The organism is Flavobacterium omnivorum, assembly GCF_900099915.1.
GTDB classification, from domain to species: Bacteria; Bacteroidota; Bacteroidia; order Flavobacteriales; family Flavobacteriaceae; genus Flavobacterium; species Flavobacterium omnivorum.
Window position 1 is genome coordinate 1 of record NZ_FNDB01000006.1, and the last position, 57,671, is coordinate 57,671.

At 33.6% G+C, this 57,671-nt stretch carries 52 protein-coding genes (1 of these 52 running past the window's edge); 14 read left to right on the forward strand and 38 right to left on the reverse strand.

Going from position 1 to position 57,671, the window contains the following annotated elements; all coding sequences use genetic code 11:
• Positions 1-672: 672 nt before the first annotated feature.
• Both BLS90_RS08020 and BLS90_RS08025 read right to left on the reverse strand, forming a co-directional pair.
• Positions 673-1,482, reverse strand: coding sequence for a lysophospholipid acyltransferase family protein (locus BLS90_RS08020; protein WP_091257149.1), 810 nt, complete (start codon positions 1,480-1,482; stop codon positions 673-675).
• An 89-nt stretch (positions 1,483-1,571) separates the two neighbouring features.
• Positions 1,572-2,216, reverse strand: a complete 645-nt coding sequence (locus tag BLS90_RS08025) for an NUDIX hydrolase (protein WP_091257150.1) — start codon at positions 2,214-2,216, stop codon at positions 1,572-1,574.
• A gap of 93 nt (positions 2,217-2,309) precedes the next feature.
• Here BLS90_RS08025 and BLS90_RS08030 point away from each other — a divergent pair, with 93 nt between their 5' ends.
• Complete coding sequence (locus BLS90_RS08030) at positions 2,310-2,750, forward strand: DUF4268 domain-containing protein (RefSeq protein WP_091257151.1); 441 nt, start codon at positions 2,310-2,312, stop codon at positions 2,748-2,750.
• Between the two features lie 50 nt (positions 2,751-2,800).
• Here the strand turns inward: BLS90_RS08030 and BLS90_RS08035 are convergent, their stop codons facing one another.
• The 5 genes from BLS90_RS08035 to BLS90_RS08055 form a co-directional block, all read right to left on the reverse strand.
• The gene (locus BLS90_RS08035) at positions 2,801-3,205 is read right to left on the reverse strand and encodes a hypothetical protein (RefSeq protein ID WP_073354504.1); all 405 of its coding nucleotides are present in this window, start codon (positions 3,203-3,205) and stop codon (positions 2,801-2,803) included.
• A gap of 3 nt (positions 3,206-3,208) precedes the next feature.
• Positions 3,209-4,153 carry an NAD(P)H-dependent flavin oxidoreductase gene (locus tag BLS90_RS08040; RefSeq protein ID WP_091257152.1) on the reverse strand — a complete coding sequence of 315 codons (945 nt, stop codon included), beginning with the start codon at positions 4,151-4,153 and terminating at the stop codon, positions 3,209-3,211.
• A gap of 15 nt (positions 4,154-4,168) precedes the next feature.
• Positions 4,169-5,782, reverse strand: coding sequence for a S8 family peptidase (locus BLS90_RS08045; protein ID WP_091257275.1), 1,614 nt, complete (start codon positions 5,780-5,782; stop codon positions 4,169-4,171).
• Positions 5,783-5,914: 132 nt separating this feature from the next.
• On the reverse strand, positions 5,915-7,102 hold the full coding sequence (gene mnmA, locus BLS90_RS08050) for a tRNA 2-thiouridine(34) synthase MnmA (protein WP_091257153.1): 1,188 nt from the start codon (positions 7,100-7,102) through the stop codon (positions 5,915-5,917).
• Between the two features lie 72 nt (positions 7,103-7,174).
• The gene (locus tag BLS90_RS08055; RefSeq protein ID WP_091257154.1) at positions 7,175-7,891 is read right to left on the reverse strand and encodes a toxin-antitoxin system YwqK family antitoxin; all 717 of its coding nucleotides are present in this window, start codon (positions 7,889-7,891) and stop codon (positions 7,175-7,177) included.
• Between the two features lie 462 nt (positions 7,892-8,353).
• Between BLS90_RS08055 and BLS90_RS08060 the strand changes: the two genes are divergently transcribed.
• Complete coding sequence (locus tag BLS90_RS08060; RefSeq protein ID WP_091257155.1) at positions 8,354-9,322, forward strand: fasciclin domain-containing protein; 969 nt, start codon at positions 8,354-8,356, stop codon at positions 9,320-9,322.
• A 51-nt stretch (positions 9,323-9,373) separates the two neighbouring features.
• On the opposite strand, the gene yidC is transcribed toward BLS90_RS08060, so the two are convergent.
• The 6 genes from yidC to guaA all read right to left on the reverse strand — a co-directional run bounded on the left by yidC (position 9,374) and on the right by guaA (position 17,340).
• Positions 9,374-11,278, reverse strand: a complete 1,905-nt coding sequence (yidC, locus tag BLS90_RS08065) for a membrane protein insertase YidC (RefSeq protein ID WP_091257156.1) — start codon at positions 11,276-11,278, stop codon at positions 9,374-9,376.
• A 59-nt stretch (positions 11,279-11,337) separates the two neighbouring features.
• A complete protein-coding gene (locus BLS90_RS08070) occupies positions 11,338-12,957 on the reverse strand; it encodes a CTP synthase (protein ID WP_091257157.1) in 1,620 nt (539 codons plus the stop codon).
• Between the two features lie 73 nt (positions 12,958-13,030).
• A complete protein-coding gene (locus BLS90_RS08075) occupies positions 13,031-13,264 on the reverse strand; it encodes a DUF3820 family protein (protein ID WP_066082415.1) in 234 nt (77 codons plus the stop codon).
• An 82-nt stretch (positions 13,265-13,346) separates the two neighbouring features.
• The gene (locus BLS90_RS08080; protein WP_091257158.1) at positions 13,347-13,748 is read right to left on the reverse strand and encodes an OsmC family protein; all 402 of its coding nucleotides are present in this window, start codon (positions 13,746-13,748) and stop codon (positions 13,347-13,349) included.
• Positions 13,748-15,691, reverse strand: a complete 1,944-nt coding sequence (locus BLS90_RS08085; protein WP_091257159.1) for a LysM peptidoglycan-binding domain-containing protein — start codon at positions 15,689-15,691, stop codon at positions 13,748-13,750. The genes BLS90_RS08080 and BLS90_RS08085 overlap by 1 nt, the downstream gene beginning before the upstream one ends.
• 119 nt (positions 15,692-15,810) lie before the next feature.
• Complete coding sequence (gene guaA, locus BLS90_RS08090; protein ID WP_091257160.1) at positions 15,811-17,340, reverse strand: glutamine-hydrolyzing GMP synthase; 1,530 nt, start codon at positions 17,338-17,340, stop codon at positions 15,811-15,813.
• Positions 17,341-17,542: 202 nt separating this feature from the next.
• Here guaA and BLS90_RS08095 point away from each other — a divergent pair, with 202 nt between their 5' ends.
• A complete protein-coding gene (locus tag BLS90_RS08095; protein WP_091257161.1) occupies positions 17,543-18,070 on the forward strand; it encodes a hypothetical protein in 528 nt (175 codons plus the stop codon).
• Positions 18,071-18,199: 129 nt separating this feature from the next.
• Here BLS90_RS08095 and BLS90_RS08100 read toward each other — a convergent pair whose 3' ends face one another.
• A complete protein-coding gene (locus tag BLS90_RS08100; protein WP_091257162.1) occupies positions 18,200-18,868 on the reverse strand; it encodes a hypothetical protein in 669 nt (222 codons plus the stop codon).
• A 279-nt stretch (positions 18,869-19,147) separates the two neighbouring features.
• Here BLS90_RS08100 and BLS90_RS08105 point away from each other — a divergent pair, with 279 nt between their 5' ends.
• The 6 genes from BLS90_RS08105 (at position 19,148) to BLS90_RS08130 (ending at position 25,018) form a co-directional block, all read left to right on the forward strand.
• Positions 19,148-19,558, forward strand: a complete 411-nt coding sequence (locus BLS90_RS08105) for a RidA family protein (RefSeq protein WP_091257163.1) — start codon at positions 19,148-19,150, stop codon at positions 19,556-19,558.
• A 34-nt stretch (positions 19,559-19,592) separates the two neighbouring features.
• Positions 19,593-20,849 carry a voltage-gated chloride channel family protein gene (locus tag BLS90_RS08110; protein WP_091257164.1) on the forward strand — a complete coding sequence of 419 codons (1,257 nt, stop codon included), beginning with the start codon at positions 19,593-19,595 and terminating at the stop codon, positions 20,847-20,849.
• Positions 20,850-20,918: 69 nt separating this feature from the next.
• On the forward strand, positions 20,919-21,923 hold the full coding sequence (locus tag BLS90_RS08115; protein ID WP_091257165.1) for a DHH family phosphoesterase: 1,005 nt from the start codon (positions 20,919-20,921) through the stop codon (positions 21,921-21,923).
• Positions 21,924-21,927: 4 nt separating this feature from the next.
• On the forward strand, positions 21,928-22,590 hold the full coding sequence (gldI, locus tag BLS90_RS08120) for a gliding motility-associated peptidyl-prolyl isomerase GldI (RefSeq protein WP_091257166.1): 663 nt from the start codon (positions 21,928-21,930) through the stop codon (positions 22,588-22,590).
• 8 nt (positions 22,591-22,598) lie between these two features.
• The gene (locus BLS90_RS08125) at positions 22,599-23,723 is read left to right on the forward strand and encodes a peptidylprolyl isomerase (protein ID WP_091257167.1); all 1,125 of its coding nucleotides are present in this window, start codon (positions 22,599-22,601) and stop codon (positions 23,721-23,723) included.
• Between the two features lie 32 nt (positions 23,724-23,755).
• Positions 23,756-25,018, forward strand: a complete 1,263-nt coding sequence (locus tag BLS90_RS08130) for a peptidylprolyl isomerase (protein WP_091257168.1) — start codon at positions 23,756-23,758, stop codon at positions 25,016-25,018.
• 107 nt (positions 25,019-25,125) lie between these two features.
• Here the strand turns inward: BLS90_RS08130 and BLS90_RS08135 are convergent, their stop codons facing one another.
• Complete coding sequence (locus BLS90_RS08135) at positions 25,126-25,566, reverse strand: hypothetical protein (RefSeq protein ID WP_091257169.1); 441 nt, start codon at positions 25,564-25,566, stop codon at positions 25,126-25,128.
• Positions 25,567-26,167: 601 nt separating this feature from the next.
• On the opposite strand from BLS90_RS08135, the gene BLS90_RS08140 reads away from it, so the two are divergent.
• The gene (locus tag BLS90_RS08140) at positions 26,168-26,575 is read left to right on the forward strand and encodes a hypothetical protein (protein WP_091257170.1); all 408 of its coding nucleotides are present in this window, start codon (positions 26,168-26,170) and stop codon (positions 26,573-26,575) included.
• Between the two features lie 373 nt (positions 26,576-26,948).
• Positions 26,949-29,102, forward strand: coding sequence for a PAS domain S-box protein (locus BLS90_RS08145; protein WP_091257171.1), 2,154 nt, complete (start codon positions 26,949-26,951; stop codon positions 29,100-29,102).
• 24 nt (positions 29,103-29,126) lie between these two features.
• Here BLS90_RS08145 and BLS90_RS08150 read toward each other — a convergent pair whose 3' ends face one another.
• On the reverse strand, positions 29,127-29,735 hold the full coding sequence (locus BLS90_RS08150) for a GNAT family N-acetyltransferase (RefSeq protein ID WP_091257172.1): 609 nt from the start codon (positions 29,733-29,735) through the stop codon (positions 29,127-29,129).
• A gap of 258 nt (positions 29,736-29,993) precedes the next feature.
• Between BLS90_RS08150 and BLS90_RS08155 the strand changes: the two genes are divergently transcribed.
• A complete protein-coding gene (locus tag BLS90_RS08155) occupies positions 29,994-32,822 on the forward strand; it encodes a M16 family metallopeptidase (RefSeq protein WP_091257173.1) in 2,829 nt (942 codons plus the stop codon).
• A gap of 187 nt (positions 32,823-33,009) precedes the next feature.
• Here BLS90_RS08155 and BLS90_RS08160 read toward each other — a convergent pair whose 3' ends face one another.
• The 10 genes from BLS90_RS08160 to BLS90_RS08205 form a co-directional block, all read right to left on the reverse strand.
• Positions 33,010-33,378 (reverse strand): hypothetical protein, encoded by a 369-nt coding sequence (locus BLS90_RS08160; RefSeq protein ID WP_091257174.1) that lies wholly within the window; start codon positions 33,376-33,378, stop codon positions 33,010-33,012.
• 61 nt (positions 33,379-33,439) lie between these two features.
• A complete protein-coding gene (locus BLS90_RS08165) occupies positions 33,440-34,618 on the reverse strand; it encodes an AIR synthase related protein (RefSeq protein WP_091257175.1) in 1,179 nt (392 codons plus the stop codon).
• Between the two features lie 229 nt (positions 34,619-34,847).
• The gene (locus BLS90_RS08170) at positions 34,848-36,329 is read right to left on the reverse strand and encodes a carboxypeptidase regulatory-like domain-containing protein (RefSeq protein WP_245705066.1); all 1,482 of its coding nucleotides are present in this window, start codon (positions 36,327-36,329) and stop codon (positions 34,848-34,850) included.
• 93 nt (positions 36,330-36,422) lie between these two features.
• Positions 36,423-37,796, reverse strand: a complete 1,374-nt coding sequence (locus tag BLS90_RS08175; RefSeq protein ID WP_091257176.1) for a CsgG/HfaB family protein — start codon at positions 37,794-37,796, stop codon at positions 36,423-36,425.
• A gap of 118 nt (positions 37,797-37,914) precedes the next feature.
• Positions 37,915-38,322: a curli production assembly/transport component CsgF gene (locus BLS90_RS08180; protein WP_091257177.1), complete on the reverse strand. Its 408-nt coding sequence runs from the start codon at positions 38,320-38,322 to the stop codon at positions 37,915-37,917.
• Between the two features lie 124 nt (positions 38,323-38,446).
• A complete protein-coding gene (locus tag BLS90_RS08185; protein ID WP_091257178.1) occupies positions 38,447-39,178 on the reverse strand; it encodes a CsgE family curli-type amyloid fiber assembly protein in 732 nt (243 codons plus the stop codon).
• Positions 39,179-39,181: 3 nt separating this feature from the next.
• A complete protein-coding gene (locus tag BLS90_RS08190) occupies positions 39,182-39,703 on the reverse strand; it encodes a hypothetical protein (RefSeq protein ID WP_091257179.1) in 522 nt (173 codons plus the stop codon).
• Positions 39,704-39,928: 225 nt separating this feature from the next.
• Entirely contained in the window at positions 39,929-40,615 is a 687-nt protein-coding gene (locus BLS90_RS08195) for a hypothetical protein (protein ID WP_091257180.1), read from the reverse strand.
• 775 nt (positions 40,616-41,390) lie between these two features.
• Entirely contained in the window at positions 41,391-41,981 is a 591-nt protein-coding gene (locus BLS90_RS08200) for a hypothetical protein (RefSeq protein ID WP_175455448.1), read from the reverse strand.
• Positions 41,982-42,423: 442 nt separating this feature from the next.
• Positions 42,424-44,613 (reverse strand): glutamine synthetase III family protein, encoded by a 2,190-nt coding sequence (locus tag BLS90_RS08205; protein ID WP_091257182.1) that lies wholly within the window; start codon positions 44,611-44,613, stop codon positions 42,424-42,426.
• A 290-nt stretch (positions 44,614-44,903) separates the two neighbouring features.
• Between BLS90_RS08205 and BLS90_RS08210 the strand changes: the two genes are divergently transcribed.
• A complete protein-coding gene (locus tag BLS90_RS08210) occupies positions 44,904-45,851 on the forward strand; it encodes a TerC family protein (protein WP_091257183.1) in 948 nt (315 codons plus the stop codon).
• A gap of 62 nt (positions 45,852-45,913) precedes the next feature.
• Here the strand turns inward: BLS90_RS08210 and BLS90_RS08215 are convergent, their stop codons facing one another.
• Positions 45,914-46,414: a hypothetical protein gene (locus BLS90_RS08215; RefSeq protein WP_091257184.1), complete on the reverse strand. Its 501-nt coding sequence runs from the start codon at positions 46,412-46,414 to the stop codon at positions 45,914-45,916.
• A gap of 86 nt (positions 46,415-46,500) precedes the next feature.
• Here BLS90_RS08215 and BLS90_RS08220 point away from each other — a divergent pair, with 86 nt between their 5' ends.
• A complete protein-coding gene (locus BLS90_RS08220; RefSeq protein WP_091257185.1) occupies positions 46,501-47,073 on the forward strand; it encodes a DUF1543 domain-containing protein in 573 nt (190 codons plus the stop codon).
• A gap of 64 nt (positions 47,074-47,137) precedes the next feature.
• On the opposite strand, the gene BLS90_RS08225 is transcribed toward BLS90_RS08220, so the two are convergent.
• From BLS90_RS08225 to BLS90_RS08275, 11 genes are all read right to left on the reverse strand, one after another.
• A complete protein-coding gene (locus BLS90_RS08225) occupies positions 47,138-48,004 on the reverse strand; it encodes an alpha/beta hydrolase (RefSeq protein ID WP_091257186.1) in 867 nt (288 codons plus the stop codon).
• Between the two features lie 354 nt (positions 48,005-48,358).
• A complete protein-coding gene (locus BLS90_RS08230) occupies positions 48,359-48,670 on the reverse strand; it encodes a helix-turn-helix domain-containing protein (protein ID WP_091257187.1) in 312 nt (103 codons plus the stop codon).
• A 111-nt stretch (positions 48,671-48,781) separates the two neighbouring features.
• The gene (locus BLS90_RS08235) at positions 48,782-49,258 is read right to left on the reverse strand and encodes a Mov34/MPN/PAD-1 family protein (RefSeq protein ID WP_175455449.1); all 477 of its coding nucleotides are present in this window, start codon (positions 49,256-49,258) and stop codon (positions 48,782-48,784) included.
• A complete protein-coding gene (locus BLS90_RS08240) occupies positions 49,236-49,688 on the reverse strand; it encodes a diadenylate cyclase (protein ID WP_091257189.1) in 453 nt (150 codons plus the stop codon). Before BLS90_RS08240 ends, BLS90_RS08235 begins: the two co-directional genes overlap by 23 nt.
• Complete coding sequence (locus BLS90_RS08245; RefSeq protein ID WP_091257190.1) at positions 49,675-50,313, reverse strand: Cap15 family cyclic dinucleotide receptor domain-containing protein; 639 nt, start codon at positions 50,311-50,313, stop codon at positions 49,675-49,677. Before BLS90_RS08245 ends, BLS90_RS08240 begins: the two co-directional genes overlap by 14 nt.
• Positions 50,303-51,997, reverse strand: coding sequence for an E2/UBC family protein (locus BLS90_RS08250; RefSeq protein WP_091257191.1), 1,695 nt, complete (start codon positions 51,995-51,997; stop codon positions 50,303-50,305). Before BLS90_RS08250 ends, BLS90_RS08245 begins: the two co-directional genes overlap by 11 nt.
• Positions 51,994-53,007 carry a CBASS cGAMP synthase gene (locus BLS90_RS08255; RefSeq protein WP_091257192.1) on the reverse strand — a complete coding sequence of 338 codons (1,014 nt, stop codon included), beginning with the start codon at positions 53,005-53,007 and terminating at the stop codon, positions 51,994-51,996. The genes BLS90_RS08250 and BLS90_RS08255 overlap by 4 nt, the downstream gene beginning before the upstream one ends.
• The gene (locus BLS90_RS08260) at positions 53,000-54,028 is read right to left on the reverse strand and encodes a CBASS cGAMP-activated phospholipase (protein ID WP_091257193.1); all 1,029 of its coding nucleotides are present in this window, start codon (positions 54,026-54,028) and stop codon (positions 53,000-53,002) included. Before BLS90_RS08260 ends, BLS90_RS08255 begins: the two co-directional genes overlap by 8 nt.
• 90 nt (positions 54,029-54,118) lie before the next feature.
• Entirely contained in the window at positions 54,119-55,444 is a 1,326-nt protein-coding gene (locus BLS90_RS08265; protein WP_091257194.1) for a restriction endonuclease subunit S, read from the reverse strand.
• On the reverse strand, positions 55,444-56,880 hold the full coding sequence (locus BLS90_RS08270; protein ID WP_091257195.1) for a class I SAM-dependent DNA methyltransferase: 1,437 nt from the start codon (positions 56,878-56,880) through the stop codon (positions 55,444-55,446). Before BLS90_RS08270 ends, BLS90_RS08265 begins: the two co-directional genes overlap by 1 nt.
• A gap of 93 nt (positions 56,881-56,973) precedes the next feature.
• Positions 56,974-57,671, reverse strand: partial view of an ATP-binding protein gene (locus BLS90_RS08275; RefSeq protein WP_091257196.1) — the 3' portion only. 958 nt of this gene lie beyond the right edge of the window; 698 of the gene's 1,656 nt are visible here — the last part of the coding sequence; its start codon lies beyond the right edge, outside the window — the gene reads right to left on this strand; its stop codon occupies positions 56,974-56,976.

Sequence of the window (57,671 nt, forward strand, 5' to 3'; positions counted from 1 at the left end):
AATTCGTTTTGCTTGCCAGTATTTAAATGAACGTTTGCACTTCTTGCGGGTGCAAAACTAACTCCTTTATACCGTTATTCAAGCTTTTTTAAACACTTTTTTTATCCTTTTCTTAACTTTTACTTTAACTTGCTGAAAATACGCTCCTTGAAAAAAAAGTTTTTTATGATTCACTCAACCTATCCAAAGATAAGCTTGCAAAATGGACCAAAATCTAGTTTTTTTACCATTATATCACTCTAGGATGTCTTGAATTAGCAATGCCTTTAAAACATTTATTGGTTCTCTGAGCCGCTTTGTTTCAATCACAGATAAGATTAATACAGTTTCTAGGTCCTGTCTGCAGTATCATCTTAGATAATTTCGGTTTTTTGACGCTTGGACAGTTGTTCCTGGTTTGTTTCTTACGGTTATCATTATATTAGACAATCTATACCTATATATAAGGTACACCGAATTCTAAATCAATTATACAACTCCCAGCGTTAGGGATAGTAGCGTAAAGCCCACAGCCAAGTGAAGTGTAACGCAACTTGACGAGGACTTGCAGCGAATAGCCCGGCCCTATATAAAAAAGAGGCTACTACCCATTTAGATAATAGCCTCTTTTTTATACAGGGAAACGCCCAAGTTATTGTTATTACAAGGTTCAAGCATTTATGTAACCTCTGCTTAGTATTCCCACCTGCGCGTTTTATTTAATTCTTCTTGCTCTTTGATAATTTCAGCCGGTATTACTTTGAGGAATGAACAATGTTGCTCTATAGCATATTCGATTTTTTCAACAATTTCCTCAATAGTATCCTTATCGTAATCAATATCCAAAGGCTCTTTAATAAGGAAGGATTGAAGAATGCCCTTCTTTTTCATACGTAATCCTTTTTTATCAAATGAACGACGGAAGCCATCGATCACAATAGGAACAACAATAGGTCTGTGCTGCTTTATAATATGAGCCGTTCCTTTACGAACCGGCTTAAAGGATTTAGTTGTCCCTTGCGGAAAGGTTATAACCCAACCGTCCTTTAAAGCAATTTTAATATTTTCAGTATCATCTGGATTAATGTCTTTTTTCTCCAGAACATCGACTCCCTTAGCTCTCCAAGTTCTTTCGACCGTAATTGCGCCTGCATAAGCCATAATTCGTGGCAATAATCCAGCCTGCATTGTTTCTTTTGCAGCTACATAATAGATGTTCATTTTAGGCTGCCAGAGATAACATACATTTTTAATAGAATCATCACGACCGCTGAGACTTGCATTAAAAACATGGAACATTGCTACGACATCAGCAAAGTACGTTTGATGATTCGAAATAAAAAGAACATTAGTATCAGGCAAATTCCTTATGATTTCTGAACCTTCAATTTGCAGTTCGTTGAAACCTCTATATCGTCGATGCGTGATGGCCCCGAAAATCCTGATTAACCATTTTTTTAAAAACAGGATGTGACCAAAAGGATTTCTCTTAAATAATCCCATAAAATTATGTGTTTTTTTATATTTAGCAAACCTACGAAATTAATTTTTGATTGTTTTTAGCATTCTAAAACCGTTGCTTCCTATCTAATTTAAGAATATAAGACTTCTTTTAAAACTTCTTTCAATTCGTTAAGCATCATTGCCGTTGCTCCCCAAACGATATGGTTTTCAATTTTAAAAGCAGGAACACTACTCTCAACTGAATAGGATGTTGGGACCTTAGTCTCAACAACAATTGAATCACTTAAAAAAATAGACAGAGGCAATTCAATTATATCCGCTACCTCTGAAGGCTGTAGTACAAATACTAGTTCGTCTTTACTAATGCCTAAAAAAGGATGCACGATAAAGTTACTAGGTGGTATATATAATTGTGTAAAAGGTTTAAGTATTTGTATTTTATCTGGATGAATGCCAACCTCCTCGTGGGTTTCGCGCAACGCTGTGTAAGCAAAATTCTCATCATCGATTTCGTATTTACCTCCTGGAAAGCCAATTTGAGCAGAATGCACACCTTTGTATGAATTCCGAACAATCAATACCAGGTGTGTAATTTCATTTTTAGGATAAAAAAGCATCATTACTGCAGCTACTCTTGGATTTTTATCGCTAAAATCAATCTGTTTTAAGCTTTGTGACCGCTCTAATGGTGCCATTTTAATATGCGCATCAAAAGCGGGGAGCCTTACATCAAGTACTTTAGGAACAAACTGTAAAAATTCTTGAAAATCCATAATCAAAGTCTATTTTTGCACATTGAAATTTAATATAAATATAGTTTAGAAAATACCGTTACACAAATTTTCTGATACCAAAAGTCATACACAATGTACAGCAAAGAAGAAACACAAAAGTTAAAACGCGAATTCTGGGTTGAATTTTCGGAAAAATTTCCCCGAAAATGGTTGTTGTACGATACTAAGATCAAAGATTTTTCTTTTAAATTTTATGTAGATAATAAAAAGGCTCAAGTTTTAATAGCCATAGAACAGCGAAGCGATGAAAAAAGAATTGCCTATTTTGAAAAACTGGAATCTTTAAAAAATATTCTAGAAGAGGAATTCATTAAAGATCTGGTTTTTGAAAGAGAGCACACATTGGAAAGTGGTAAAACAATTAGCCTTATTTGGGTTGAAAAACTAGGCGTTGGAGTTAGCAATAGAAAATACTGGCAGGAAATTTTTGAATTTTACAATGATAAAATGAATGCTTTGGAGCTATTTTATTCAGAGTATGATGGATATATTAAAGATATTCAACAATTTTAAAAACGAGTAAGAAATCAAAAATAGCGCTGTGATATTCAACTTCATATTCATCACATATTGAATATATTATAAAGTATTATCCTATTACCATAATTAATGTACAGTTGCTTTCGGTTTTCTTGCTTTTTTCTGGTAATGATCGAAACTGTACAATCGACGCCTTCGTTATCTTTACAGGTAAATGTGTAAACAGTATCTGTTTCATTTTCCTCAATAGGTTGATATTCTACAATTTCAAAAAGTTGAATAATTTGAGAATAAACTACAATTCTACTTTTATTAGTATCTAATGAAATTAAAATATTAACTAAATTTAAATCAGACCATTTCCCCCATTTCCCTTTCTCATTTTTCTCTAAAACACTAAAGCCTGACGTTTTAAACTTATAATTTTGTCCATAAGAATGTTGTACTCCTAGAATCAAAAAAAGTAGAATAATATATCTTTTTATCATTGCTTAAAATTGAAAATTGGTTGCCTCTACTCTTGCGTATTCAAAATCGATAATCATTTCTTGGATGATTTCAGCAGCTGGTTTGATCTCGTGAATAAGACCTGCAATTTGACCGATTTCTAACTCTCCTTCGATTAAATCGCCTTCAAACATGCCTCTTTTTGCTCTAGCTCTTCCTAATAAAGTAACTAATTCATCTTTTGTTGGACACGTTTTATATAAATCCTGTACCTCTTGATAAAACTTATTTTTAATTAACCGAACTGGAGCAAGTTCCTTCAATGTCAAGTGCGTATCTCCCTCCTTAACCTTTACAATCGATTCCTTGAAATTATCATGAGCTGACGATTCTAGTGACGCAGCAAATCTACTCCCAACTTGAACTCCATCGGCACCAAGAACCATGGCAGCTAGCATGCCGCGACCGGTAGCAATACCTCCGGCAGCAATCAACGGAATTGAAATTTTTTCTTTCACCATAGGAATAAGTGTAAGTGTTGTGGTTTCCTCTCTACCGTTATGGCCTCCAGCTTCAAATCCTTCGGCAACAATTGCGTCTACACCAGCATCTTGTGCTTTCAATGCAAAAACGGAGCTACTTACGACATGCACTACCGTTACCCCATTTTGTTTCAAGAATGACGTCCATGTTTTTGGATTACCCGCTGACGTAAAAACTATCCTAACCCCTTCCTCTACAATAATTTTCATTATTTCCTCAATGTTGTGATATAACATTGGAACATTTACTCCAAATGGTTTTGAAGTAGCTCTTTTACATTTTTGAATGTGTTCTCGCAAGACTTCGGGATACATAGAACCCGCACCAATCAATCCTAAGCCACCAGCGTTACTGACGGCACTGGCTAATTTATACCCACTATTCCAGATCATTCCACCTTGAATGATAGGATATTTAATTTTGAAAAGTTCAGTGATTTTATTCATGTGGTATTGATGCTGTTATTTTTTTATTATTTTCCCACTTGTGTAGAAATTATCGGATTCCAATTTATAAAGGTACATCCCTTGATTTAACGCTTTTAAAGAAATTACAGCTGATTGAGGCGTTACTTTTTGTTCTAAAATTTTCTGTCCTAAAATAGTATAAATAAAAACGGTTCCACTTTCGAATTTTGATGGCAAAGAAACGGAAATAGAATCAGTGGTTGGATTGGGATAAATTATGAAGTCATCTTTTAAAAATGACTCCGTCGACAATTGGTTGCGAACAATCAGTCCAAAATCTGGAATTCCATATCCATACTGATTGTTGGGAGTTAAAAATTTATCGGATGATTGTAGTACTAATTCTTTAATTTGCTGATTTGTTTTTTGTGGAAATGCTTGCCATAAACAAGCCAGCATCCCGGCCATTATTGGCCCAGAAAAAGAAGTCCCATTTGCCGTTACAATATTCCCCGCTGCATCAGAAACAACTGCAGCTTGACCTTGCGCCATGATATCGGGTTTTATTCTACCGTCAGATGAAGGTCCTACTGAACTAAAGGAGGTTACTATTTCTGATGAATTTACTGCACCTACTGCAATCACAGAAACAGCATCTGCTGGTACGGCAACATGTGGATCAGATGTACCACCTGAATTACCAGCCGAAGTCACCAGAATCATTCCTCTACTAAATGCAATTTCTGCTCCCCGAGACATGAACGCTGTTTTACCATTCATTTCACTGTAGGTATGATTGTATGCTTCGTTATCAAAATCAAAATACCCTAAAGAGGTATTGATAATATCCACCCCTAAACTATCTGCTTTTTCTGCTGCTTCAACCCAAAGGGATTCTTCCACAGGATTTTCAGATGTATCATCTTCTGTTATAAATAAATAATAAGAAGCATCTGGGGCAGTTCCCACTAATGAATTCTCTTTGTAACCTCCCATTGCGGATAGTACAGAAGTGCCATGCGATACGCCGGTATAAAAATCTGGATTTCTCAAAACAAAATTATAACCACCCAAAATTTGGTCATTAGTTCTTAATTTTTGGAAAGGTTGTGTTGTATTGACACCCGGAAATCCCGCATCCATAATAGCAATTACTTTCCCGGAGCCGGTGTAATTTTGTTGGTGCATTACGTGCCCATTGAGCATTTGGATCTGATTTGAAGAGCTTCCATAAGCATAATCCACTTTTGTCTTCTTGGTCTTATTCCCTTGCTTTACCTTACTGGACTTTGCGATTTTACCAATTTGATTTAATGATTTATCTGCAAAATCAACTTTACTGACAAATGAAAACTGTAGTAAGTCATTTATTTTAGCCTGCGTTCCTCGCACATGAAGAGCATTTAGCCATTTCGATTTTGCCATCACAGTTATACCCGTAATAGCATTTACTTGATTAATATAAGAGGCCTCAACAGGAACATCTTTAAAATCTAAAATAACATTTTGACTGGCTCTTCTATCTAATGCTCTCTGAGAAAGCATTTTCAATGGTGCATCGGCAAAGGATTGAGAACTAGGCTTTGCATTTAAATATACCCAAGCATCCTGCTGTGCAAAACCGTTTGTTGTTAGCAATAATAAAAGAAATATATAACATTTTCTCATTGGTATCGTCATTTGTTGTAACATCAAGATTTCAACGGTAGCTGAAATTGAATGATGGTCAAAGCTACATTTGGTTTATTATTAGAATTTTAGGTGACCTAACTAGTACCTTTCGATAATGCAATAAAACGACTAAGAAATTACTCCTGATCCTATTAATTCATCTCCTACATACCAAGCTGCAAATTGTCCTTCGGTTATTGCGGATTGAGGTTCATCAAAAGCTACGTACATTCCATTTTCAAATTGATGCAAGGTGGCGCTTTGTAAGGGCTGTCTGTAGCGAATTCTGGCCATTACATGCATGGTTTCTCCTTTGGCTAAAGCCAAATCTTTACGAATCCAGTGTACTTCCTCTTTTTCAATATGTAACGCTTTCTTGAATAATCCAGGATGCTGACTTGTTAATCCCGTATAAATAGTATTGGTCTCCACATTAGTAGCTATAATAAATAACGGATCCGTCGTCCCACCAACATTTAATCCTTTTCGTTGCCCAATAGTGAAATAATGAGCTCCTTGATGTTTTCCTACTACTTTTCCCATTTCTGGGGTATAGGGAATTTTTTCAGCCTCCAATTTTACATCTTCTTCAAAACTTAGGCCTACTTTTTTTTCTGAATTATAAATAGGGTCATCTTTATCAATTTGGATAATATCGCCCGCTTTAGGTTGTAATTTTTGTTGTAAAAAATCTGGCAGACGTACTTTTCCAATAAAACATAGCCCTTGTGAATCTTTCTTTTCAGCAGTAATCAAATCCAATTGCCCAGCAATTTCTCGAACCTCTGGTTTTGTCAATTCTCCAATTGGAAACAACGACTTTGCTAATTGTTCTTGTGACAATTGACAAAGAAAATAGGATTGATCCTTATTGGTGTCCGCACCTGCTTTTAGTTGATAGACCGTTTCGCCGTTCACTTCTATTTCGCTTTTTTTACAGTAATGCCCCGTTGCAACAAAATCAGCCCCAAGACTCAACGCAATTTTCATAAAAACATCAAATTTTATTTCGCGATTACAAAGTACATCTGGGTTTGGAGTACGCCCTTTTTCGTATTCGTTGAACATGTAGTCCACGATTTTCTCTTTATATTCTTCACTTAAATCGACTGTTTGAAAAGGAATTCCTAACTTTTCTGCTACTAGCAAAGCATCATTACTATCTTCCAGCCAAGGACATTCATTAGAAATAGTAACGGAATCGTCATGCCAATTCTTCATAAAAAGACCAATTACTTCATATCCTTGCTGTTGCAGCAAATATGCCGCAACACTTGAATCTACTCCCCCTGAAAGTCCAACAACAACACGCTTCATCTTCAAAAAATTATAATTTAATAAGACTGCAAAGTTACAAAAGATTTATAACAGTATTCGTTAAGTGTTTTGTTAATTGTTTTTGTCTTTGACTGCCTGTTCTTGAAAATTCATATTTGTTTCTTTGCTCAATTTTCCTTTTTCAAAAAACTGCCATATTCCTGCTTTTTTTCCATTTAAGAACTGCCCTTTAGAAGCCACATTTCCATTAGATTCTTTGAAAATGGCTGCACCGTTATACACGTCATTCTTGAAATTAGATTCTTCCAGTAAGACTCCCTTCTCTGTGTATTTTTTATAAAAACCATTTTTCAAATTATTTTTATAATTAATCTCTTCTGCAACTTTACCACTTGGATAAAAAACGGTGCGAAGCCCCTCTAGTTTTCCTTTACTATAATTTTCAATGGTCATTATGTTTTTTGAGGCCAAATGATAATATTTCCATTGCCCTTCAAATACTTTATTTACCACTTTACCCTCACTCACTTTATTGCTTTTTTGATCATAAAAAATGGTGAATGCTGAATTATCAATTGGATTAAACTCTCGCGTAGCAATTACAGACTTAGCTTTGGTATCATCATAAAAATAAAAAATACCTGTTTCTTTACCATGTTCAAAATTACCTTCGTAACGAGGTCTTCGGGAATCCTGATAAAACCCTTTCCAAACTCCCTGTTTTTTTCCTGTTTCATCTAATTTATTAAAATTAGACTGAGACATGCAATTTTGGCTCAAAAGCATAAGAACTAAAAGGGTAAAAAAACTAATTTGATATTTTTTCATTGCTACTTTATATTAGGTCAATAGTACAAAACTACAATTGTACTCTTTTATTTTAAGCAAATTTACAAATTTATTATAGTTGTTCTCACCTCTACTTAATTATGGATAAGAGAAACAGTTTAAACTTGTAAACTTTAAAGATAAAATATCAAATTCTAGATGGAATTACAACGTTGAAAATTATCTACTAGTAGTTATTAAAGTGGCAAGTAACCGTAAATTATAAAGTGTTTAATTAAACTAACAAGTATTTTTTAAAACAAATACTATAAAAAAGACACGGCTAATCATATATAACTCATTGTCAATACCTTATGATTGCTTAAAATTGACTACAATTGAAGTTAAACAACCTTAAAAGAAATAATAAAGTTTCATGTTGTTTAGCAATTTATAATACTTGTTAAACAAAAATCAAAAGCTATTTATTAATTTAGTGGAAACAAATAAACATTAAACACTATGAAAAATGTAATTAAACTGAAAAATCTAATGCTAATTGCATTATTTACCGCACTTTCCGTATCGTGCGACGATGACAATAATAACGATAATATGGTTGTAGACAACACCATTACAGGGAAAGCGGTAGCAAGTCCAAATTTAAGTATTTTGGTTCAGGCACTTGTCAGAGCGGAATTAGCTACTACTTTGAAAGGAGCTGGTCCCTTTACTGTTTTTGCACCAACGAATGAAGCATTCACAGCTTTTCTTGCTACGACTCCTTATCCTACAATAAATGATGTACCAAAAGAAGCTTTAACACAAATATTATTGAATCATGTTGTCACTGGTTCTGTAAAATCTACAGATTTAAACACAGGATACATTAAAACTTTAGCCAAAGGTTCCGCATCAACTACTAATAATTTAAGCATGTATGTAAATATAACTGCTGGCATAAAACTTAATGGAGTGGCGACCGTTACTACTCCAGATATCATGGCTTCAAATGGAGTGATTCACATTGTAGACAAAGTGATTGACTTGCCAACTATTGTAACTCATGCTGCAGCAAATGCTAATTTTAGTACTTTGGTAAGCGTTTTAAATCGTTCTGGAGAACCTAACTTCATAACTGCCTTATCTGGAACTGGTCCGTTTACCGTTTTTGCTCCAACAAATGCTGCTTTTACAGCCTTGAATACGGAACTAGCTCCTGGCGGAATTGCAGGAGTTTCTGCAGCAAACTTGACAAAAGTTTTACAATACCATGTAGTAAGCCCTGCTAATGTACTAGCGACTAGCTTAACCGAAGGACAAGTAGTTACTCCTATTCTAGTACCAGTTCAAACCTTTACTATACAGTTATCTGGAGGTGCCAAAATTAAAGATGCTAGAAACAGAATTTCAAATATTATAATTACCGATGTTCAATGTTCAAACGGTGTCATTCACGCCGTGGACAAAGTGTTACTACCTCTTCTGTAATTATTTTTAAAACAAAAAAAAGCTCTCAAATTTGAGAGCTTTTATTATGAATTATTTTTTCTTCTGTTGTGCCTTTTGAGCTTCGGCTTGTTCCATCACTTCTTGAAGTTTTTTCTGGAATTTACCTTGTTTCTTCGGCTCTTTCAATTTGTTCTCTTGAATTTGAGCATGAATTTTGTCACTGTCAATAAAGTATCTTTTGATGACAATCATAATTCCAATAGTAATTAGATTCGAAATAAAGTTATATAAACTTAATCCCGCACCATAACTATTAAAGAAAAATAACATCATTATTGGCGATACATAGATCATGATTTTCATCATCTTAGCCATGTCTGGCATGCCCTCTTGTTGTGGAGCAGCCATTTGCTGGTCGCCAGAAGTCATTTTCATATAAAAGAAAATGGCTATCGAAGCAAGTACAGGAAACAAACTGATGTGATTTCCGTAAAAAGGAATATAAAAAGGCAATCTAATTACCTCATCAAAAGACGATAAATCATCTGCCCAAAGGAAACTTTTTTGTCTCAACTCAAAAGCCGAAGGGAAAAACTGAAACGAAGCGTACATAAATGGCAATTGAATCAAAGCTGGAATACAACCTGCCATAGGATTCACGCCCGCTTTGTTATATAACTTCATCGTTTCCTGTTGCTTTTTCATTGGGTCTTTTTTGAATTTTTCACCCAATTCTGTTATTTCAGGACGCAATACCTTCATCTTCGCTTGTGACAAGAATGATTTGAAAGTTATAGGCGACATTGCAATTTTTATCAGAATCGTAAAAATGATAATCGCAATTCCGTAAGCAATGTAAGAACTTAAAAATCCGAATAACGGGATAAAAATAAACTTGTTAATCCATCCGAAAATACCCCAACCTAGCGAGATAATTTTTTCAAGATTCAGGTCGTATGATTTTAAAGTTTTATAATCCGTTGGACCAAAATACCAACTCATTTTGTGATCTAATTCCCCATTGGTAAACGCCAAAGGAATGTTAGCTTTAAATTGTTTGGTAAAAGTAGTATCTACTTTATCATCGTTCACCAAGTTATCTGACTTCACTTTTGCTGTTGCCAAAGGTGTTTTTGATAAAAGAATCGTACAGAAAAAGTGCTGTTTGAAAGCGATAAAAGTTGCTTTTTCAAGATCTGAGTCTTCTGTTTGACCTAAACCAGCATAATCAATTTTACCATCTTCATGTTCGAAATAGATTTCAGTATAACGGTTTTCATAAGAAACACTTTTCTCATTTCTGTATGTTTTTAAATTCCATTCTAAATCCAGTGGTTTTGCCGTATTCAATACTTTATTCAACCCTTGAGAACGAATATCAAAACCAATCATATAATCGTTTGGTTTCAAAATGTATTTATATTCCAAGAATTCATTGGCTCCTGCTTTCAATTTCATAGACAATATTTGATCTGCTCCAACTTTCGTTAAAGTAGGTTCAAAATATAAATCTTTTGAGTTTAAAGTACGATTATCACTGGTTAGTAATTGCACATTTAAATTAGCATTATTGTCTTTTACCAATTGAACTAATTGTCCGGAACCTTTCTTAAACTTTTCGAATTGCTTCAAAGTTGCTTCTACAATATATCCTCCTTTATTGGCAATTGTCAGCTTCACCAAATCGTTTTCGATAGTGGTTACACCCGCTTTCGCAGAAGGAAGCGTCGCAGAATACGCAAAATTCCCTAGTGTCTTTTGTAATTGCGCCAATTGAGTTGAATCTCCAGTTGCTGCTACTGCAACCGTAGCTTTTGCCACAGTCTTTTGTTCTAAATCCTTGGCTTTAGCTTCTCTAATCAACAACTCTTTTTGTGCTTTTTCAGCTGCAACCACTTTCGGGTCCGGTTGATTTTGGTACATGATAAAAACCAAAATACCAAAAATTAATGCAAAACCTATAATCGAATTGAGGTCAAATTTTTTTTGTTCCATTATAATATTTAAAAAGTTTAATCTAATTAGTTTACCGTTTGATGAATTGTTTCAAAAAACTAAAACTGTTTTTTCTTCGCTTTAACAGCTGCTGCAACAAAATTCACAAAAATAGGATGCGGATTAGCAACCGTACTTTTATATTCCGGATGGTATTGTACTCCAATAAAAAATGGATGGTTTTCTATTTCTACAATCTCCACCAACCCGGTATCAGGATTTACTCCTGAAGCAATCAATCCTGCATTTTGCAATTGCGCTACATAATTGCTATTGTACTCATAGCGATGACGGTGGCGTTCTGAAATCGTATCTTTTCCGTATATTTTGTAAGCCAATGAATCTTTTTTGATATCGCATTTCCATGCACCAAGACGCATTGTTCCTCCTTTGTCCGTAACTGTTTTTTGCTCTTCCATAAGGTTTACCACTGGATGCGCCGTGTGTTCATTCATTTCGGTTGAATTGGCATCAGTGTAACCCAGAATATTTCTTGAATATTCTATGATAGCCATTTGCATTCCTAAACAAATTCCAAAAAATGGCATTTTATTTTCTCGCGCATATTGGACTGCTGCAATTTTGCCTTCAATTCCTCTTTCTCCAAAACCTGGTGCAACCAGAATTGCATCTAAACCAGAAAATTTCTCGCTTATATTACTGGCATCAATATGTTCAGAATGAATGGAAACTACATTTACTTTAGTTTCATTTGCAGCACCTGCATGAATGAAAGCTTCCAAAATAGATTTATAACAATCCTGCATTTCAACATATTTTCCAACCAAACCGATATTCACGGTATGCCTCGGATTTTTTAATCGGCGTAAAAAAGTATTCCAGTTTTTTAAATCCGGAGCTGCTTTTTTAGGTAAATCTAATTTTTTTAACGCAACAACATCAAGTCCTTCTTCCAACATTAAGTTAGGAACTTCATAAATCGTCGAAGCATCGATAGATTGGATAACCGCTTCTCTTTTTACATTACAAAACAAAGCCAGCTTATTACGTAATTCTTCAGAAAGTTCATGCTCAGTTCTACAAACCAAGATGTCAGCTTTTATACCACTTTCCATCAACGTCTTAACAGAATGCTGTGTTGGTTTTGTTTTTAATTCTCCCGCAGCAGCCAAATAAGGTATTAAAGTAAGATGAATTACAATAGCATTATGTTCTCCTAAATCCCAAACCAATTGACGAACAGATTCTATGTACGGCAAAGATTCAATATCTCCTACCGTTCCACCAATTTCCGTAATTACAATATCGTAGTCACCGGAATTTCCAAGCAACTGCATTCTTTCCTTGATTTCATTGGTAATATGAGGTACAACTTGAACCGTTTTACCAAGAAATTCTCCTCTTCTTTCTTTTTCAATAACCGAAAGATAAATCCTTCCTGTCGTAACATTATTTGCCTGAGAAGTAGGAACATTCAAAAAACGTTCGTAATGCCCTAAATCCAAATCCGTTTCAGCACCATCATCAGTCACATAACATTCCCCATGCTCATAAGGATTTAATGTCCCGGGATCTACATTAAGGTATGGGTCAAACTTTTGGATGGTTGTACGGTATCCTCTTGCTTGTAACAATTTTGCCAAAGATGCCGCGATGATTCCTTTCCCTAAAGAAGAAGTCACACCGCCAGTAACAAAAATATATTTCGTTTGATTCATTCTGTTGTTGTTTGTGTTGTAGTTGTGTAAAAAAACGTGGCAAAAGTACAATTATAAATTGTCAAATTGAAAATTAAATCGGTTTTGGGTACCGTTTTTTTATATTTCGAATTAACTCTTCTAGACCATTGAGTTTTAATTCATAAATTAATTTCAATTGTTCTCCCAATTCTCCTTTTGGAAACCCTTTATTACTGTACCACACAATATAATATTCCGGAATATCAATAAGAAACCATCCTTCATATTTACCAAAAGGCATTTTAGTATGAGCGAGTTTGATGAGTTGTTTTTGGTTTTGATCCATTTTTTATAAAAAAAGAAGCAAGAGAATAAGAAACTAGAACCATTAATGCTTCCTGTATCTTCTATCCTGCTCCTAAATCTCTTTATTTCCAGTTAAAAATTATTCGTTTCTCAATTTCAGGATGCAAGCTTAAGAAAACAGGACAAGTCATTGCCACTCTTTCCAGTATGGTTCTGTTTTTATCCTCAATCGTTCCGTACATTTCAAAAGCAATTTCTATCGCACCGATTCGCCTTGGTTCTACATTCATAATTTTAATTACTTCGGCGGTGGAACCTGTCAAATCAACTTCCATTTCTCGTGCCTTTATTCCCATTATCGTCATCATGCAAGTTGCTAATGCGTTTGCAACAGTGTCCGTTGGAGAAAAAGCCTCCCCTTTACCATTATTATCTACCGGTGCATCTGAAAGAATTTCGGTTCCAGATTGCAAATGAATTGAAGACGTTCTCAAATCTCCTAAATAAGTCACTATTGATGTCATTAATTCGCTTCTTTTATGGTTAAATCCGTGTCATAATATAAAATATAGATTCCTTTATTGATATAACCGCCGTCCTCTTTTTTATAAAATTCGAATTTATTGTCAATTTGCTCCGTTGCGGTACTATCAATTGTTTCTTGGTATTTTTTATCCTGTGACAAACGCAGCATGGTATCAAAAGTAATATCAAATCCTCGCGTAGCAAAATCACTAGGATCAATCTTGTTTTTCTTTCTAAACTCTTTTTGAAAAATCAAAGCCTCAGGAGATTCGTTTTCTCGAGTAACTGAAGGATACATTAATTTCAGTTTAGTCAGATTTACATAACTTATTTCATCCGTATCTAATGTTTCATTTGACTCCAGAATAACAAGTTGTACTTTGTATGATGACATAGCACCTAACATAGTGGCTATTGTTGATTTTATCATACCAGTATTTGCGGTTTCCATCACTACATAATTCACTTTATCTTTCACAAACAAGCTTTTCAAATTTTCAGGCGATACTCCTCCGTTTGCGTTAAGTGCTGCAAAACGCACGTCTTTGTGATTTTCTTTAATAAATTGAATAACGGATCCTTTCTTTCTATCAACTACTGCCACTATATTACCGCCTTTTGAACGCATGTAATCGAACATGGCGTTTTTGACTGCGTCTGGATCTGGGATTGATTGAAAAATATTAGCATAGGATACACCCAAGTCTTTTGACAGTGGCGATATAACGGGCACTTGATTTGGCATTAAAATTTCGGCAGTTTTTTCGACATTACTTTGATAGAAAGGACCAATAATAGCGTCTGAAACTTCCAAATTATTTTTTTCTATTAGCGATGCAACAGCAGAACTATTTTTTGTTTCCTCTGAATCCAATATATTTATTTCAAAGTTAAGTCCTAGTGTTTTGGCGGAATCAATAGCCATCAAAGCACCTGCATAAAAATCCAATGTCATATTTAGAAATTTATCTTTTTTCAAACGCGTAACCATCGAATTAATGGTATCTCCTTCAATTTTTGAAACATTAAAAGGCAAAAGCAGCGTTAATTTTTTTCTGCTATTATTTGCACTACTTTTTGACAATTCCGCATACTCCTTTTTACTTTCTGGAGTAAGCGCTAATGTTGAAGGAATTCTCAAAACCATACCTTCAATTACACCTTGTGCTAATTCTGGATTAATTGTTATCAATTCCTCTTGAGTTACACCTGTCATTTTTGACAAGCTAAACAGCGTCTCTTTCGGTTTTACGACATAATTTAGGTAATTGGTTGTAGGTATAGTTTTTACAGGATTTGTGACAACAGCCTCTTTTTTTGACTCTACAGCTTTAGGGATTTTTTCTACTTTAGGAGCTTTTCCCTTAATTAATAATTTGAATCTTTCTGGCAAATTAGATACCACTCCAGGATTCTTACGCTCTAACTCTTCAATAGTAATTCCGTATTGCTTGGCAATTGAATACTTTGTTTCTTTTGGAAGTACGTAGTGAAACACTACTTTTTCTGAGATTTCAGCTGCACTCTTTTGAACTTTATTGGAAGGGATAGTAAGTGATTGCCCTATTTGAAGTCCTTCTTTTTCCAGAAATGGATTAGCTTGTTTTAAAGCTTCGTCAGAAATTCCATATTTCTTTTCAATACCATATAGCGTTTCTTTAGGCATTACCTGATGCGTTACAGCCACATTTCCTTTTTTAGCTGGAAGAATGGCTACTTTTTTGCCAGAACTTTTAGGAATTAGTAAAACACTATTTGGTTTTAATCCAGTTTGTGCATCCGGATTCAATTGATAAATATCATACGGAGTTACATTATATTTTTGAGCAATCTGACTGATTGTTTCCCCTTTTTCGACCTTGTGTGTAGTTGTTTTACTTTGTGCAAAAACACTAAAATTAAAACACAAAGCTGTCATACAAATCGCAAAAAAATATTTCATCACTTTTAATTATAAATTATTTAATAAAGTAACGGTATCAAATTTTATTCCAAAAATCTGATACCGTTTTATAACGAACATTCGATCTAGCTGTTCAAAGGATATAAAAAACTAAATTATTATTCCCATTCAATAGTTGCCGGTGGTTTTGAGCTGATGTCATACACCACCCTATTGACTCCTTTTACTTTATTGATAATATCATTTGAAATTTTCATCAAGAAATCATACGGTAAATGCACCCAGTCCGCTGTCATTCCGTCCGTAGATTCTACTGCGCGAAGTGCCACCACTTTTTCATACGTACGTTCATCACCCATAACTCCTACGCTATTTACAGGAAGCAAAATTGCTCCTGCTTGCCAAACTTTATCATATAAACCCCAAGATTTCAATCCGTCAATAAAAACAGCATCTACATCTTGCAAAATTTGCACTTTTTCCGGTGTGATATCGCCTAGAATTCTAATTGATAATCCTGGCCCTGGAAAAGGATGTCTTCCTAATAATTCTGGGTCAATACCCAGTGAAGCTCCTACTCTACGCACTTCATCTTTAAAAAGCATACGGAGCGGCTCCACAATTTTCAGTTTCATATAATCCGGTAAACCACCCACATTATGGTGCGATTTTATAGTTGCTGAAGGCCCTTTTACAGAGACCGATTCAATAACATCAGGATATATTGTCCCTTGAGCCAACCATTTTACATCTTTTATAAGGTGTGATTCATCATCGAAAACTTCGATAAATACACGCCCAATAATTTTACGCTTAGTTTCCGGGTCACTTACACCTGCTAATTCAGATAAGAAACGATCTCCAGCATCAACTCCTTTTACGTTCAAACCCATTCCTTTGTATTGGTCTAAAACGTTTTGGAACTCGTTTTTACGAAGCAAACCATTATTTACAAAAATACAGTATAGATTTTTTCCAATAGCTTGGTGCAGTAAAACTGCCGCCACGGTAGAATCTACTCCACCTGACAGTCCTAGAACTACTTTATCATCTTGCAATTTTTCCTTTAATTCAGACACCATTTCTTCAACAAAGGCATTTGGTGTAAAGTTTTGAGGAACTTCTGCAATTTTAACTAAAAAGTTTTCCAGCATTTTTGATCCATCGGTAGAATGAAAAACCTCAGGATGGTATTGAATAGCATAAGTTGTTTCGCCTTCAATTTTGTAAGCAGCAAATTCCACATCATGCGTACTTGCCAGTTTTACTCCATTTGAAGGTAATACTTTTATACTGTCGCTATGACTCATCCAAACCTGACTATTCTCTGAAACTCCTTCAAAGAATACTTCATCTTCTTTTATGTAAGATAAATTCGCTCTACCATATTCTCTTGTATTTGAAGCTGCTACTTCGCCTCCACTAAAATGAGCTAAGTATTGTGCTCCGTAACATACGGCAAGCATTGGTAATTTACCTCTAATTTGAGATAAATCAGGATGTGGTACATCTTCTGCTCGCACAGAAAAAGGGCTACCTCCAAGAATTACTGCTTTATAAGAAGACAAATCACTCGGAAAATGATTGTAAGGGAAAATTTCGCAGAATATATTTAATTCGCGAACTCTACGCGCAATAAGTTGTGTGTATTGCGATCCGAAATCTAAAATAAGGACGTTGTGTTGCATGCGCAAAAATACTTTTTATATTTTGAATTGAAAAATCGAATTTTGAAAAATATTTATTTTATTTTTTATGCTCTAATAATCTCTTACCTCTCGTAAAAACCGAAGCGCTAGCATCCATCAAAAGTAACTTTTTTTACACGGTAGGCTTTAAGGCTATAAAGATGTATCTTTGTGGCCTTTACCTATAATAAAGATAAAAAAAATGAAACTTAAAAAATGTATTGCTATCACAATTTTTGGGCTTGTAGCCCTATCTTGTAGTGTGATTGATGATTTATTGACTTTTTCAATAGACAATCAAACTACTGTTACTATTCCAAGCGGTTTTCCTGTCAATACTGCATTTGAATTAATCACTCCAGATATTACCTCCAATTCAAGTTCTGAATTTGAGAACAACAATACAAAAGCGGAATTGGTTAAAGATGTAAGACTAAAAGAACTGAAATTGACGGTAACTAATCCTGCTAATAAATCGTTTTCATTTTTGAAATCCATACGTATGTACATTTCTACCAATGACAGTGATGAAATTGAATTGGCTTTTTTAACCGATATAAACTCCACTTCAAATACAATAGATCTAACGTGTACTTCCGAAAAATTAGACAAATACATTAAAGCGCCTAGTTTCAGATTAAGAATTTCAGCGGTGACAAAAGAAACTATTACCCAAGATATCGCCTTAAAAGCAGCGATGAAATTTCAAGTTACTGCCGATCCTTTTTAGTAGAGGAGTAAGCTGAGCATCTTTTGTAAAAATTTAATTATGCTGTGAAATCGCATAAAAAAAAACAGACTCCTGAAATTATTCAGGAGTCTGTTTTTTTTTTATAATCCTTGCAACTACAAGTACAAACTACTCTTTCACTAAAATAATTGTAGCCTTGAATCCCGTACCAAGATTCCATTGACTTCCAGAAATTAAAGCTCCCTTATCATCATAAACCTTAAATTCAGCAGTATTTGGACCAGAACTCCCTTGATTTAACGCTTCAAAATCGATCTTATTGAATCCTTTCTCCAATACAATTTCAAAGCCTTTGAAAGCACTATCCAAGTTTACTTGATTCTGAATCACTTTATCATTCAAATACACTCTAATTTGATCTCCATCGACATAAGCTGCATCACGATACATAACCTTTGCCGTAACAGATCCTGTTTGATAATTACCTAAATTCTGATTTTTTCGATATACAATACCTTGTGAATTATCTTCTTTTTTATTCCACTTGTCTTTATATACATCTCCCGGATTAATAAATTCATTCTTTGGAGTCATCGAAAAATTATTTGCAGGCGTAATCGTGCGTGAAGGACTCGGGTTTGGGTTGAATATTTCTGGATTCTTAAATACATTTGGCGTCTTAATCGGCGGAATATCTGCTTTTGGAGGAATTGTCTTTTTTATTTTGGGGGCATTAGTTTTAGGTGGAATCGCTTTAAATTTGGAACTAAATTCACTTTGAGCATAGCTACTCAAAGACATGCTGATCATAATCATTAAAAATAAAATCCTTTTCATAACTTTCTAAATTAGTTTATCAGTGCTTGTAAAATTTTAAAAATAAAAAACCAATTGTATTTATTCAAAAATTAGGCAACAATTTAACTTTCATTTATAACTCCCAAATCTGCCTTTTATTACATTTTAGAAAACAAAACGGTTAAAACTCACCACTTCAAATTCGAACTTTTTAATCAAAAATTGGTCTTTTTATTTCACTTTTTTTTTCTAACTTGCAAATAGTATGCCACAACAAAAACACCATTTCGGTTTTGTACCTACTTAAAAAATAAAAAAATGAAAAGAGAAAATATATTGACAGGTTCACCTTGGGAAGATAAAATGGGTTATTGCAGAGCGGTACGCATTGGAAACACTATCGAAGTTTCCGGAACCGTGGCTCTGGTAGATGGCGAAAAAGTAAAAGCTACTGATGCGTATGCACAAACAATGAACATAATGGAACGCGTAAAAGTAGTTCTAGAAGACTTAAAAGTCAGTATGGAAGACGTTATAAGAACCCGTATATTTACGACAGATATAACTACTTTTGAAGATGTAGCCAAAGCGCATGCTCACTTTTTTAAAGACATAAAACCCGCTACCGGTTTCTATGAAATCAGCAAACTAGTAGCTCCTGAATATTTAGTAGAAATTGAATTTACCGCAATAGCCACTGAAAAACCATTAATTCAAGAAGGATTATAATACTTTTGTCAAAATACTTTGCTGCCTTTTACTAATGATTCTAGAAAAAACCAAAAAAACTTCTTCGCTTCTATTCCAATGGATTTTCATCTGTAGCATAGTAGGCGTTTTATCTGGATCGGCATCTGCATTTTTTCTTGTCGCTTTAGAATGGGTTACGCAAATCAGAGAAAACAACAGCTGGATTGTTTGGCTTTTGCCAATAGGCGGCCTCTTAATAGGATTGGGATATCATTACTGGGGAGAATCAGTCGTTAAAGGGAATAATTTATTATTGGAAGAATACGAATATCCACAGCAAACTATTCCATTAAAAATGGCTCCTTTAGTGCTTTTAGGCACTTTAATAACACATCTTTTTGGCGGGTCGGCGGGTCGAGAAGGAACAGCAGTACAAATGGGCGGCGCCATTTCAGACCAGTTTACAAAGCTATTTCAACTCGATTCTTCCGAAAGAAAAACAATACTTATTCTAGGAATTAGTGCGGGGTTCGCCTCCATTTTTGGGACACCTTTGGCTGGAGCCGTATTCGCTTTAGAAGTTGTTTATTTCAGTAAAATCAATTTAAGAAGCATCTTATTGTCTTTTCTAGTTGCTTACATAGCCTATTTTACGGTAGCACTGTGGCAGGTGCAACACACCCATTATGCAATTCCTTTTGTACCAGCAATAACCGTTATCAATTTGTTTTGGGTAGTATTTGTGAGTATTCTATTTGGCTTAGCCGCTATGCTTTTTTCCAAAAGCACGCACTTGTGGAGTCACTTGTTCTCAAAAATAATAGCCTTTCCTTCTCTTCGTCCCTTTGTAGGAGGAATTATTCTAGCTGTAGCATTATTTTTTATTGGAACAACAAAATTTGCAGGTCTAGGCATTCCAGTTATCGTTGATGCTTTTACAATTCCTAATGCTCCATCTGATTTCCTGCTCAAAATATTATTTACCGGTTTTACATTAGGCGCTGGCTTTAAAGGTGGTGAAGTCACGCCATTGTTCTTTGTTGGTGCCACTTTGGGAAGCGCCTTATCACTGCTAGTTCCCTTACCAATAGCCCTTTTAGCAGGAATGGGATTTGTGGCTGTTTTTTCGGGCGCGACTCACACGCCTATTGCCTGTACCGTAATGGGATTGGAACTTTTTGGGATTGAAAGTGGTCTTTTCATTGGACTAGCTTGCGGAATTGCTTATTTTAGTTCGGGTTCCATGGGAATTTATAAAGCCCAAATAGTTAGAGGAGCAAAATACTACGTATACCAAAAATTGAAAAGAAAAAAAACCGACTTTTTATAACCTTCTAAAAGTTTGTTAATTGTATAAATGATTTCAACTTTACATTAAAAAAATGTAATTTCGCAGACTATGAATATACAAGATATTGAAGCGATACAGTTGTTATTAGCAACTCCAAAAAAAATTGCCATAATCCCACACCGAGGTCCTGACGGAGACGCCATGGGTTCTACGCTGGGTTTATACCATTTTTTATTGAAAAACAAACACCATCCAGTGGTGGTTTCTCCAAATGAATTTCCAGATTTTCTGGCTTGGATGCCGGGATCTGAAACTGTTAAAATATTCGAAAAAGACAAACAAAACTGCACAAAAATTCTTGAAGATGCAGAAATTATTTTCACATTAGACTTTAATGCTCTGCATCGTACCGGTGAGATGGAACACGTGTTAGCCAAACTAAAAGCCCCTTTTGTGATGATAGATCATCATCAAAAGCCTGATGATTATGCCGTTGTGACCTACTCTGACACGTCGTTTGGTTCTACTTGCGAAATGCTGTACAACTTTATTTTATTTCTTGGCAAAAAACAAGATATTGATAAAACTATTGGAACCTGTATTTACACTGGAATACTTACGGATTCTGGTTCTTTTCGTTTCCCAAAAACAACCGGAACAACGCATAGAATTGTAGCTGAATTAATTGATTTAGGTGTCGAAAACACTGAAATACCAAGTTTATTATTTGACAATAGTTCCTATGGGCGTTTACAAATATTAGGCCGAGCACTTCAAAACATGATTATCCTGCCGGAACATAAAACCGCCTACACCACTTTGACGCAGGAGGAATTGAATTCCTTTGATTATGTTAAAGGCGATACGGAAGGAATTGTGAATTATGGCTTAAGCATCAAAGGAATCCTTTTTACAGCTATATTTATAGAAAATAAAGAAGAGAAAATAATCAAAATTTCATTTCGTTCCCAAGGTGATTTTGATGTCAATCAATTTGCAAGAGATTATTTTAACGGAGGAGGACATCGCAATGCGGCGGGAGGGAAATCATCCGATACGATGGAAGAAACCAAAAAGAAATTTGAAGATTTGATAACAAGATTAAGCATCTAATTCTATGAAAAATAGCACGCAAATAGCCGTTGTATTTTTTTTGTTTCTGCTAATTTCTAGCTGCAAGCAGCATCAGGAAGCCAGAAGACCAATCTCTCAGGCTTCTGGGAGTTTCATGAAAAAATCCATTGCCCGGAATAAAAAGCTGGTTTCCACTGAGGAAAGCCAAATTCAGAATCTAATCAAGAGCAATCCAAATGTAGTGTACTTGGCCTCCAAAAAGGGATACTGGTACTCCTATGTAACACGAAATACTACTGATACGCTTACACCAAAAAAAGGAGATGTAGCATTCTTTGATTACGAAATCAAAGATTTAAAAGGAACCATCTTTTATTCTGAGTTAGAATTAAGACCTCAAACGTACTATGTGGACAAACAAAATATCATGATGGGCTTGCGTGACGGTATTAAGTTGATGCGTAAAAACGAAAAAGTAACCTTCCTTTTTCCGTCCAATATGGCGTATGGATACCATGGTGATGATAAAAAAATTGGCACCAACCAACCTATAGTTTGTATCGTTACACTTCGTGATTTTAAATCGGAAGTAGTGTATAAAAAAGAAAGTCAATTAAAAGTATCAACGCCCACAGTTGTGCCACCAATAAAGAAAGAAGCACCCGCTTTGAGTAAACCTAAAGACACTTTAACTCCACAAAATTAAATTTAGAAATGAAAAAAAAGATCCTATTCGTATTCCTAGTTATCGCCTCCTTTTATTCTTGCAAAGAAGAACACAGCAATCTACCAGATGGCTTGTATGCTAAAATTGAAACTAATAAAGGAGACATCATCGTTCAATTAGACTTCAAAAAAGCGCCAATTACAGTAGCTAATTTTGTGGCTTTAGCCGAAGGAAAAAATGAATTTGTAACTAATGAAAACCTAAAAAACAAACCTTTTTTTGACGGTTTGAAATTCCACAGAGTGATCAAATATTTCATGATACAAACCGGAGATCCATTAGGAACAGGATCAGGAGATACAGGATATAAATTTAAAGATGAATTCTCAGATTTAAAGTTTGACAACGCTGGTGTTTTGGCTATGGCCAATAACGGACCGATGACCAACAGCAGTCAATTTTTCATCACGCATCTTGCAACACCTTGGTTGGACGGTAAGCATACTATTTTTGGTCATGTAGTCGAAAAAGGAATGGATGTAGTCAACAAAATTGAACAAAACGATTACATCAATAAAGTAACCATTATTCGAAATGGCGAAAATGCAAAGAAATTCAACGCTGCAAAAATATTCAATGATTACTTTGCCGTTGAATCTGAAAACCAAAAGAAAAAAGCAGCTATTGATGCTGAAAATAAAAGAGTGTACAACGAAAAATACAAAGTAGTTCGCGAGGAAAAAGTAGCTTATTTTACTGATTTAAAAACCAAAGCAACAAAAACACCTACAGGATTACAATACGTGATTACCAAAAAAAGTGGTGGAAACAAACCCGCTAAGGGAAGCAATATCTTCATTCACTATTCTGGTTTTCTAGAAGATGGAGAATTATTTGATGCCAGCGTAGAAAATGTAGCTCAAACTTTCGGAAAATACGATGAAAACAGAGCCGCTCAAAACGGATATCAGCCCATTCCTTTTCAAGCAGGTAAAAAAGATGGCATGATTCCTGGTTTTATAGAAGGATTGGAGCAATTATCGCTTGGAGATAAAGCGGTTATTTTTATCCCATCGCGTTTAGGATATGGAGCAGCTGGGGCAGGAGGCGTAATCCCACCCAATGCCAACATCATTTTTGAAATTGAGTTATTAGAAAAAATGCCCCAATAGTTTTAAATAATAAGCCTTTAAATTAGTACAAAATGAAATTTAAAATTCTGTTTTTATTATTTCTGGGAATGGTCAATGTACATTCTCAAACTGTCAAGAAATCTGTTCCTGCAAAAAAACCAACTACCACAACCAAAGCAGTTGTAAAAGCGCCAGTTAAAGCTCCGGTGGTTATCGAGGGAATCTTTGCCACAATTGCTACGAATAAAGGAGCTATTGTTGTGGAACTAGAATACAAAAAAGCACCCGTAACCGTTGCAAATTTTATTGCTTTGGCAGAAGGTAAAAACACCTTTGTAACGCCAGAAAATCTTAAAGGAAAGCCATTTTTTGATGGTTTGAAGTTTCACCGTGTTATCAAAGATTTCATGATTCAAGGAGGAGATCCTTCTGGAAGTGGTTCTGGTGGTCCAGGTTATGCCTTCAAGGACGAATTCACCGATTTAAAGCACAGCAAAGCAGGAATACTGTCTATGGCTAATTCTGGACCAACAACGAATGGAAGCCAATTTTTCATCACACACAAAGCGACGCCTTGGCTGGATGGAAAACACACCATTTTTGGCCATGTTACCGAAGGAATGAGTGTGGTTAATGCTATTGCGCAAAATGATGTAATTACAAAGATCATCATTGTGAGAAAAGGGGCATTGGCCAAAAAATTTGATGCACCAAAAGTATTCGCAGATTATTTCAATAATAAATCCGAAGACCAAAAGAAACAGGATTTAATCAACGCTGAAAATAAAGCGAAACAAGCCGCTATTGAAGTTGAAAACAAAGCAAAACGTGAAGTTGAAGAAGCGGAAGCCAAAAAGGTGTACCTGGAAAAATACGGTTCTATAGTCGCTGCCAAAAAAACCTATTTAGCCACTATAAAAGCAACAGCAATTACTACTCCATCTGGGTTAGCATACAAAATAACTGAGAAAGGAAGCGGAATAAAACCCGCTAACGGAACAACATTCTATTTCAATTATGCAGGTTATTTTGAAGATGGAACTTTATTTGATAGCAGTTATGAAGAAGTCAATAAAACTTACGGGAAATTTGATGCGAATCGTGCCGCTCAAAACGGATACCAATCCTTCCCATTTGAAGCAGGAAAAAAAGAGGGTATGATTCCCGGATTTATTGAAGGATTAGACAATATGGCTTTTGGTGATAAAGCGGTCGTTTTCATCCCCTCCAATTTAGCGTATGGAGAAAGAGGCGCTGGAGGAGTTATCCCACCTAATACCATGCTTATTTTCGAACTGGAAATGCTGGAAAAACAACCTGCTCCAAAACAATAAAGCACAAAAATATAACCTAAAAAAACCCGACAGACTTCAAAAGTTGTCGGGTTTGTTTTTTTAGCCATTTGATGGAAATGTTTTTAAAATAAAGATTAAAGCCTGCTTTATTTCTTTCCGAATTTCCAATCGAATTCGTCCTTTTGATTGATAATAGCACCAATTTCAAATTTCACAACCTCATCAAATTCCGTTTGAAAAATAATCCAGTTTTCTTCATTGAAGTAGTTCTCAAACGTATCAAACTCTTCCTGAGTGAACTTAGTAATGCCCTTAGTAGCTAAATCTTTTTTGACTTCACTAATTTTTCTGTTGAGCATTTTAAATCCAAACAATTCCAGCTCTGGACTCGAGGCTACGATATAACCCAATTTAAAATCTTCTTCAACATAGAAAGTCAAACGCATTTTTAGCTTGTTATAAGCAAAAATCACATTGTTATCTTCGTCCTTGTAATTGCGATCTGGCTTGCCGTACAGCGCCGTCACATCATTTTGTTTCATTCCGAAAATGAGTTTCTCAATTCCGCTTTTTGGGATTATTTTCATTTGTAGCTGATTATTTTTTATTCGTTATTGGTCCTAAGCACGCACTATATTGTGCTTTCGCCAAATTTGGAATTGCGCCAAATACCTATTGTTTTCTTAGCTTTCAAAGTTCGGAAAGATTTTCACAAAGTTAACTACTTTTTGCAACTAAAAGTTAGCATAAAACAAGATCTACTTCGGCCAGATCAATATTAAACGAGGCATAATATGTAATAAAAAGAGCAACAGCCGATGAAATAGTTTGATCACTGTTCCAAAACATAATCCAACTAGAAATTTCTTTAGCCGCTTTGTAAGAAAATTTTAATATATTTGATAATAGATTTAGATAGGCAATCAGTAAAATTTCCTAATGAATATTATGAATTAATACAAAATATTGATAATCAAATTAAATCATTTATTTTAGTTTTTTGAAGTGCAGAAATATACAGATGAATTAAATCATATTGCTCGAAATCAATTGGTACAAGTCCTAATTGAAGAAACTTGTTACTGAATTCAAGAAAGTCTATTGTGTTCATTAAACACAAGAATAACTGTTCGTTTTATACCCCCACGAAATCGTTTATTCTTATTAATTATTTAAAAAGTAACATAAATGAAAAGAATTAAATTTGATAATTTACAAATCAGCTGGTTTTTCATATCGTTGATCGTACTGTCGCTAGTTTGTATTATTTTCGGTTTTTTCGAAATAATTCAGTTTGAAAACCCAATCATAAATAGAAGAATTAGTGCTATTGGATACGCATCACAATCCATATTTTTCTCCAGAATGTTCTGGTATAAAAATTATCTGCAATGGAATAAAAAAGGTATGTTCATCCGAATTAATTCCTTTTTTGGAAAATCAATTTCATTTAAAACTATTGAAAGCGCGAAATTAGAGAACCATATTTTGACGATTTACAAAAATGATGGAAAAAGCTTTGATTTTGATCTAAGTGACATTGAGGAAAATGATTCGAAAAAACTAAATGATATAATAAATCAATATAGTTGCTAATAGACAAGGATTGGTTGGGCTCCCCCAGACAAACGAACATTGAATTCGGAATGGAATACTCCATCCTAAGGATTGAAATCCTTTGCACGACGTATACACTTCTGATGTTCGAGGCAAAGTATACAAAGCCCAGATAACCATCTGAGTCTAGCTTTAATTGTGTTTTTTCTTCTATTTAATTCAACTTAATCGAAAACCGATATAACTTCGTTACTGCAAGTGACAAGAGGACAAAAGTCTCTAGAATACGACCTTTTGAATACAAAAATAAATGATGAAAATTAAATTTAAATCACTAACTTTCATACACTTATATTTATTTTGGAATAGTAAAATTTCGACTGACTTTCTTTGAATTAAATACTGTTATACCATGAAAATTTCTTTAGAAAAAAAAATAATAATTGGTTTCATCCTTAATTTATTTGTTGTTTTTGCAATAGCTTGGGTTTTTATCTTGAGAATTGACAAAAAACGAGATCAATCATTAGACAATTCATTGAATTGGATTGAAATCTCACTAATTATTCTTTCTATTATTTTGTTAACCATCGTCTATTTTATTATCCGGGCTCAACTTCGTGCTAAAGATATTTCTCAAAAATTACTTTCAGAAAATAAGCAATTACTTCAATCCATAATTGACAATACTTCGAGTCCTATATTCATAAAAAAAATAAATGGAGAATATTTGTTAATAAATAAAGAGTTTGAGTCTTTATTTAAAATTTCAAATGAAGAAATAGGAGGAAAAACAGATGAAGATTTTCTGGCACCGCTTACTGCGAACGCCTATCGAGATTCGGATTTTGAAGTCGTCAAAGCTTTGAAAGAATTAAAAACAGAGGAATCAATTCAGCAAGCAGATGGCGAGCACACTTATATCGCGGTCAAATTTCCTATTTATGATGCCACCAAAAGAATATATGCCATAGGAGGCATTTTTACCGATATCTCCGAAAGAAAAAAGCTAGAAGAATCATCTAAAGCTGCGGACAAATTCTTCATGATGTCCGTAGAAATGATGATTATTTCTACGCTGGAAAAATTCATAAAAGTTAATCCGGCAGTTAGTAGAATTTTAGGATATACCGAAGAAGAGCTTTTAAGCAAAAACTTTTTGGAATTTACCCATCCTGATGATCTTGAAATTACGCAAAAAGAAGTTGATAAACTTAAAACCGGAGCGAGTTCTATCAAGTTTGAAAACAGATACATTTGTAAAGATGGTAGCATAAAATGGTTGACGTGGTCCGTTTTTCCAGATGTTAAAAACCGACTGCTGTATGCTGTTGCTAGTGACATTACAAATCAAAAAGAAATAGAAAATGCGCTAAGTGTTTCTAATATGTTTTTTTACATGTCATTTGATATGTTTGTAGTGATCAAAGACCTCAAATTTATAAAAGTTAATCCCGCCTTTACGAGGATTCTTGGCTATGACCAAAATGAAATAATAAACCGGTCCATTTTAGAATTTTTACATCCGGATGATTCAAAAATGGTTACAGATGCAATTAAAAATTTACAAATTAGCGACTCTGTTATTAGTTATAGAGTTCGAGAACGCGTTAAAGATGGCACTTATAAATTACTGGATTGGACTATGACAATTGATATTCAAACAGGAGTCCTATATGCGGTTGCGAGAGATGTTACAAAATTAATTAAAAATGAAGAATCTTTGAAAATATCGAATATGTTTTTCAATATGGCATTCGATATTCTAACGGTTGCCAAAGACGGTCATTTCATCAAAATCAATGAGGCCTTCACTAAAACCCTTGGATACGCTCAAGATGAAATGGATAAAATAAAATTCATAGATTTAATTCATCCTGACGATAGACAGATGGCCACCGAAGTACTTGAAAAACATTACAAAGGAGAATCTATTGTGAATTTCAGGACCCGCTTTTTATGCAAAGACGGGACCTATAAATGGCTAGATTGGAACAGCAATATGGATGTTGAGAATGGAGTGTTTTATTCAGTTGGACGAAACGTCACAAAACTTGTCCAATTAGAAGATGAACAACAAGTCGCCATTAATGATCTTTATGAAAACGAAGAAAAATTGAGGCTAATTGTCGAAAATATTAGTGAAGGAATTATTGTGGCAAATGCCGATAAAAAAATCATCATGGCCAACAACATGGCCAATGAAATTTTTGGAATTGAAGAGGACGACAAAATATCACCCAATCTGAGTAATCACTTTGAATTGTATTTTCCAGATGAGAAAACGATTTTTCCTTCTCAAAATTTACCAATGGAACGCGCATTAAACGGAGAGGTGACAACGGATATCGAAATCATACTTTGGAATCCCATTGCACAGGAAAAGAAACGAGTGCTCATCAGTGGCAGACCATTGGTAGACCAAAATAACGCTGTTGTCGCTGCTGTTGTCACTATAAAAGACATTAGCAAATACAAACAGATGGAGCAAGAGTTAAAGGAAACAGAATCAAAATACCGACAATTAATTGGGTACCGCAAAGGAGGAAGTGACACTATGATTTAAACCTTAAATTGACTACCTGAATTATTAATTGCCGGATGACAAAGTCTGGTTCAGTTTTGCTTTTACTTCTGAAAACCATTCCTCCTTTAAGATACTTAAAACAATAGTGTCCCGTCGCAATTCGCTTCCTAAAGTTGGCATGTGATTTCTTAAAACTCCTTCTACTTTACAACCAATGCTTTTCATGGCTGCAATACTTCGTTGATTGCTATTATCCGCGCGGAATTCTACTCGTTCTACACCTAAGTTTTCAAATGCAAATTGTAACAACAAGAATTTACAATGTTTGTTTAAACCCGTTCCTCGGAATGCTTTTCCGTACCAAGTATAGCCTAACTGAAGAGTTTTGAATGCCAGATTCATATCATAAAAACGAGTACTCCCAGCATATTTTCCTGATTTTTTGTCGAAAACGATAAAGGGGAATTCTGTACCATTTGCTCTCGCTTTTAAGGCAATTTGAATATAATTTTCCAGATTATCTTTTCCATTAGCACGAATTAACGAGTACTGCCAAGTTTCTGGCTCATTCATGGAAATTTCTAATAAATTATCCACATCTGATTTTTGTAATGGCCGTAACAAAACGACTTCATCCTCTAGAATTACCTCCTCTGAAAAATTAAAATTCATATACTATCCAATTAATTATAAAGCAACCAAATGCATCAAATATAAACTATAAAGTTCGCTTTCTAAGAATTATTTAGCGGAGCTATTTCAATTTCAAAAATTACTCCTTTAACAAAAATCGAAAATATACTTCTAAATTTAAAATGATAAATCAAACGCTTCTTCTTAATGAGTTTATTACTATTATTTCTTACTTTAGTTCTTTGAAATAACAAATTCGTTTGCTCGAAAAAATAACGCCAAACCTAAATTTTAAACATGAAAACAATCCAATCATTCCTGCTCTATTTCTTGCTTTGTAGTGCCTGTTCTTCTTATTCTCAAAACCAAAAACCGAAAGAATTTAAAGTAGAATTTGAAAAATTTACCTTAGATAACGGATTACAAGTCATCTTACACCTCGATAGATCAGATCCAGTTGTGGCTGTTGCTTTGACAAGCCACGTAGGTTCTGCGAGAGAAAAAGCGGGCCGAACCGGATTTGCTCATTTATTTGAACACTTACTTTTCTTGGAATCAGAGAATTTAGGTAAAGGCGGTCTTGATAAAATGAGTGCGCGTATTGGTGGTGCTGGAGCAAATGGATCTACTAGTAGAGACCGTACTAATTATTTTCAAACCGTTCCTAAAGATGCATTAGAAAAAATGATTTGGGCTGAAGCAGATAAATTAGGCTATTTTATCAACACGGTCACAGAACCTGTTCTATCAAAAGAAAAACAGGTCGTTAAAAATGAAAAAAGACAGAGTTATGATAATAGACCTTACGGACATACCTTTTCTGTAATATCTAAAAACTTATACCCGTCAACGCATCCCTATAATTGGGATGTTATTGGTTCTTTAGAAGACCTACAAAATGCTACTCTTGAAGATGTAAAAAGTTTTTACAATCGCTGGTATGTTCCTAACAATGTTACCCTGACTATTGCTGGAGATTTTGATGTTAAACAAACTAAAGCATGGGTTGAAAAATATTTTGGAGAAATAAAGCGTGGCGAAGCAATTCCTAAAATGGAAAAACAGCCTGTGACATTGTCAGAAACCAAGAAACTCTATTATGAGGATAATTTTGCAAAGCTACCACAACTCACATTAACTTGGCCATCTGTTTACGAGTATCATCCTGATAGTTATGCGTTAGAAGTGCTGGCCAGTTATCTTTCAAAAGGTAAAAAAGCGCCTTTGTACAAAATTCTTGTTGAAGACAAAAAATTAACCGATGCAGCTGATGTGTTTCAATATAATTCAGAAATAGCCGGTCAGTACATGTTAAGTGTTACCGCATTTGAAAAAGTAAACCTGAATGAAGTTTTGAACGGCGTCAACGAAGCTTTTAAAAACTTTGAAACGGAAGGGATTTCACAACAAGATTTAGACCGAATCAAAGCGGGACAAGAAACCGCTTTCTACACTAATTTGTCTAGTGTATTGGGAAAAGGATTTCAACTAGCACAATATGAAATTTTCGCGGGAACACCAGAGTATATTAACCAAGATGTGAAAAAAATTCTGGCAGTGTCTACTGAAGATGTAATGCGGGTATATCAAAAGTACATTAAAGGAAAACAGTATGTAGCCACTAGTTTTGTTCCAAAAGGAGAATCAACTTTAATCTTAAATGGTTCTACATTAGCCGCTGTAGTAGAGGAAAAAATAGTTGAAGGAAAGGAAGATTCCTTCGATGCTAGCATTGCGGCAACGTATGAAAAAACACCTTCTAAATTTGATAGAAGTAAGGAGCCAGCTTATGGTGAAAGCCCTGATGTAGAGTTACCTTCAGTTTGGAAGAGCAAGTTATCATCTGGACTAAACGTTTTGGGAATTGAAAACCAAGAAGTACCTCTTGTACAATTTCAGTTACAAATAAAGGGAGGAATGCTCCTAGAAGATAGTGATAAAATAGGAGTTTCGAATATGCTGGCTCAACTGATGACTAAAGGGACCAAAAACAAAACACCAGAACAATTGGAAAATGCTATTGAAAGTCTTGGAGCCACAATTAACGCCTACGCAACAGACGAAGCAATTTTTATCTCGGTGACTACATTGGCAAAGAATTACAACGCTACTATGGCGTTAGTTCAAGAAATAGTAGTACAACCACGCTGGGATGCAAAAGAATTTGAATTAATAAAGCAAAGTACTTTAAGCCAGATTTTACAACAAAAAGCAGATCCTAATAGCATCGCCAGAAATGAATTCAAAAAATTAATTTATGGAAATGAATCTATTTTAGCGTACAATCGCATTGGAACTGAAAGTACGGTCAAGAAAATTACGCTAGAGGATTTGAAAAATTATTACGCTAAAAATACTGCTCCTTCGGTCGCTAATTTTCAGATTGTAGGTGCTATTTCAAAAACGAATGTTATTAATTCTTTAACTTCTTTAAATAGAGAGTGGAAATCTAAAAATATTACTTTTCCAAAAATTACAATTGGGAATACAATCACCTCATCAAAAATTTATTTTTATGATGTTCCAGGGGCAAAACAATCCGTAATCCGAATTGGTTATCCTGCGCTTGCAGCCACAGATGCAAATTTTTATCCAGCCCAAATAATGAATTATCGTTTAGGTGGTGGTAGTTTTGCGTCCCAGCTTACACAGCAATTACGAGAGGGAAAAGGATATACTTATGGCATAAGTTCCTCCTTTACTGGCTCTACTAATAAAGGGCCATTCCTCATTTCTAGTGGTGTAAGATCAAATGTAACCTTTGAATCTGTGAATTTGATCAAGGAAATCTTGCAGCAGTATGGGGAAAATTTTAGCGAGAATGACCTTGAAGTAACCAAAGGATATTTAATAAAGAGCAATGCTAGAGCATTTGAAACGTTGTCATCAAAACTAGAAATGCTTTATGATATTAGCAACTATAATTACGCTGATGACTATGCAAAACAACAGGAAAACATTGTGAAAAATAGCACAGTGGATAGTATAAAAAAGCTTTCAGAAAACTATTTGAATCCTGATAAAATGATCTATTTAGTAGTAGGAGATGCGGAGACACAGTTAAAAAAGTTATCTCAAATTGGTTTTGGAGAGCCTATTCTTTTGAATAAAACGGGAACAAAATAATGCTCCGTTTGCTGTCATTATTGTTGGTTCGAATTACAGATCGTAATTAGCCCAAATCGAAGTAAAAAGCCCAGACTGCAAAAAAACAATTTTTTCTTGTCCTGAAAGAGCGACCAGCGGGAGCTCCTTTCAGGACAAGAAAAATGTTTATTTAAGGGAGGACTTGAAGCGTAGTGCTAGATTAGCTTCAAAAAAAATACTCGGCCATTTCATCATAGCGCTGTGGGACTTGAGGATCATACAGGGCACATTTGAACTCCTCCATTATGTTTACCAAGGCATCCATGGTCTTGCCTTCGGTACCATAACAATCAATTTTTATACTTTGAGGTGTCGTTCTAATGTGAAATGCACCTACCCCATTGTTATTTTTCCAACTTTTATCGTCGACTTTTTCCCATTTTGAGAAAACCGATGCAATTCTATTCAAGATGACTTGAACAGGAAGTTCTTCTAATCCTTCAATGTGAGCCTCTTCTTCGATAAGAGCTTCATAAACTTCATGATGGTTTAAATAAATTCCTTCAAGATATTTCCAAAAAAGTAATTCGTACATAGATAAAAAATTAAAAGATTAAAGAATTGAAAGATTGAAAATGAACTTCAATTGAAGTTTTTTAATATTCGAAAGTTCCATATTCGCTGGTAATCGTCAGTTTTTTAACGTCAGATTCCGTTACTCTACCTACAATTTGTGCATCAACATTAAATGATTTTGAAATTCCAATAATAGCATCCGCAACATCTTCTGGAACATAAATTTCCATTCTGTGTCCACAATTAAAAACTTGATACATTTCTTTCCAGTCCGTTTTGGATTGTTCTTGTATCAATTGAAACAATGGTGGCACTGGAAATAAATTATCTTTTATAATGTGTAAGTTTTCTATAAAATGCAAAATTTTGGTTTGCGCTCCTCCACTACAATGCACCATTCCGTGAATTTCAGTAGAAGTATAAATATCTAAAATTTTCTTGATAATTGGCGCGTAGGTTCTGGTTGGCGAAAGCACTAATTGTCCTGCATCTATTGGTGAATTTTCAACGGCATCAGTCAATTTTACTTGTCCGGAATAGATTAATTCCTCAGGTACTGCTGGATCAAAACTTTCTGGATATTTAGTTGCCAGGTACTTCCCAAAAACATCATGACGTGCCGATGTCAAGCCGTTGCTTCCCATTCCGCCATTATAGCTTTTCTCATACGTAGCTTGACCAAAAGAAGCTAATCCTACTATTACGTCTCCTGCTTTAATGTTAGCATTGTCGATTACTTTGTTTCGTTTCATACGAGCTGTAACTGTTGAATCAACAATGATAGTTCGAACAATATCACCTACATCTGCGGTTTCACCCCCTGTGGAATGTATGGTTACCCCAAAAGAGTATAATTCTTTGATTAATTCTTCAGTTCCATTGATAATTGCTGAAATTACTTCGGCAGTAATTAGATTTTTGTTTCGTCCAATAGTGGATGAAAGCAAAATATTATCGGTAGCACCTACACATAGCAGGTCATCAATATTCATGATTAAGGCATCTTGAGCAATGCCTTTCCAAACTGAAATATCGCCAGTCTCTTTCCAATATAAGTATGCCAAAGAGGATTTTGTTCCCGCTCCATCTGCATGCATTATAAGACAATAATCATCATCTTGAGTCAGGTAATCAGGGACTATTTTACAAAAAGCTTGCGGAAATAACCCTTTGTCAATGTTTTTTATTGCGTTGTGTACGTCTTCTTTGGATGCTGAAACACCGCGAAGAGCATATCTTTTTGAAGTATCTGAACTCATGTAGTATAGTTGTGAAGCCTGCCTTTAAGCAGCTAGTTGTGCCGCAAAGATAATTATTTTTTTTCGGTTTTGTCTAACGAGTTTAAGAACTGTTTTTGTATCAATTATTTTTTAAAAAGAAATTATTTAAAGTTACAAATAAGCAACTGCCTGCTTAATATCCTAAAGCTATTATAAAAAAATGTCTACCTGAGTTAGGCAGACATTTTTAGATTTACGTTACCCTATTTTATTTCCATTCCGGCATGGAACCGCCTGCAAATAAGATCGCACGAGTATCTACATCGTTAATACTAGCTTTCACAACGTTCTTTGTGGAAATTCCATCATTAGAAGTACTGGTAAAAATGACTTCGGCTTCATTTGGAGAAAATTTAACATCGAGGTCATTAAATCCATTTGGTTTGCTTGTATCGATTTCAGTTGAGGCATTAGTCACTCGATTGTATATAAAAATGCGAGAATCAAGTCGTCTATAATTGGCACTTTGATAGCCTGAAACATCTCTAGTATACACAATATTTCTATTATCAACAGAAATATTCAATCCGCTAACTGCTCCACTTAATCCAGAAAGGACTTGATAAAGTAAGACTCCAGCACTATTTATGACATAAATTTCTGCGTTATACCCTGAGATATCATTCACTTTCAACACGATTTGACTTCCATCCTGACTCCAATCACATTCTGATATAAATTTACCATTTGGCGTTTTAAATATTTGTACTAATCCACTACCATTAGCATTAATCTGATACAATTTATCAAAATTTGGATAAATCAATTGACTACCGTTAGTGCTCCAACTGTAACTTACATGTTCCATATTAAATCCTGCAATTGGAATTGAATTGGTTACTTTAAATACGCTTGAACCATCAGGGTTCATGGTGTAGATTTGATTTTGAGATCCATCAGAACTGATGTAAGCAATTTTTTTAATCTGTAGGTTCTTTTTAGGCCTAAAACTATTAACCTCAGAGGAGGATAATTGCAGTTCATTTCCAGCTTCGTCAGCAGTATAAACAACATTATTACTGTTTACTTTTTTAACATATAAAAATCTAGGATTAGGAAATGCAAGTGTTGTAAAGCTTCTAGTTACACTATTTGAAGGTGCATTAATTCCATCCGATGATGACACTTGCCAATAGTATTTTGTACTATAGCTCAAACCAGATATTTCTAAACTTGGAGTTTTAATATCTTTGAAAGTAGTAATAACGTCTGTAGTTCCGTTTTTAAGAGTTACTGTAAACGTAAGTGGATCAAGTTCTTTGTCAGTCGCTGTCCATGTCAAATTTAGTTTTAAAGCCTGACCTTTAGCATCGTCTGCAGGGGCTGTTAATAGTGGGATTTCAGGTGGTTTATTATTTGCTGTTGAAATATCTAATTCAAAAATTATCTGAACAGTGGTATTTTTCGCAACAGTTGCAGGCTCAAATTTTGAGATATATCCATCTTTTTGAGCTTGGAAAGAGTATTTCCCCACTAAAATTTCGCTAAATTCAAAATAACCATCTTTATCAGAAAAGTAGGTACTCGTTGTAGGGCTGGTAGAGACTCTAGCATTTGCAATAGGCTCGAAAGTTTCAGAATCTACAACTCTACCTTTTACTATTCCCATGCCACTATCATCAATCTGTTCTTCGGAACAAGAAACGAAGAGAATGAAACACATTATGATTTTTATCGCTAATTTTTTCATCTTTATATTGTATTATTAATTTAGATATCTGAGTACATTTGAACTTTTAGTTCCCAATTTTTTCCTAATTATTACTGTCGATTACGTTTAACCTCACTTAATTTTAGTTTTTTGTTTTCGAGGAAAGTAATAGGTCATTCCAAAACCGAAACGCCAATAATAATCATCTCGAACTCCGCTTACGACGTAGTCAATATTATCTGAAAAATTCAAATTGTGCTCTCCGTACAACTTTAAACCAAAATTATTAGTGACCAAATATTCTATACCGGCACCGTATTGAACCTTTCCTGCGAAATTTTCATAAGCAGAATTAAAACTAGTCCCAAAACCGCCAAAAAAGTAAGGTGTGAGAACATCATAGGGAAGAACTAAATACTCCAAATTTAAATCTAAAGAAGCGTAACCAACATCTAATTTTTCCTTGTTTCCGAGTCGAAACACATTACTCGAAGCACTCAAAATAAGGTTTGGTTTTATGAAGTACTTTACTGCACCTCTGAGCATTGGTTTAGCAACAGGATTAGGATAATCACCAGCCATATAAGTTGCTCCACCTGTAGCCTCTAAACCTAACTTTCCTCTCTTTTCATTTCTATTCCTACCATGTAATAGAGCTAAATCCGACTCCTCTTTCTCTTTTGTGTAGGTATCTAAAAAGGTAGTTACTTCCTTGGAGGTGGCATTTACTTCCCAAAGATTATCTTTAATTCCATCAACGATTAAGCCTTCAACAGCTTTTTCGATGGCCTCAGTAACGGCAAGTTGAATTGGTTCATTCCTAGTGAAACCAGTTTCCACTTCGAGAAGTCTTTTAATATTCACATATTTAAATAGGTTTGCATCTACGCTTTGAGAAAGAATTGTTTTGGAAACATAAACGGTATTCAAAATTTTTCCATTAGAGGTCGAAACCAGCCTAAGATAAATGGAGATTCGATCCTGTCTATATCGAGTAGAACCACCAGTTCCAAAATACCTCGCTCCAAACCCACCAGTAATAATGTTAGAATCATAGGATATTATTCCTCCTTCTAACAAAACTCCTGCAAATAATAGTGGCGTTAACTGGGTTTCTGGAGTTTTTGAATCTGTCGCATATTCTTGTCGAGTGGATCTTATAATGTTTCTCTCGTTTAAAAGATTGCCAAGATTTTCTCTTTCTATTGGCACAAACCATTTGGAGTCTCCTAAGGCTTTTATCAGAATAGAAGTTGCACCTTGAGTTACAGCTGTACTAAAAGTACTCCCTTGATCAATAGCTTTATACTGTCCAGTTTGATCTTTAAATTTATACACCCCAACAACAATCTGCTCCTTAGGTTTAGGCAGTTTTGTGAGTAATGAGGTAGCTGGTGTGTTTTCTCCATAGACTGCTTTTTCAATACCAACTGGCTGATTGAAATAAGCTCCACAACTAGACAATAGAAAAACAAAGACAAGTGTGATTGTAGCGTTTTTATTCATAACAATAGGTCGGATTTAAGGGCACATTTTGGGCAAAATTGCATTCTGATTATTTTAAAATTTGAAGGAATAATTTTAAAATAAAGTAGTACGTTTGAAATTTTTTATTCTCGTGATTCTAATTTCCTGGAATAATAATCTGAGTCTGTTCGCCAGTATCGGTATCAAGTATATCGACAACTAAACCAAGATTTGAAGGATAAATATCCACCGATAGGCTTCCAAATACATAAGCACCCTCCTTTATCCCTCCAGTTCCAAATTGTTTTTGAAATAAGGAATTGGAAATTTGATTCAGAATCTGATTATTAAGATTTTGCTTGAAACGCTCTAGCTCTGTTGGTTGCTCAAATCCGTTCCCGGCATCCTCTTTAAATTCATTTTGAGCTTCAGCTGAACTAAGTAGCCACTGATAGTTGAATGTATCTCCACCAAAAGCAGGATTTCTAGGTTTATAAACTAAATCTTGAGCACTTAAATTCACAAAAAACATACAGAATAAGGCTGTTAAAAATAATAGTTTCATAATAGTATTGTTTTAAATATTGGAATAGTTTTTGGATTTTTAAAAATCTTTACAGCTGTAAAATTTTATTAATTCAACATTACAAATCTTCAATATATTTATGATGACAGATTATTACAACTAATTAATAGTGCGTAATAAATTTGGCGTTTTTTTCAATATTTTTAAAATATTTAAATATTTTGGAGGATGATGTTTCCGCCATATATTTTAGAAAATCTTCATCCGGCCTAGCATTGAATTCCTCAATAATATCGCTATCTACTTTCACGGTTATTTTAGTAGTTCGACCAAATGATAACTCCTCTTGAAGTGTAATTATTTTTTGAGATTTGATATTCAATTTGGAAAATTCAGAGTAAAATAAATCGTAGAAATCAGAACCTAATTTTGTTTTTGTTTCATTAGCGACAATCCCTATCATTTCCAATCCATCATTAGGCCTAATTACCGACACCTTAGCTTCATCTTCCCCACCAAAAACAACACGATCTTTACCTATGATTTTATTATCCTCATCATAAATCAATAACAATATAATAATCTGATCCTGTGCACCCCTGTTAACCTGAGTTTTAGACAAGCTGACTTTTTGGATTGGCTCTAATGTTGCACGACCCTCCTGGGCATTGTCAGATCTATTAGCATTTGCCTTGTTTTTCTTAAAAACAGTAAGTTTGAATGAAATATTTCTAAATTCAGATTTTAAATTTTCCACTGTTGCTGTCGCTGAAAGTGTATTTTCTATTTCTTCGACCTCTATTTTTGGTTTAATGTCTTTGTTAATATTTTGAGAAAAACAAAATCCTATATTAACTAAGAAAAGGAAAATGGTCTTATATCTACTTAATTTCATAACCTAATGATTAAATATATAAATCGTCCCTGAATTTCCTGTCTGAGTGATTTTCAAATCCTTGGAAATTGAATTTGTACCGTTATTGAATAAGGTGAGATTATTTCCTTCTTGACTTATAGTCATATCAATAGCAGAACCTGAATACAAAGAAAAATCACTGATAAAATTATTAGATCCCGATTGTGAAACGGACTGATTGAGATCACCCGTATTCTTATACATATCCAAATAGTTATTGAAACCATTTTGATTGACGGCGATTTCATAATTTTCGGACTTTACTACAACCGTCGATAAATTATTAAAACCTATTTGTTGTACTTGTATTAAATTACTATTTTGAAGATAATTATCTAATAATTGAGTTTGGCCGATGACACCATCATTAAATTTAGAAATTGTTGTTTTGTCTATCAGCTCATAAATACCTGAAGAAGTATTTGTTTGAAGAACTTGAGCCTTTACGCAACTGACATTTAAAAAAACAATGATAAAAAGCGTAGTGAAAATTTTTGATTTCATGACTTGTTAATTTATTGTCAAACATATAAAATAGCGGATTCTGATAATAATTACAAAAACGAATCATAAAACTAAACTCCAAAAAAAATGAATTTAGGTAGGATAATTTATGAATTACTTTATCTGAAAAGAATAAAATTTGTAAATTATTCTGAGATAAAATTATCTTAAAAATAAAGGGATAGAGTTGATACTTCAACTCCATCCCTCATTATATTGCGGAAATTAGTTAGATTGGAAAACAATGCTAGTATTTCCAAGTCCCCACTGATTTACAGTACTCATGTGATCATTTCCAGTTTGAAAAGTCCAAGCAGTGTTGAAAGTTCCATATTGATTGATGTATGAAGTGTTATCAGCTCCTAATTGCATCGTTAACGCTGTGTTATCATCTCCTAATTGATACACATTGGCATCATTAAAAAATCCAAATTGCAGTACATTAGAATCATTGCGATCTCCATCTTGCATCACATTTGAACTGTTAGCCACAACAAACTGTAAAGTTGTTGATGAATTATCTCTTCCTACTTGAGTAGTTTGAGAATAGTTAAAGTCTCCTAACTGTCCAGTAACGGCGTCATTTCTTCTGCCATTTTGATCAATGTAAGCGGCATTTGCAAAACCAAGTTGCCCAATGTAAGCGTCATTGCGACGACCATCTTGTTCAACATCTGCATAGTTAAAAAACCCTCCTTGATTAGTGTCTGATTCATTGAATCTTCCGTCTTGATCAATTAGTGCGCCGTTGCCAAAACCGAACTGCAAAACATCTGAATCATTTTGTAGACCCACTTGCATTACTAAGCTCCCATTTGCAATTCCTACTTGGTTCACCATACTTACGTTCCCTTGTGCAAAAGCCAATGAACCTACTAGCATCGCGGAGATGCTCAAAATAACTTTTTTCATAATAAATATATTTAATTGGTTGTTAATACAAATTAGGATAATAGGTTAAAAAGTGATTTGGGAACCTCTTTTTTAATATTTTTTTAGTAAGAAATAAGAAATTAATTTATTCCTTATTTGAATACTACATTTCAAAGATAGAAAAGAATTTAAAAAATTTAAAAACTAACAAACTGTTTTTTAGGGTAATACTATTTTTTTCGATGAAGTGTTTAACAACCTCGATAAAGGACTAAAATAGCTTTTTAAAAAGTAAGATAAAGAAGACTAAAAAAATATCGATAATTTGTGATAAACTTAAAAAGAGCCTTTTACAAGAAAATATCTTCTAGATAATTTATTAAGTAGAATACACCGATATTAGTTATTCGCAACTTTTCTTAATGGTTTAAATCTAAATTGCTTTGATCGAATCATACTTATATCAATTTTTGTAAGTAATTTACTTTTTATTCCTATGGTAATACCGCAAGCTCCATCGATTTAGATACCAAGCAGTATTTGTCTTTAGCATCACTGAACAATTAGGCCCTACCTAATGTCTACTAATCTGAAGCATTCTTCTAAATCGAAATCCAGGATTTTACTCCAGCGAGCGAGCTCTTAAAAAGCGAACTGATTGAAGTAACTAGAAGTGAAGAATAACCATTACTTGATGATACTAATGTAAAATGTATAAATCTCGATACGATATTGACAAACATTAAAAAAGTCCCCTACTATCTTGCGAAAGTAGAGGACCTTTTGAATTCCAATCGTATTTCTATGCACTTCCTTAGTTAGACTGCATAACAAAACTCATATTTCCAGTTCCCCATTGGTTCACTGTACTCATATGGTAATCACCCATTTGAAGAGTCCAAGCAAAGTTTGATGTCCCATCCTGATTAATATAAGAAGTATTATATTCTCCAAATTGAGTGGTCATTGAGTTATTAAATTGACCATATTGATCTACATAAGAGTTATTATCTAAACCTATTTGCAACACAACACTTCCATTATTATGTCCTTCTTCGTAGATATTAGAATAATTTCCAGTCCCAAGCTGCGTAGTAAGTGCTGTTTGATATCGCCCTAATTGATTTGTTTCAGAAAGATTAAAATATCCCTCTTGATCCGTTACCGCTAAATTTTGTTTTCCTCCATCTTGTTTAATGTAGGCTGCATTACCAACGCCTAGCTGATCAATAAAGGCATGGTTTTCTCTGTTTCGTTGATTTACATCTGCAAGATTTCCCATTCCTGACTGAATAATATGCGAATCGTTGTACTTACCATCTTGATCCACCAGAGACAAATTTAAAATTCCTACTTGCAACACATCTGAATCATTAGCCACTCCCTCCTGCAGGACCATAGCCATGTTTGAAGTACCGTACTGATTAACCAAACTTACATTCCCTTGCGCAAAATTAATTGAGGCCACAAGTATCGCGGAGATACTTAAAATTACTTTTTTCATAATACATATATTTAATTGGTTGTTAATACAAACTAATAAATAGGTTAACTGAAAGAAATGGGAATTATTTTTTATGCAATAATTAATAAGAAATCCATTTTTAATTAATTGTTTATCAAATTACCACTGATCAAAGATAGGAAAGATTCGAAATAATAAAAACATCAAGTACCTGTTTAACAGTATTTTATAATTTTATTTCGTCAAGATGCTATTCTAAATCGACTAATGGCATTTTACAGATATTTATACATCAGAAATATGTTATTAAAATAAAAACGATTTTATCCATAAAAAAAGAGGCCTTAAAAGCCTCTTTTATTTTAACACAACGGTATCTATGTTACTTAGTAAACAACAATTCTCTATATTTAGTCAATGTCCAAATTTCGTTATCAACCAACAACTCTAATTTATCACAGTGATTTCTAATGATTTCAAAATATGGTTTTACTTTATTACAATATGCTTCTGCCATTTCCTGCGCATCAGTCAAATTATTTGCACTCTTTCTCTCGTTAGTCATCTCTTGTACTTTAGAGTTGATTCCTTCGATATGACCTGAAATTTCTTTTATCAAAACGATTTGTTCTTTGGCAATAGTTTCAAAATCTGCCCCAAAAATATCCTTCAACCCTTTCACATTTGCAATCAACGTATTTTGATAACGAATTGCTGTTGGTATAACGTGATTTTTTGAAATATCACCTAGAACGCGACCTTCAATTTGAATTTTCTTGGTATATTCCTCTAATTCAATTTCGTATCGTGCTTCTACTTCAATATGATTCATAATATTCAATTCAGAAAACAAATCTAAAGATTGTTTAGAAATTCTTGCTTTTAAAGCTTCAGGAGTCGTTTTGAAGTTACTCAAACCTCTTTTTGCAGCTTCTACTTCCCATTCTTCACTATAACCGTCTCCTTCAAAAAGGATTTTTTTAGATTGCTTGATGTACTCTCTTAAAACATTGAAGATCGCGTCGTCTTTCTTCATGTCTTTAGAATCAATCAAAGCATCAACTTCAACTTTAAAATCTCTAAGTTGTTTTGCAACAATAGCGTTCAAAGTGGTCATTGCATTCGAACAGTTCGCTGTAGATCCTACTGCTCTAAACTCAAATTTATTTCCTGTAAAAGCAAATGGTGAAGTTCTATTTCTATCAGTGTTGTCTAAAAGAACGTCTGGAATTTTTCCTACTACGTTTAATTTTAGATCTGTTTTCTCTTCTGGGGATAATTTACCTGTGGTAACGCCTTCTAACTCTGCTAAAACTTTCGTCAATTGTCCTCCAATAAATACGGAGATAATTGCAGGAGGTGCTTCATTAGCTCCAAGTCTATGATCATTACTTGCAGAAGCAATAGCTGCTCTCAATAATGACTCATTATCATTTACCGCTTTTATGGTATTAATAAAGAAGGTCAAAAATTGCAAATTACTCATTGGCGTTTTACTAGGACTCAACAAGTTTACACCCGTATCAGTAGCTAAAGACCAGTTATTATGTTTTCCTGAACCATTCACTCCTTTGAAAGGTTTTTCATGGAATAACACTTTCAATTCATGACGTTCTGCTACTTTTTGCATTACATCCATCAACAAACAGTTATGATCAACGGCTAAGTTTGTTTCTTCAAAAATAGGCGCTAATTCAAATTGATTTGGCGCTACTTCATTGTGACGCGTTTTCACGGGAATTCCTAACAACATACATTCTTGCTCCAAATCTCTCATGTAAGTCAAGGCACGTGTTGGAATTGATCCAAAATAATGATCGTCTAATTGTTGTCCTTTCGCAGAGGTATGTCCTAACAAAGTTCTTCCTGTCATAATTAGGTCAGGGCGTGAATTTGCCAAAGCTCTATCTACTAAGAAATATTCTTGTTCCCAACCTAAAGTGGCGGTAACTTTTTTTACATTTTTATCAAAATATTTACATACTTCAGTGGCTGCGTCGTCCATGACCGTTAAAGCACGTAATAAAGGTGTTTTATAATCCAAAGCCTCTCCTGTGTAGGAAATAAAAACAGTTGGAATACATAAGGTCGTTCCAAAAATAAACGCTGGAGATGTTGGATCCCATGCTGTATAGCCTCGCGCTTCGAATGTGTTTCTAATTCCTCCATTTGGAAAACTAGAAGCATCCGGTTCTTGTTGTACTAATTGAGCACCACCAAACTTTTCTACTGGATCGCTACCATCATAAGAGGTTTCAAAAAAAGCATCATGTTTCTCTGCTGTAGTTCCTGTTAGAGGTTGAAACCAGTGTGTGTAATGAGTTACTCCTTTAGATAAGGCCCATTCCTTCATTCCCATTGCGATATAATCTGCTAATTTTCTATCAATTTTAGTTCCATGCTGTACTGCATCGCGCACGCCTTTAAAAGCATCAGAAGTTAAAAATTGCTTCATCGCTTTGTCATTAAAGACATTGGCACCAAATATCGTTGATTTTCTATCTGATTCTTCAAATTTAACTGGCTTTCTAGTCGATGCTTCTCTCAAAGCTTGAAAACGTAATGTTGACATAAAAATTGATTTTAATTAATTAGACCCCTACTATTTTGATGCAAATATAATTTAATTATTACTTTTATAAAATTTTACCTCTTATTTTTATGGGTAAAAGCTCTAAATTTATTAAATCAACAGAAAATCGTACTATAAATAACAACTTAGCAATTTATAGTGTGTTATTTTTCTAAGTAATACATTCTGTAAAATTTATACTCTTAACAAGGCTATTAACTTTCGATAAAATTTTTCTTAAAGTTTAAAAATCAAAAGTATCTTTACACAAAATTTAAATAACTTATATTATGATTGTGTGGATTACTTTTTTAACCGCTGTTTTAATTTTTCTAGCACTAGACTTAGGAGTTTTCAATAAAACTCCGCATATTATAAGTTCAAAAGAGGCTGGAAAATGGACTGGTATTTGGGTTGCATTGTCATTTATGTTTTCTGGAGTAATCTACTGGCTCTATTCTACAACTTATATTGCTAATCCTGATAACCTTCAGCCTACAACAGCTGCAATAAAATTCATTACTGGATATTTGATTGAGTTATCATTGAGTATTGATAACATTTTCGTGATTGCAATCATCTTTGCGGCATTTAAAATTCCACAGAAATACCAACATCGTGTGCTATTTTGGGGAATATTAGGAGCTATCATTTTTAGAGGTCTAATGATCTTTTTTGGCGTCATGCTTATTAATAAATTCTCTTGGATGACCTATATCTTTGGTGCATTCCTGATCTATACTGCTATGAAAATGTTATTTAGTGGTAAAGATGAACAGTTCCAGCCTAAAAAATCATTCGTATACAGAAGTTTAAAAAAAATAATGCCGATATCTAACCATATTGATGAGGAACATTTTTTTGTAAGAAGAAGACATATAACTGCTGCAACACCTCTTTTTGTTGCGCTAGTAGTTATTGAAGTTATGGATGTGGTTTTTGCTATTGATAGTGTACCGGCAATTTTAGCCATAACAAACGATCCCTTTTTAGTTTTTAGTTCTAATATATTTGCTATTCTGGGATTGCGTTCCATGTATTTTTTCCTTGCAAACATGTTAGCCAAATTTAGCTACTTAGAATACAGTCTGATCGCTATTTTAAGTTTTGTTGGTTTAAAAATGCTACTGCATGAATTTATTAAATTACCAGAATGGGTATCACTTGCTTTTATAGCGCTTTCCCTTATTATTGGGATTGTAATTTCTTTACGAAAAAGCAGCAAAGAATTTGTTTAATACCATCATCAATTAAAACATAAAAAAAGGGAAATCTCACGATTTCCCTTTTTTTATTCACTTTATAAGTCAATTTTCTTCACTTCACTCTTATCAACTTTCAATGCTGACATTACGGAATCAATATTGTTTTTATTAATCGTTTTAGCAAACCCATCCGGAATGATAACGATTCTAAAAGTTTGATTTTGTGTCCAACTGGACGGCAACGTATTCAAACTGAAATTAGCCGACAAAAAGATATTTACATTAAACCTTGAATAATCAAAGTTAAAATCTAGTGCTCCTCCATCATTAAAGTAATAAGTCTGAGGCATTAATTTCCAAATATCTTGACCATTTACCGTATCATATAAATGATATACTAAAACGGAATCCGAAGAATAAATAGGAGGATTAAATTCAACCAAGCTACTATAATTATTATTGGAATTAAACGAAGTAGTGACTTCAAACACTTCGGTTCTTGGCCCGCTATCCGTAGTATCATAAACTTCTGTAACTTCACAACTTTGTAGTGCCATCATCCCGATGAAAACTAAAAATAAGGTAATTTTTTTCATTCGATTTCGTTTTTAAAATTTAGATAAAAGACTCTATTCATGAATTGTGCCAAACTTTATTGTAAAGAATAATGTACTTTTGAAATATGGAAAAGAAACTGAAATTATACATGTTAATGCTAGGCTGTGTGCCAGAAGGACGGTTTACAGAACAGCATGATATTTTTTTTGGAATTGGCAATTCCTTAAAAGAATTGATTCCTTATATCAATCTTTTTTGGCCAGAAGCCAAAGGTAAAATTCATATTGATGTTTGGCGAGAAGTTTCTGTCGTTGATGACTTCGCTATTGAAATTGTTCTAAAAAATACTGAAGCACAAGTTCCCCCAGAACAATTATTTTTCATCAATTTAGGAGGTTATAAAGAAAATGATTTTGAAGAGTACCATTACAAAATGATTACAGTTGCTGCTAATTTAGCATTGGCCACAAAAAAATCAAAAAAAACCGCCTTTTTCAAACATTGCGGTTTCAAAGAAGCACCATCCCATATTGACGATAAATATGGAATTGATGTAGATGATATTTATAATGTAGCTGACATGTTACCAGCACAATTCAAGGCATTATATTCATTAAAAATCACAAAGTCTGCAATACAACTAGAGCAAAACCCACTGCATATAGGTTATTTGAAATTGAAAAAAATAAAAGAGTAAACAATAAAAAGGCCTTTCCTTATTATCTAGGAAAGGCCTTTTGAAATTTTTAAAGAATATAAATCTATTTCACCACTAGAGTATTATTTTTTAAGATTTTGCTAAAAAATAAAACATGGGAAGGCAACGCATTTTCCCAATATTCCCAAGTATGTGCTCCTGGACGTTCGGTATAATCGTGAGAAACTTTACTGTATACAAGTCTTCGGTGTAATTCTCTATTGGATTCAATCAAAAAATCATCTACTCCGCAATCTATAATTAATTCCAGCTTGTTACTTTTTATTTTATCCACCATATTCAAAACCGCATTAGCAGCATATACTTCCTGAGGCGCTCCTTCAATTCCAAAAACAGGCTCCATTAATTTAATTACTCGTTCCTTTGATTCTGGATTAATTATACTTCCCATATCTACCGCTCCACTCATACTTCCCGCGGCACAAAACAGTTCCGGGTGTTTTGTAGAAAGATACAATGCTCCGTGGCCTCCCATGGAAAGCCCAGTAATTACGCGCCCTTTTCTGTCATTTATGGTTCGATAGGTATTATCTACTTTTTCAATTACTTCTTTTGTGATATAGGTCTCAAACTGACTTCCTTTATTCACCGGACTATCTAAGTAAAAACTGAATGTTTCCCCTTCCGGCATTACAATTATGATATTATACTGATCAGCTAAATTGTGTAATAAATTTTTATCCGGAGTTTTAGACAACCAATCGTTAAAGTGACCATAAGCGCCGTGAAGTAGATAGAGAACGGGATAATTAACCTTACTTTTTGCATATGAACTTGGTAAAACTACCGCAGCTTTATACGTTTTATTCATAGCCATACTAGGAATTTGCAACGTATCGGCTTTCGCAGCATAAGAATCGGCAACATAGCCAAAAAGAAAAAATAAGAATACAATTTGAAGTTTTTTCATTGGAAATTTTTTTAGATGATTGAAAAGTAAATATAATACTTTAGAATAAATAAAATGAAGTCGTACTAATTACTGAACAAAAAAAGACCTCTCATCGCTGAAAGGTCTTTTAAAAATATTTAATGTAAACTCTTACAACCCAAAAGCGGGATAAGCGATTCACACACTTTTTGCGATGCAAAAAGTGGTTCTCTGTTTACATATTTCTTCTATAGTAATTTACCCTTATTTTGTTGCCTTAACAATGATTTTAGTCAACCATTAGTCAACGAGATTAATTTTTTCTTATAAAATTCTCAATTTTATTTATTTAAACAATTAGATAGACTATCTTTCGGAACGCTATTTTGTGATTTAATACAATGGGGTTTTAAAAATATACTCATCAGCTAATTGATTTACTTCTTGTTCTGTTTTTACTTTTGATGAAATGATCCAATTGACAATCTCTGATTTTTTGAAATACAGTCGTTTCCCAACTTTGAAGTGTGGAATTTTACGCTGAAGAATTAAACCATAAACGGTTGCTTTAGATAAACCGACAAAACTTGCTACTTGCTCTATATTCATAAAATCATCATCATTATTTGATGATGTATTGAGTTTTTCAATTGCTTTCTCAATGTTGTTTAATTTCTCTAAAATAATTTCAAAAAGATTTTCCATTTTTACCGTAAATTATCAAAACGCTTTTGTTGATCAAAATAATTTATTATCAATTTATCAGGTACCTATTATTATTCCTTTTTCTGATTAGTACAAAAAAGAACTCTGGAGTCAGGAGACTTCGTAGAGTAGGGTTATATATTTTTGATCAACCATATTTCCCTTATCATATATTGCGAAATATGTTTCAACTATTCCAACAATTATCATAAAATGAACATCAGAATTAAGTCTATTATTTTTTAATGTTTTATGAAAACTTTTTAAATCAGTATTTGAAGGTGTAGGCTTATCTTCAGGATGTGTGTGCCACTCTCCTAAATATATTTCAGTTCCATTAGATCTTTCAAACCTATAATTGATAAAATTTTGAGCGGTTTTGTGCGATCTAATAAAATTGTATCTAGACTGAATATCATCACTTGAAGGTACTGAACAGCTTATAATTTCAATTTCTTTATTTAAAATTCTCCCAGTAAGAATACCTCCCGATTCAGGTAACTCTTTTTTACTCTGAATATGCTTTTTAAATAAAGTAATAACTTCAGTCCTTATACTTATATCGCTATGTAAGCTTTTTATAATCATACAAATTAAATTCTTCACCATTAATAAAAACCATTACATTATAGTTTGAACTAATAATTACAGTTAAAATAACATCGTTTAATAGCGATCCATAGAAAGCTGTTCTATATCGACTCCCATTACTTTGTTTTGGTTTTTTTTCTTTAGAAATTGGCGTCGAAAAATAATACGATAAATCCGTTAAAATGCAGTCCTGATTCAATAGGTGAAAACCATCATGACATTGACACGATTCTTTACTAATTTCAACCAACTTTTGAGCTATTAATTCAGCATCAATAATTTGATTTTTCAATTCGCAAAATGGATTTAAACTTTCAATAGGTAGATTTTCTTTTTTAATATAAAATATCAATCCCAATCCTGTAAAATCTTCATACCTATCTTCGCAAATTTTATCAACTATATCAATTATTTTATAATTTATCATTGAATCTCCCAATTAGATTTTTTGACTTAAAAAACACCTTAATTTCCCCATTGTTTTTTCGCTCATTAAAGTAGTTTCCTTTTAGGCATTTCTTGTCAGGGTAATAACTTAAATAAGCTGTGCCTTTGTGATCGTTTAATTCTACTTGTAAATCAGACACGTTTTTATAATTGTAATAAAGTGTGTAAATATTATTTGTTTCTAAAACCAATTCTTCACAAATTGTTTCTGATGTTGAGCTTTCATTTTCACCTCTTCCAATATAGGTATGTATATGTACTTTTGAAGCATTTTGAATTATCTCCATTACACAAACCATTTTTCTTCGCTCACCATTGTCATCTAAATAGGACGAAATCATAGAGCCTTCATACCTACCATTTAAGTTAGGGATTTTGATAATTAAATTTGTAAATGAATATTTCCATAAATACACATTCATCCAATTCAATATTAAAAACATAATCCCTAAAACAGATAATAAAGGTAGATAAGATGATACTAGTTTTAAATTCGGATAATCTAATAGAGCATGATCAATTTTCAAATATATAATATTACTTGTAATTGCAAGTATTGCAATAAAAGCTACTACATTCCCAGACCGAAAATATTTAAAATTCATTTTCTATAATTTTGAAACTATCCGACAAATTATAGTTGTCAGATATATTAATATTCATTCGCTTAATAATTTCTAAATCTCCAATCCACGTTAGTACTTTAGAATCTTTCAATTCTTTTTTTATTAATAATTGATATAGAAAACTATTAATTGAACTCAAGAATAATGTCAAATTAGCCTCTGAATATGGTAAATAGCTCGTTTGACAAGAACCTTCTTTTAATAAAAAACTTTGACCCTCTTCTAATACATGATAGGGATAATTTTTAATTAGTTCTAAAGCCTTTTCTAAATCATCAGGTTGAATATAAATTAATTGACCACTTGCTAGATATGGTTCAACCCACATCATTATCACAGGTTTTTCTGAATTTACAGATATTAAATGTTGAAGTAAATATTTTTCAACTCTTGTTACACCTAATATAATGAATCTAACATCATACTTTTCAAGTATTAATTTATCATCATTAAGTGCTACGCATATATCTTTCTCATAGGTTAAAATCTCTGTAAAAGGATTTTTAGATAAAATAAATTGTTCAGAAATTTTAGTTTTAAATCTTGAAATAAAATTAAAGCCGAAATTGTTTCTAAACACATTTTCAACTTTCAATATATCGGGATCTATGAGATAATATTTAGAAATGGGATATTTAGTCAAAAAGTGTAATAGATTTGAACCTACACTACCTAACCCAATAATTGCAACTGATAAATTTCTATCAAGCTCAATTCCTGAGGTTCGAATATCTAACCTTCTTTGCGAAATATTTGAAAAGCTCAATCTTTCTACAACCTTTTTTTCAGATATGGAGGATTGTAAATATTGCCAATGTGTATGACTTCTATACCCTTTAACATTTTTATCTAATAGTGGATATAACCAACCATATAACTCGTCATATTTAGTTTTAAAAATAACAATAAAATCGCTTTGGGATAATTTATTAACCTTCCTTTTAAAATCCTCTTGATTTCTTATGTACTTTATGGACTCATTACAATTAATCCTTAAAGGGGGATGTACATTTTCATAGTCTGAAATGAACACTTCTATTTCTTTAAACTTGATATTCCTTATTTTAAGATAATTTTCTAATTGCTTAAAATCTTCTTCCAAGTTATAGACCAAATATTGAAATTGACCGAAGTTACTTAAAAATTTTACTGCTTTTATATTATCGAAATTAATAAAGTCAATTAAGCATAAACCAATTTCCTGTAATACTTTTTTTTCATCGTAATTAATATTCCAATATGCAGAAAATTCTCTTTCAAACTCTTCCTGGCAATAAGCTGCATCATCTTTATCTCGCAGTATTGCTTTAGCTTTACTAATTAGGTCAAGAGTAATTGTTGGTAAGTCTTTTTCTCTAAAAAAGTAATTTTCACTTTCATCTACAATGCAAATGCTAAAATCATCATTTACATGTGGTATGAATTTAATATCCTCGTAACATCGCTCATCAATAAATATTTTAGGTAAATAAACGGATGACGGTTCTTTTAAAGCAATATATAGTTGAATTGTCCTTAAACCTTCATTTAAGGACAGTTCTGTCTCTACAGAAATAACTTCATTGTATTTTTTTAATGATTTATTTCCTTCGATATTTTTTGTTAATAGTACTTGAGCATTTTCTGTTTTTTGAATTAACTCAATTATATTATCTATTATCATTTTGCAGATTTATTATCAAAACTTACTTGATCAGGAGTAGTAAAAACTCTAGCTGAAGAATTTGATTTTTCCTCTTTTATTGATAAACACGGAAAGCGATCACCTAAATGCTTTTGCCATTTAGAACATGCATCTTTTTTAGATTCCAATTCGATAGCTTGATCTCCTGAATTTATAAAAGAATCTAAAGCATTTAAAAAATTATTTTTTGTAGTTTCCGAAGAGTACTTATCTAAAAGATTTTCATTTTTATCAACTGTTGGTCTGTAACATTCATAATTAATAAATTCAAATCTTATATCGTCAATATTTGATTGTATTTTTTTTAAAGTTTCTAATAATGATAAATCATCACGATCATTTTCTACATAATAATTTGAAGCAAGAATTGTAAAAATCATTCCGCTTGGAAAAATTAATTTAGCATTATCATTTTGCTTTTTGTCTGACCAAGCCTTTAAATATCTAACAATTCGTTTCAATTGTGATTTCCCTTTAGATTGATCATCAAACCATTTTTTGAAAGCATAAGGATCACTTTGTATCCAACCCTTAGATAGATGAGCTATTTCAGGAACCTCGTCATCTAACGTATTTTCGTTATCTGATTTCTCTACCTTGTAATAAATAGGTAAGTCAACATGATAATCACTTTTGTAGATTACTCTTATACAGGTGTTTTTATCTAAAGATTCTGAACTTGTTCTATTTTTTACGGCATCATAAATCCAATTATGAGCTGTTTGAGGAGTAGGTCTATCTTCTTCTTTTCCGAAAATATACACGCCATCATCCACATCATATTCTTTGCTTAGAGGTTGAATCGTGGTATGCATCATAAATGAGCCTTGTCCTTTGAAACTAACGGTATGTTTTTCTCGTTTCTCCTCAAAGTATTTCTCTATATCAGTTCTAATTGAGTTTCTAGAGGTTCTCAAAGTTTCTTTTTTCTTTGATGATAATTTTATTATATCATCAAACTCTGTAAATGTAGAATGTAGATCAGCCATTTGTAATATATGTTTTAAGTGTCGTAAAATAGTATTCTATTTCTTTAGTTTTTTCAAAAACTAATGCTTGATCATCAGCTTTTATTTTCATCAATTGATAAGCTTCTTTGTTAGCTATATCAAGCTGTATTAAACTTTCTTGTTCTCGGGAAATATTAGCAGATGGAATTCTCATATAGTCAATTTTAATATCAGAAATCTCCTTTACTTTCGACATAAAAAAATCAGAAAAGTATGCCTGACCGTTCATGGAAGTTTCAAATAAATCAGCTCCCCAATCTCTAAATGATCTTTCATTTTTCAAACCGGTAGGTTTACCTCCAGTAGTACTCAAACTACTTAGTGAAAGAATACTGATTTTGTCATATTCTTTTCCTATACCAACAAAACAATTTAAAGCCTCCAATAGTCCTACTAAAGTTGGATTATTTGCCCAAACACCTCCGTCCACAAATTGTTCATTATTATAATATGGTAATTCTGCCATAGGAAAATACGTTGGTGCAGCAGATGTTGCTAAGGCTATATCTGCCATTTTTGCATTATTATCTCTAGATAAATCACCTTCTCTATGATCATATTTAAAAACTTTTGGTTTTGCTTCGGTAATTGAATAGCTTGGGATGCAAAGTAAATTATTAGAATCTCCAATTTTTTTTTCTCCAAAGATTTCCTCTAATGATTCTCTTAAACCTTGATTAGAATATTTTCCTCCAAAAGCTATTTGCTTCCAAAACCCTTTATTTATTTTTCCGAAAAAAGGTATGTTGATTTCTTTTTGCTGTGGAAATATAACTTCACCTTTTTCTTCATAAAATTTACAGATATTTTCAGCTGGCATTTTACATGATAAAGCTAGAGCTATCAAACCTCCAGTTGACGTTCCGCAAATCATATCGAAATGGTCCGAAGTTTTACAATTAAATTTTTTTTCAAATTTGTCAAGAATTCTAGCAGAGTAAAGCCCTTTAATACCTCCTCCATCTATTGACAAAATTTTAAAAGTTTTTCCTTTATCCATACAATACTTTATTAATTTTCTTTTTACATTACTTCTAATCTTTAAAATATCATTAAATAACAAATTGAAAATTTCATAAAGTAATTATTTCTAAAAAACCTTTTCCTCCCCATGCAACGCCTCTCTCAATACCTGTTGCAACAACATTTCATTACACCCTTGACTTTCCTTGATACTTTGCTCTAAACCATCACAAAACGCCATTAACTCTTCTAACTTGGCTACGATTTGCTCTTGCTCGTGAAGTGGTGGAAGGGGGACTTGAAAACCTTTGATATTATCTTGTGTTATATTAACTTGACTATCTGCCATTCCAGTCATTTTTTTCTCAATATTTTTTTTAATTAAAGGGCTGTTAAGAGCTATTGTAAAATATTTTGGTGACAATAATTTTTTTAAAAATTTAATTCTAATGGTTTTATCAGAAAGAATTAAATTTTTAGTTAGGTTTTCAACACAGCAAACAACTCCAACTCTATTTTTTGGTCCAGCTCTTGTAATTAAAATATCTCCTTCATAAATTTTATGCTGTTCATTTACGATGAAATTTTCAGGTAGTATTTTATTTTCGTTCTCTAAAAAAAACATTTCCTGTACGGCTGTTGTTTTGATTACACCCCATTGCTTTTCATTCGCAGGTTGATTTATACAATTTGGACTTTTACCAGAATCAGTATCATAAATTATTTCTCCCAATCTACACCAAGCCCAATGTTCTGGGATTTTAAAAGGGATTTCATCCACAGAAATAGGGGCTAATTCTTTTTCTTTTTTGAGTTTTTTATCGGAAATCAGTTGGGCTTTCGCTGCTTTTATTTTAGTTAGGAGTTGTTGTCCTGTTTCCTTGGTTTTGGTGCTTTTTACTAATTTGCCTTGCATGGCTTCACGCAAAAATGCCTGACGCAATTGTTTTATTAGGTCGAGTTGGTGGTTGAGTTCAGAAGATATCTCTTCACTATCAGTTTCTAATAAAGCATATTTTTCAACAAATTCAATTTGCTCGTCTAAACTTGGTAAAGGAATTTCAATTTTAGCAATTTCTTTAATTGGCAATGTTACATTTGCCATACCTTTCATTCTATCGACTAATTCTCGCTCCTTGTTGAGATTAAGAAAACGAAAAAGATATTCAGCATTCAAAATACTTTTATCTTTTGGAATTACAGCACAAAGTATAGAACCTAAAGCAAACTTTCCAGATTGAAAATGCAAACGTTTTATACTAGCGTGACCGTGACCAGTTCCTGAAACTAAAGGAATAATTACTGCTTCATCATCAAATTGATAATCGTTATGTGATTTTCTATCTTCTGCAGTAACTACTAAAGGATAATCTCCAGGAACTGCTTTTTGAATTCCTGTTTTGCCTTTTTCAATGGTACATAAATCACCTAATCTTACTTTTTTCCAGCTCATTATTTCACCGCTTTTTTTAATTGGTTCAACAACGCATTGCTTTTATCAAAAGAAGTATGCAACAAATCCATTAATTCCTCACTATCATATTCGTGGGTTTCTTCTTGTTTGGTTGGGTTTTTTATATCCAAATCATAGTTACGGTCTATGATGGTTTTTATATCCACTTTCCAGGCAATATCGCTTTCCTTGCGATCCGTCCACCAGATTTTAATTGGGTTGAATTCCTTGGCTTGTATGGGCTTGGTCATATTATATGATTTTTGCCCTTCTGGTAAGCGGTGTTCATAGTACCACACTTCTTTGGTAGGTGATCCTTTGGTAAAAAACATTAAATTGGTAGCAACGGTCGCATAAGGTTTAAAAACGGAGTTAGGCAAACGGATAATGGTATGTAGGTTGCAATCTTCCAACAGTTTTTGTCGTACCCTTTGTTTTACACCATCGCCAGTCAAGGAACCATCGGGCAACACAATTCCGGCACGACCGCCTTGTTTTAACAAGTGTATCATTAAAATAAGGAACAAATCGGCACTTTCTTTAGTTCTAAAGTTTTGAGGGAAGTTGTTTTCGTTATTGTTGGCTACAATACCTCCAAATGGTGGGTTGGCCAAAATAGCATTTACACGGTGCTTCTCAGTAAAGTTGCTCAACGGTTGGTCTAAGGCATCACCAAAACGAATGTTTGGCACTTCCATATCATGCAAAATCAGGTTGGTTGTTGCCAATAAATAGGGTAGTGGTTTGTATTCCCAACCTATGATGTTTTCGCCAATACTTTTACTTTCTTCTACGCTGTTGGCTTGTTTTTTCAGGTGCTCAATGGCACAAGTCAAGTAACCTCCCGTTCCACAAGCTGGATCCAGTATTTTTTCGCCCAATTGTGGGTTTATCATGTCGGTAATAAACGAAGTAATGGCTCGAGGGGTGTAGAATTCACCACTTTTACCCGCACTTTGCAATCCTTTCAAAATGCTTTCGTATAATTCGCCAAAAGCGTGACGGTCTTTGGCGATGTTAAAATCCATTTCGTTCAGCTTGTTCAACACCTTACGAATGTTGATACCGCTTTTCATGTAGTTGTTGTTCCCTTCAAAAACTTCACGTACAATCAACGCTCTTCGGTTGCCTGTGCTTACATCAATATTTCGCAAAGCAGGAAACAATTGTCGGTCAACAAATTCTAATAATTCATCACCAGTCATGCCTTCATCATCCCCAGCCCAATTGCCTTTGGCTTTTACCCAATGAAATAAATCAGGAATTGGTGAAGTATAATTGTCGTCCAGCAGTTCAAGTTCTTTGTCTTTATCAGAGAATATTTTCAGGAAAAGCATCCAACCAAGTTGTTCAATGCGTTGGGCATCACCGTTTAGTCCGGTGTCTTGCCACATGATGGTTTGTATGCTTTTTAGAATGGATGATATGTTGGACATTACTGTTTTATTATTTTAATTGTTGTTTAATTATTCTTTAATTGCTTGAAAATAAAGAGGTTTTTATTTTTAATTCTTGTTTTTAATTCTCATTTAATTTTTTTTTGCCAAAGAATATGTTTTTCCTTTTTTGATACCGTCAGATAATAAAATCCCTTCTTTTTCAAGTTTTAACAAACATTTTCTAATATCTTCAATAGGTAAGTCTGAAATTCTACTTTGGATGTCAGAACTTTTACTCTTAGGATAAAGTTTCAAATCTTCCTCAATTAATGCTTTCAAACGATGTGGTTCAATTACTTTAAGAGTAGGTTTTATATTTATTTTAGAATTAATTAAAAGCTTTGGATTTATTAAATATTCTGTTCCTTTTTTAATACCTCGTGTAATAATGATAGCTTGTTCAATCATTTTATTGACATAAGTCCTTAGCCTATCCTCATCTGTTAATTGTAATTCTTTAGTAAGTTGGGTAGCAAGAATTTTTTTATAGCGAGTAATAATTCCAAGAGCAATAAATTCTTTTTGAGATAATTGATAATTAGTAGCTATGAAATCTAAAAGTAAAACAGCCTCCTCGTCTAAAATTCTTGAATACTGTATTACTGACGTCGAGTTATAATCTGAAATAGGAATAGGAAATGCTTTGGCATCTCGACTGGTAATTTCATAAATTAAATTGTAGCCCGTCCCTTCACCTTCCATTAATTTCAAATCATGGAGAATTCTAATAATGTGAGGGTTTCTTCTATAAGTGGTGTGAAGAATGTTGTCTTTGGTAATTCCTAGCG

Excerpts from the sequence above, each read along its gene's own strand:
- BLS90_RS08020 (WP_091257149.1), bottom strand. The coding sequence starts at position 1,482 with ATGGGATTATTTAAGAGAAATCCTTTTGGTCACATCCTGTTTTTAAAA.
- BLS90_RS08025 (WP_091257150.1), bottom strand. The coding sequence starts at position 2,216 with ATGGATTTTCAAGAATTTTTACAGTTTGTTCCTAAAGTACTTGATGTA.
- BLS90_RS08030 (WP_091257151.1), top strand. The coding sequence starts at position 2,310 with ATGTACAGCAAAGAAGAAACACAAAAGTTAAAACGCGAATTCTGGGTT.
- BLS90_RS08035 (WP_073354504.1), bottom strand. The coding sequence starts at position 3,205 with ATGATAAAAAGATATATTATTCTACTTTTTTTGATTCTAGGAGTACAA.
- BLS90_RS08040 (WP_091257152.1), bottom strand. The coding sequence starts at position 4,153 with ATGAATAAAATCACTGAACTTTTCAAAATTAAATATCCTATCATTCAA.
- BLS90_RS08045 (WP_091257275.1), bottom strand. The coding sequence starts at position 5,782 with ATGAGAAAATGTTATATATTTCTTTTATTATTGCTAACAACAAACGGT.
- mnmA (WP_091257153.1), bottom strand. The coding sequence starts at position 7,102 with ATGAAGCGTGTTGTTGTTGGACTTTCAGGGGGAGTAGATTCAAGTGTT.
- BLS90_RS08055 (WP_091257154.1), bottom strand. The coding sequence starts at position 7,891 with ATGAAAAAATATCAAATTAGTTTTTTTACCCTTTTAGTTCTTATGCTT.
- BLS90_RS08060 (WP_091257155.1), top strand. The coding sequence starts at position 8,354 with ATGAAAAATGTAATTAAACTGAAAAATCTAATGCTAATTGCATTATTT.
- yidC (WP_091257156.1), bottom strand. The coding sequence starts at position 11,278 with ATGGAACAAAAAAAATTTGACCTCAATTCGATTATAGGTTTTGCATTA.
- BLS90_RS08070 (WP_091257157.1), bottom strand. The coding sequence starts at position 12,957 with ATGAATCAAACGAAATATATTTTTGTTACTGGCGGTGTGACTTCTTCT.
- BLS90_RS08075 (WP_066082415.1), bottom strand. The coding sequence starts at position 13,264 with ATGGATCAAAACCAAAAACAACTCATCAAACTCGCTCATACTAAAATG.
- BLS90_RS08080 (WP_091257158.1), bottom strand. The coding sequence starts at position 13,748 with ATGACATCAATAGTGACTTATTTAGGAGATTTGAGAACGTCTTCAATT.
- BLS90_RS08085 (WP_091257159.1), bottom strand. The coding sequence starts at position 15,691 with ATGAAATATTTTTTTGCGATTTGTATGACAGCTTTGTGTTTTAATTTT.
- guaA (WP_091257160.1), bottom strand. The coding sequence starts at position 17,340 with ATGCAACACAACGTCCTTATTTTAGATTTCGGATCGCAATACACACAA.
- BLS90_RS08095 (WP_091257161.1), top strand. The coding sequence starts at position 17,543 with ATGAAACTTAAAAAATGTATTGCTATCACAATTTTTGGGCTTGTAGCC.
- BLS90_RS08100 (WP_091257162.1), bottom strand. The coding sequence starts at position 18,868 with ATGAAAAGGATTTTATTTTTAATGATTATGATCAGCATGTCTTTGAGT.
- BLS90_RS08105 (WP_091257163.1), top strand. The coding sequence starts at position 19,148 with ATGAAAAGAGAAAATATATTGACAGGTTCACCTTGGGAAGATAAAATG.
- BLS90_RS08110 (WP_091257164.1), top strand. The coding sequence starts at position 19,593 with ATGATTCTAGAAAAAACCAAAAAAACTTCTTCGCTTCTATTCCAATGG.
- BLS90_RS08115 (WP_091257165.1), top strand. The coding sequence starts at position 20,919 with ATGAATATACAAGATATTGAAGCGATACAGTTGTTATTAGCAACTCCA.
- gldI (WP_091257166.1), top strand. The coding sequence starts at position 21,928 with ATGAAAAATAGCACGCAAATAGCCGTTGTATTTTTTTTGTTTCTGCTA.
- BLS90_RS08125 (WP_091257167.1), top strand. The coding sequence starts at position 22,599 with ATGAAAAAAAAGATCCTATTCGTATTCCTAGTTATCGCCTCCTTTTAT.
- BLS90_RS08130 (WP_091257168.1), top strand. The coding sequence starts at position 23,756 with ATGAAATTTAAAATTCTGTTTTTATTATTTCTGGGAATGGTCAATGTA.
- BLS90_RS08135 (WP_091257169.1), bottom strand. The coding sequence starts at position 25,566 with ATGAAAATAATCCCAAAAAGCGGAATTGAGAAACTCATTTTCGGAATG.
- BLS90_RS08140 (WP_091257170.1), top strand. The coding sequence starts at position 26,168 with ATGAAAAGAATTAAATTTGATAATTTACAAATCAGCTGGTTTTTCATA.
- BLS90_RS08145 (WP_091257171.1), top strand. The coding sequence starts at position 26,949 with ATGAAAATTTCTTTAGAAAAAAAAATAATAATTGGTTTCATCCTTAAT.
- BLS90_RS08150 (WP_091257172.1), bottom strand. The coding sequence starts at position 29,735 with ATGAATTTTAATTTTTCAGAGGAGGTAATTCTAGAGGATGAAGTCGTT.
- BLS90_RS08155 (WP_091257173.1), top strand. The coding sequence starts at position 29,994 with ATGAAAACAATCCAATCATTCCTGCTCTATTTCTTGCTTTGTAGTGCC.
- BLS90_RS08160 (WP_091257174.1), bottom strand. The coding sequence starts at position 33,378 with ATGTACGAATTACTTTTTTGGAAATATCTTGAAGGAATTTATTTAAAC.
- BLS90_RS08165 (WP_091257175.1), bottom strand. The coding sequence starts at position 34,618 with ATGAGTTCAGATACTTCAAAAAGATATGCTCTTCGCGGTGTTTCAGCA.
- BLS90_RS08170 (WP_245705066.1), bottom strand. The coding sequence starts at position 36,329 with ATGAAAAAATTAGCGATAAAAATCATAATGTGTTTCATTCTCTTCGTT.
- BLS90_RS08175 (WP_091257176.1), bottom strand. The coding sequence starts at position 37,796 with ATGAATAAAAACGCTACAATCACACTTGTCTTTGTTTTTCTATTGTCT.
- BLS90_RS08180 (WP_091257177.1), bottom strand. The coding sequence starts at position 38,322 with ATGAAACTATTATTTTTAACAGCCTTATTCTGTATGTTTTTTGTGAAT.
- BLS90_RS08185 (WP_091257178.1), bottom strand. The coding sequence starts at position 39,178 with ATGAAATTAAGTAGATATAAGACCATTTTCCTTTTCTTAGTTAATATA.
- BLS90_RS08190 (WP_091257179.1), bottom strand. The coding sequence starts at position 39,703 with ATGAAATCAAAAATTTTCACTACGCTTTTTATCATTGTTTTTTTAAAT.
- BLS90_RS08195 (WP_091257180.1), bottom strand. The coding sequence starts at position 40,615 with ATGAAAAAAGTTATTTTGAGCATCTCCGCGATGCTAGTAGGTTCATTG.
- BLS90_RS08200 (WP_175455448.1), bottom strand. The coding sequence starts at position 41,981 with ATGGCTATGGTCCTGCAGGAGGGAGTGGCTAATGATTCAGATGTGTTG.
- BLS90_RS08205 (WP_091257182.1), bottom strand. The coding sequence starts at position 44,613 with ATGTCAACATTACGTTTTCAAGCTTTGAGAGAAGCATCGACTAGAAAG.
- BLS90_RS08210 (WP_091257183.1), top strand. The coding sequence starts at position 44,904 with ATGATTGTGTGGATTACTTTTTTAACCGCTGTTTTAATTTTTCTAGCA.
- BLS90_RS08215 (WP_091257184.1), bottom strand. The coding sequence starts at position 46,414 with ATGAAAAAAATTACCTTATTTTTAGTTTTCATCGGGATGATGGCACTA.
- BLS90_RS08220 (WP_091257185.1), top strand. The coding sequence starts at position 46,501 with ATGGAAAAGAAACTGAAATTATACATGTTAATGCTAGGCTGTGTGCCA.
- BLS90_RS08225 (WP_091257186.1), bottom strand. The coding sequence starts at position 48,004 with ATGAAAAAACTTCAAATTGTATTCTTATTTTTTCTTTTTGGCTATGTT.
- BLS90_RS08230 (WP_091257187.1), bottom strand. The coding sequence starts at position 48,670 with ATGGAAAATCTTTTTGAAATTATTTTAGAGAAATTAAACAACATTGAG.
- BLS90_RS08235 (WP_175455449.1), bottom strand. The coding sequence starts at position 49,258 with ATGATTATAAAAAGCTTACATAGCGATATAAGTATAAGGACTGAAGTT.
- BLS90_RS08240 (WP_091257189.1), bottom strand. The coding sequence starts at position 49,688 with ATGATAAATTATAAAATAATTGATATAGTTGATAAAATTTGCGAAGAT.
- BLS90_RS08245 (WP_091257190.1), bottom strand. The coding sequence starts at position 50,313 with ATGAATTTTAAATATTTTCGGTCTGGGAATGTAGTAGCTTTTATTGCA.
- BLS90_RS08250 (WP_091257191.1), bottom strand. The coding sequence starts at position 51,997 with ATGATAATAGATAATATAATTGAGTTAATTCAAAAAACAGAAAATGCT.
- BLS90_RS08255 (WP_091257192.1), bottom strand. The coding sequence starts at position 53,007 with ATGGCTGATCTACATTCTACATTTACAGAGTTTGATGATATAATAAAA.
- BLS90_RS08260 (WP_091257193.1), bottom strand. The coding sequence starts at position 54,028 with ATGGATAAAGGAAAAACTTTTAAAATTTTGTCAATAGATGGAGGAGGT.
- BLS90_RS08265 (WP_091257194.1), bottom strand. The coding sequence starts at position 55,444 with ATGAGCTGGAAAAAAGTAAGATTAGGTGATTTATGTACCATTGAAAAA.
- BLS90_RS08270 (WP_091257195.1), bottom strand. The coding sequence starts at position 56,880 with ATGTCCAACATATCATCCATTCTAAAAAGCATACAAACCATCATGTGG.